The sequence below is a fragment of the Vibrio sp. Vb1337 genome (assembly GCF_033338715.1).
Classification (GTDB): Bacteria; Pseudomonadota; Gammaproteobacteria; order Enterobacterales; family Vibrionaceae; genus Vibrio; species Vibrio alginolyticus.
Map to the genome: position 1 here is coordinate 1 of NZ_JAWOTD010000022.1, position 57671 is coordinate 57671.

Genomic DNA, 57671 nt, shown 5'->3' on the forward strand with positions numbered 1-57671 from the left:
CATAAAGTAATGTTTGAATTGACTGTGCTGAATCCGAAGATTCAATGGTCACTTCGTTTCATTGAAACCTAATTTGATACCGAAGTATCTAATTGGATTATCATCAACGAGTGCCCACACAGATTGATAGGTTCTTATTTTTAAAGAGCTTTTCTAACATTTTCAGCAACTTAGTTGCTCGTCGTTAGGGGTGCGTATCTTACTTCACACCGTGAGAGAGTCAAGCATTTTTTTCAAATTCTTTTTTCTCTCTTCCCGACTCGCTGTGTGACTTTCGTCTCACTCCGTGTCGGTGGATGCGCAGTATAGGGGGTTGAGAAATTAGTACAAGCGTTTTTTGCAAATAAAAAACCAACCGGTCACAAATTATCCAAAAGTGCGATATTTGCATATTTCTTCGTCACATTTGAGACATATCACAGCAATTGGTTGGAAAAACACCAACCATATACGTAAGATTCATGTGTCTATTCTGTTAATGGACAATCGATCTCTTTATCACTATGTGTAGTAATTAAAATGACGTCTAAAAAAAATCTGATTTTATGTGTTGGGTTGGCCATCGTTGGGGGAATCATCTTCTCTCAATTCATCATCCCACCAGCCTTGAGCTTCCTCATTGGTGTTATCGCTACTGCTTTTCTTTTTTCATTTTCTAGCAAAACACCTGTTCTTCAATCTTCGGATCCTGAGCCTTCAACTAAAACGCTGTATGTCGGCAACCTTCCTTATAAGGCCAATGAGAGTCATGTTCGCGATTTGTTTGCTGAATATGGACAGGTCTATGCGGTACGCTTAATGAAAGATAAGCGTACTGGAAAAAGAAGAGGGTTTGGTTTTGTAGTGATGGCTGCGGCAGATGCCAAGCCAGCTATCGCTAAACTTAATGAAAAGGAATATATGGAGAGAACGCTAAAAGTGAGAATTGCGAACGATCCTAAACATCCGGATGGTGGTAAACCTGAACAGGATTAAAACCTAGCTTCTTTAAACAAATGTTCAGTGCATCTTCCTGCCAAGGAGTTGCACTGGCATAAATCGACTTACTTCCCTCTTCTGTATCCTCAATTTCATCACTTAATAGCAATGCTTTTACTCGACGTGCAATCGCTGCGCCTGAATCAATTAAAGTAACGTCCCCACCCAAAGCTTGATGAATTTCCTCTTTGATTAAAGGGAAGTGAGTACAACCGAGCACCGCAACATCGACTTTATCGCGAAGGGGAAGCAGGATATTTGTCAGTTCGTCGAGAGAAACGCTGTTGCCCCGCAACTTCTCTTCGGCCATATCTACTAAGCGAGTTGATCCCACCAGCTCAACTGGTTTACCTTGCGCAAAGTCCCGTATTAACTCGTGAGTATATTGGCGTGTTACTGTCGCCGGAGTGGCGATCAGCCCTACTCCTTTTGATGCTAAAAGCGATGCGGGTTTAATCGCAGGGACAACACCAACAACGGGAATCGATAAATTTTCGCGTAAGGAAGGAAGCACTATGGTGCTCGCCGTGTTGCAAGCAATGACGACAATGTCGACTTGGTGTTCTTCGACTAATGAAGAGACCAGTTGGTTAACTCGTGGAATGAGTACAGCCTGATCGAGTTCACCATAAGGGTAAGCCTGATTATCGAATAAGTATAAGTAGTCTAGCTGGGGCAATAGGCGATGTATCTCTTGGAATACAGAAAGGCCACCAACACCGGAGTCAAAAACTAGGACTTTTTTCTTACTTGCTACTCGCACGAGCCTTACCTAAAGAACAGAAACGTTGCGATCATACTGCGTAGATTTGTTTTGGCAATGCTTTAGCATGGTATCTTTGATGGCTGAATCTATCTCCAGATTCTACATCTCGCTTCGTCAACTCGATATGCCCTTGAAAAGACGGCGAAGACGTGACCAATGTGTGAAATTCACCATTTTCCCCACAGGGATCAATTTGACTTGGTAATGACTCTATTAGGGCTTTGTCATACCAGCGACCACACCATTCTGGAGGGAGAACTCTTCCGTCGATGGTGATTAACATAGTTTGAATACCACGCTCTATGATTTCCATCGCTAGTTTTTCGCTGCTCTCCCCTAATAGAGGAAAGACGCATTCCCAGCCAACAGGTTCAATATAGCTGCGTCGGTAATCGGCAATGCCATTACAAAACATATCACCAAATGCGACAGCTTCTATGTTCAGACCACTACTTTGTAATGCATTAACGATGGTCGATTGATAAATGTCGTTACTTGGAAAGATTTCAGGTAGCTCGATAGTAATGAGCGGAAGCGCAAGTAAGTCTGCTTGCATTTGTACGACTTCAAGCGGAGTTGCTTGGAAAGGGACTTCTTTCCCTACGTAAGTCGTGTACAAACCGACAACTTGATAATTTGGATTCTCGTTAAGGCGCTCAAGCGTTAATGTCGAATCTTTACCACTGGACCAACTGATCACCACTCGCTTGGGTTTCTTCATTCGATTTTCCACCACAAAATATTAAAAACCGCCCGAAGGCGGTTTGTGCTCATTCACGATTAGAATTCGTAGCCAACGTTGAGATAGTACGCTCGCTCTGCAGCGGGGTAACCTTTTGCCATCTCATACTCTTCATCAAGTAGATTATCGATACGAGCGCTAATAGAGGTCGACTCATTCGGATAGTAAGTCACTGCCGTATCAACCAACGAGTAAGAAGAAAGCGTAATATCTTGTGAAGGCCAAGTGCTGTAATCCACATCTGGACGCTTACCGACGTACTGATAGCTAACCGACCAATCCACTTTATCGAAGCTCACTAAAGCATTCCACTTATACACTTCTTTAGCGCGACGCTGCAACTGATGCCCTTTATCGTCTTCAGCATCTTTATAATCTGCACTCAACTGGTGCTGCACAATCCCTGTATCAAACTCAGCAACAAGCTCCACACCTTGGATATGTGTTTCACCATCGACATTCAAATATTTGTATGTGGTTGGATGGTAATCGATAAGATTCGTGATTTTATAGTCATAACCCGTGACGGACCAAAAAACGCCTTGGACATCACCGCTGAATGCTAGCTCCCAAGCATCTGACTCTTCCGGCTTCAGATCTTTCTCACCGTATGTTGGGTCATACTGTTGATATAGGTTTGGAGCCTTAAACGCAGTACCAAAAGAGGCTTTAACCCCAAACTCTGGTACAAACTGGTAACCAGCCGCTAAACTGTAAGTGAACTCACTACCGTATTCTTCGTTATCATCAAGGCGAGCACTGCCCTCGAGCATTGCTTTATCAATACTGGTGGTTGCCATACCAAACAGAGCGCCATTGGTACGATCAAACGTTTTATTCGCACTCTTGTCTTTATAAGACTCGTTGCGCCAATCAATACCACCAGCCAACGTCGTATTGTTGTTTAGCAAGTAACTGTTGGTCCACTGGACATTTTGCTGCTCAAGTTCATCTTCAGTACCTGAGTGTTTGCCTTTTGCTTGCTCATAGTTCCAAGACTTCTGTTTCTGTGCCGTTACTTGTAGTTCTGACATCACATTATCAGACTGATACTTACCGCCCAGAGTGACAGAAAGATCGTCTTTTTCTGCTTCGTAGTAACCGCGACTGCCGTAGCTGCTGTCATATTGATAAACATTTTCGTAAGCACGTAGGTTACCAAATGCAGACCACTGGTCATTGAAGTTATGCACGTAACCTAGCAGACCATTCTTTGTATCAAAGCCATGGCGATCACCGTCATTAACTCCCGGTACAGGACGAACGTTATAACCATCATCACTTTCACTACCAAGCGCGATATTTAGCTGGCCGCTCTCTGTGACTTTAATACCAGATGCCACACTCAATTCTTGATAATCTAAACTACCTAAACCCGCACTTAACTTCGTTCCTTCTTCGTCAGCACGCGCAATGGTGATGATATTGATCACGCCACCAATCGCTTCTGAGCCATAAAGTGACGCACGCGCACCACGTACGTACTCAATACGTTGAACGTAAGTAAGTGGGATTTGGTTAAAGTCCACAGCGCCCTTCGCTGCTCGTGCAAAACGTACGCCATCAACCAGTACTAAAACTTGGTCGGAACTGGTTCCACGAACAAATAAAGACGCTAACTGACCACGACCACCATTTTGTGAAACTTGAATCCCCGTAAGGCGACGCAATACATCTGGTAGGGTTTTCGCTTGAATGCGATCGATGTCTTGTCGAGTAACTACTTCGACATCTGCCAACGTACGGCTTTCGGCTTGCTCAAAACGGTTTGCAGTAACAACGATGGTTTCGTCAGTGGAGGTTTCTTGGGCCTGTAGATAAGAGACAGGTGAAAGCAGCGATGCCAAAGTTATCGCCAGTGCGGATTTTCTCATTGTATTGTCCTAAATCGCGTAATTCCTTCCGAGCCCTGTCATCATGACAGTCCTGTGCTGTGGCTCAGTTGTTGGCAGGTATTCGGACTCAAGAGCACGGGTGTACCGCCTACTTGCTCGACTTCCCACATAAACTAATGCAGTGTCTGATGAGCGTTCGTTCTCTTTTACCGCTGCGCGTCAGTTCTGGATTCACACCAGATTCCCATTTCAGCCATCTAGATTGCTAGATAGCACCAACTTGAGGCAAATATTATTCAGCTATTGATTATTTGTCCAGCCAATATTGCCCTTAAAAGTTGTAACGTTTTGATTGATTTTGCTTTCTACTCTGCCTGTACGCACTATCTTTAAATCAATTCCAGTACAAAACTGGACATCCTATTGAGATTGAATAAAATCTGCGCTCTTAAATTGAATGCACCATAAAAGGTAAGATCATGGCTACTCTTGATGTAAACCCACAACGCTACCAAGAACAACTGGCTGAAAAAGTCGAACGTCTCACGGATATGTTCGCGCCATACAACATGCCAGAACTGGAAGTGTTTGAATCACCAGAGCAGCACTACCGCATGCGTGCTGAGTTCCGTGTTTGGCATGAAGGCGAAGATCTTTACTACATCATGTTCAACCAAGAAACTCGTGAGAAGTACCGTGTTGACCAATTCCCTGCAGCAAGCCGTCTGATCAACGACCTGATGCCGCTATTGGTTGAAGCGATGAAAGACAACGACTCACTACGTCGTAAACTGTTCCAAGTGGATTTCCTATCGACGCTAAGTGGTGAGATTCTGGTTTCACTCCTTTACCATCGCCAACTTGATGAAGAGTGGATTGAAAACGCGAAAGCCCTTAAACAGCGTTTAAATGATGAAGGCTTCAATCTAAACATCATTGGTCGTGCTCGTAAGATGAAGATTGTCCTAGACCGCGACTACGTGATCGAGAAGCTCGATGTAAATGGTCAAAGCTACATCTACCAACAAGTAGAGAACAGCTTCACTCAGCCGAACGGCAAAGTCGCAGAGAAGATGCTGGAATGGGCGGTCGACTGTACCCAAGAAAGCACTGGCGATCTACTAGAGCTTTACTGTGGTAACGGTAACTTCTCGCTGGCGTTGGCACAGAATTTCGACCGCGTACTGGCAACTGAGCTAGCGAAGCCATCTGTGGTATCTGCACAGTACAACATCGCTGCCAATAAGATTGATAACGTACAAATCTTACGTCTATCAGCAGAGGAATTTACTCAAGCGATCGAAGGTAAGCGTGAATTCCGTCGTCTACAAGATGCAGGTGTAGATCTGAAGAGCTACAACTGCAATACGATTTTTGTCGACCCACCACGTGCTGGGATGGATGTCGATACTTGTAAAATGGTGCAAGGTTACGAGCGCATCATGTACATCTCTTGTAACCCTGAGACTCTAAAAGAGAACTTGGACACTCTATGCGAAACACACAACGTAACGCGTTTTGCTCTGTTTGACCAATTCCCTTATACCCACCACATGGAAGCAGGCGTCCTGCTTGAGCGCATTAAATAAGGACTTGAAAGGTTTTTAGCTGTAGCAAAAAACGCTCTGGGTACGGCTTGGGGTACGGGAGCATCTAAAATGCTCGATTGCTATGATTGGATTTGATGTCAACGCCACCAGCTTTGCTTGTGGCGTTTTTGTTTCGGTCATCACTAAATCAGAAATCAGTGCGCGCTCATTTTTCAGAACCAATCCGTTCTGAGAACTAAAACACCTAGGCTATTTTTTAGTTTGCTTGGTGTACTCCTGCTCTATGAGATACTCAATAAGTCTGTTTCTCTTCATATCGAGTGCTCTAGACAGGTGGTCAATTTTCTTTTGCAGAGACTCCTCCATCTCAAAACTGTAGGCCTTTACCTTCTTAAGCTTGTTCTTCTGTCTATGCTTATATTGATTCCATGAAAGATTCAGTTTATGAACGTACGCACTTTTGCCAACAATGTGCTCCTCACCTGAGGTATTTATTGAAAACTGAGAGCTTTGATCCCAAAAAAAGAACGATATCGCTAACGATAAGCTATGCGCTTTTTCACTAACAGGAATCTCAATGGGTAGAAAAATGCCGTCATTCTCTAGCCTACTTTCTGTCCATTGAGCCCTGTCTCTATTGTCTTCCAAAGTTAGTTTGAAGAATGCTGACCGCCTAAACTCAAGATATCTCCTCTTGAGCGCATCCAACAATTCTTTCTGTAATTCTGCATCAACTTTAGTTTCTGAAAATAAGTAATGTAAATAAATAATAGTATGCATCTTTGACTTAGAGTCATTCTCACGAAAGCTCGGCACTGTAATAGTAGTGGCACGATCTAAGTGACTGTTAGCGAAAACCGTGTTGAAATCCATGTTCAGATTCATGTTTAACTGCTTAGTACTATTAGTCTTGTGACGAAAACAGAGCAACGTAAAGTACCAAACAAAATAACATGTCTCGTAATCTCTAAAATCAATCCATTCATATTCACTCAAAGCGACATTACTTTCTGCAAAGCGGTTTCTTTTCTGCTTGAGATCTTCGACTTTACCCTTCCTAACCGCATCTTTCGCAATTGCTATTCTTGCGTCGATGTCATCCTGATTACTTACGATGCCTAGCTCAAAGCTCACATCAAAAAGAAACCTAGGATCACTATCCACTTTAAAAGTCTCTACCAAATCTTCCATATCATTACTTAGTAATTTACAAGTATTATTTAAGTATTTTTTAAATGTTTTTAAAGTATTTTTCAAGTAGATATTGTTATAGACAACCCAACGCCAAACATAGCTTTAGTGCAATGATCATAGCTTATGCATTGAAAAATCACTGATATGAAAGCTGTTCTTATGTGACAGCGTAAGCTCAAGCATGACGTGATTGCCGAAATGACATCGTTTGATGTCTGTTTTTTCGAAAAAGAAAGAGGCGTTTCGCCAAACTGATGGGTAGTTTTTATCAGAGTAACTTTTGCAAGTTTTGAAGCCACAGGAAGACTTGCTGAACAAAGGTACATGGCAGGAAGGAGGGAGTGAAAAACTGTCGGTAATAATAGTATTTATATGAATCTTATCTAATTAATTACAACAACCTATCTACCTATTGAGAACACTAACCAATAGGAATGATAGAAATGAACAATTATCTTGAACATGCAGAAATACTCACCATTGATGATATGGACTTACCGGTATACTCCAAGAAAGGACCTCTAATACCTTCCTGCCTTTTAGCTATTAAAAGCACCTTTGATAGAGCTCTAGATCAATACCCTCGAACATTGTTGCTTCGTATCGATTTGAGATATCCCCAAGGCTTTTCAAGCGAGAAAGTATCAAGTAAGCAAATCACAAAATTTCAAGAATCCTTCAAAGCGATTATGTGTGCTTACCTAAAACGTAAAAGCCATAACCGTCACTCTAAGCCTCGATTTATTTGGTGCAAAGAAATGGTAACTTCAGGGAATCCACACTATCACGTTGCTGTGTTGCTAAACGGTGATGTTTTTAAAGGAATGGGGCCTTACAATGATGTTACGGGAGAATACGTTTCAGGGATGATTGCTAAAGCTTGGGCAAGTGCAACTGGTCTTTCGGTTGAACAAGTAAGTAGTGCGGTTCATTTCGCTGAGAACGGCACGTGTGAAATAAATAACAGGTGCGATAAAGAGATCTATGAGAATCAATACAATCAAGCCTTTTACCGTGTTAGTTACTTTGCTAAAAAAGAAGGTAAACTACCTGGTAACGGAAGAAGCTTCGATTACAGTCGCTATTGAGTTTACAAAAAAGAAAGGCCCGCAGGGGCCTTTCTGTCACCTAATCCGTCGTATAGCGGTACTCTCCTTCGCTAGAGTAGATATCAATCTCTAACACGCGACAGCGCGTTGTAGTGACGTAACCTGTTGAGTCACCATACTCCAAGTCAACAGATGGGTATGGGTGCCATACCACACCACTCGTTGTGTTACTGCTTGAGGGCTTCTTATAGTCTGGGTTGCTAAGATTTTTCAGTAACTCATCTGATTGGCTGTATTTATTCTTGTTAACAGTAACCTTCGGCATCTCTGGCCAGGCAACTTCGCAGTTGCCTCGATTCACCTCAATTTTGTAGATAGTGGTGAAATCAAACAGAGAGGTCACAAATATTTTCGTTTTGGTTCCCCATTGAGTATTGATGTCTTTGTATTCCACTTTGTAGCCTTCAGCAGACGCATTAAAGGCCAATAGCACTGACAGTGCTGTTGTAAGCACAATTGGTTTCATGAGAAGTATCCTTTGAACAGTTATTCAATGAGTTGATATTAAAAGGTAGTTGCGACAACTTATGTCGAAGAGAGGTTGGCTTTGAGAGATGTAACCGTAGCGGCGCTTATCTACCAGCCAAAGAGATAGCGTAAACCGCCTAAGCATGCCCCTAGCGCACCGCCTATAATTTTGCCCAGGTGCTTGCCTGTCGTGCCAAACACACTTCCTATTTCTTCGCCGTATTGCGCACCTTGAGTCGTCGTGTCGAAGATTGCCTCCCACAAACTAAGACTGGTTTTTTTGTTGTAATCACTGGCATCGTTGTCTTTCCAATTCTCATGCCGAGGGGAAAGCGTGCGATTCGCCAGTAAGAGCCGTTTATTTTTTGGTAAACGTTCAACAATCAAATACAGCAACTTGGAAAGGTTATAGGGCCGTTGCTTGGCCAATCCATCACAGTGCCCCGCAACGTAGTAGACGGGCTTTAGATACACCCCTGTTGCGCGTAATACGCGTCGATGAACCGAGCGCACCATGGTTTCAAGATAAGTTTTCGACACAGGTGTCGGCGTATTGTTTTCGTAGTCCCAGGCTTGATTTCCTTTTAACGCATTATCGGCTTGATTAATGGCGATGATTAAACGGTGCTGTGCGTCTTCGCCTAATGCTGGAATAAGCACATCATTAATCAAGGTAATAGGTGTGCCTAAATCGCGTGAGCCACCATCAAGAATCACAAGTACCAGGTCAATCACGAAACGGTTCTGCTCATCTCTCGCTCTCAGCGTATTTTTCAATAAGCGGGCATGGCGCTTGTCTTCTTCGATGCCATCCCCCAGACCAGGACTATCCCAAAGAATGAGGTTGTTCAGACGATATTGCGTAACACCCTGCGTGTGCGGCTCACAACTGATGCCCACATCTGCAACGCTCATGTCAAAGAGAGCGTTAATCGTTGAGCTTTTTCCTGCTCCGGTGGCTCCTGTAATGAGGATGTTGAGCTCAGTGGCTCTCATTTGTTTGAGGTTATCGAGTAACTTGGTGCGAGTACGCTCATTGAGGGATGCCTGGCGTATCTCACTTTCAAGCGTAGTGAAAAGATCGTGCTGTTCGGACATAAGCGCTCCTTAGTTAGCGTCCGGAAAAATTACAACTAGCTACCTCCTTATGACGAACAAATCATGAGGACAGAAAAATGAGACTAATTCGACTAAAAGAAGTGCTGGATAATACAGGTTTGAGCCGTGCGTATATGTACAAGCTCATGGCAGAGGGTAAGTTCCCTAAATCGGTATCGCTGGGTTTTCGCAGCGTGGCTTGGTTAGAAAGTGAAGTACAAGACTGGATATTAGAAAGAGTGGCAGAACGAGATGAGCGATTGGGTTTGCCAATGCTAGAACAAGAGGCAGTGGCTTAAGCAATTTTTGTAGTGCATTCCTCTTTGGTAATGCTCCAGACCTCATCCCCAAACCCACGTAACCATCGTTCGAGCTGAAGTGAGTCAATCACCGTTGCCGTCACTTGATATCCTCCATCGATCAATTCCACACTCTGATCCATCGATAGCGGCGTTTCGAGCAAGTGATAACCGCTTTCTCGACCAATACAAAACGACAATCGTATTTCCTCCCCTTCACCAAAGTAAAAACGCCCATCCAAATCATACCGCTCCAGGTCAAAATCACTTGGATAAGCAAAATCAAACGTAGAGATGCTTGCTTTATGGATACGATGCAACGCCAAGGAACGCTCGTTGGTGTGACCGCGAAAACGGCACACAAGATAAAGACGGCTTCCTTGTTGCGCCAAACCCAATGGCATCACCTCTTTGCTTTTCTTCTCTAGATTGGCATTGGTATAGCAAAGGGATAAATAACGATTGTGGAAGAGAGCGTAGCTGACCTTCTCAAAAATCTCATTGTCGATGTGGGGAGGAAGCAACGGAACGCCTTCACTAACAAAGCGCACTTTCTTTAGCCATTGACGCTCTTTCACATTGCTGGTGGTGGGAAATAGGTGTTGCTTGGCGTCATTGAAAACCGTGTCAAGCGTTTTCATCAAGTTCACAGGGAGAAGATAACGCAGATAATTTTCCGCCAAGCTCAATAAAACCGCCTCTTGTGGGCCGTGTGAAAGCAAATGGCGCGAGCGACGACTATAGCCAAAAGGCTTGTCGCGCATATCCACGTCGACATCATCAAAGAACTGAGCGATATCGGTGAGATTGCGCTGAATGGTTCGCTCTGAACGCACAATACCCACTTCACTCAGTTGCTGCTGGATCTCTTTGGCTGTGATTTTGCGACTGTTTGGAATGCGCTTATAAATCTCAAGAACCAACTGGATGTAATGCTGAGAGCGATTAAGCTTTGTATCGTTCATAGATGGCTTTATTTTTAAGCGCACGAACCCTCACCCACACAAGAGTTGAGTAAAGACAATGAGCTAACGGATTGATTGAAGAGAGTTTACGAGGCGCTGCGTTGACTTATGTCGCAGCAGTTTGCGAGGAAATAAAGAAAGCAGCGGACACGGCGCTTTGCCGTGTCCCCTTACCATCATTAACGGTGACGATTCACCAAGCTTTGAATGGCATCGTCACTATAGCCACGACTTTTAAGCTCCTGGCGAGCAGCCCCAATGGCCCATGTACCGCCTGAACGATTGGCAATAGTGCGCGCTAACTGATCATCACTCTTACGAGCAGCATCCGCTTGCGCTTCTTTCATATCACCGTACGTATCAGAAGCCACCTTCGCTCCAGCTTGTGCGCCTGCTTTAGCAAGCTTTCCAACGTTGTCCCAAAATCCCATTTGGTTATCCTTCTTATTAAGTGGTCAATTCCCATGCATAGTACGAATTGGTGCGTTAACTTATGTCGTACCGGATAAGGTTTGTCTTAAAAATGAGCGAGCTAGCCAGTATCCTGAAACCTCAACAGAGGGGCATCTCATGCAAGACACTCAACACCAAGAACATTACCGTGAGCAATCCTTTTGGGATAAGCTCAAACGCTACGCCAAGAAAGCTGGTCGTGAGGTTATTGAAACGGCCTTGATCCTTTACTACTGTGCGAAAGACAGCGATACGCCACGTTGGGCGAAAACCGCAATACTGAGTGCGCTGGGTTACTATTGATGCCATACCCGATGTATTGGTCGGGGTTGGCTATAGTGATGACATTGGTGTGTTGATGGCGGCTTTGGCTTCAGTAGGGGCGCATGTAAAACAAGAACATAAGCAAGAAGCAAAGCAACAAGTGGAAGTCTGGCTAGATTGATAAAAAGTTAATGAGAAATCTGAATGTCGTCGTAACACTCCCATTCAACGTACTGAAGAAAGTTTTGCTCCCACATTTGATACAGCTCATCGATACCAGGAGAGCGAATGCTTTGCCATCCCGTGGCGACGGTAAAAGCAACTTGATTGCCAAAGTCAAAATCAATGCATCGCTCTAGCTCCGGATAATAGTTCCCCATATACGCAAAATCGGTAATGTAGAGAATATCAACCGTTTTACCATTCACAATGTTGAGGCCAACCTCAACCGGATGATATCCCCCTTCTTCCGCGCTATAGCTTTTGTCTCGAAAATGGATAGAGAGGGCATGGCTGGTGGACTGTGTTGATTCCATCGAGGCATGACAATGTTGGTTTAATAACGTCAGAAGCTTATTAGAAACAGGCAGCGCTGACGGCGTAAAATTCAGTATAGACATGGTTAAATCTCCTAAGAGTTACCGAGGTTAAAACGTGATCATGAGTGGTGTTCATCGAAGGTTTGAATCATCGATAACTGAATGTCATCAAAGAGGGACTGAGTAAGGTGTCGAGAGAGCGCGTTCAGCCAAGTATCTAACAGCGCTTTCACTTGCGGGTGTGCGAGACTTGCAGCACCGCTATCTGGTTGATAACACCAAAGATTGAAGAGATGAAAGTAGAGTTCAGGCTCCATCTCACTCGGTTTATTTTCCGAATAAGAAAAACTCGCTAAACAGACGACCTGCCAATCTTCACTGGCCGATGTTCGACGAAATTGTATTTCAATGGGATGAAGCCCCTGCCCCGTCTGGTAATAGTGTTTTTGTCGACAGTTCAGGACCATACGTTGAGCTTGTGGAGGAATCGAATAACGTTGGATTACCAAAAGCAATGCTCGATGAAAGCCATCCAACAGTTCTAGTTCACCCGATGTTTTCTGGATCATAGTAGCCCCCTTTCTGCAAAAGAGATGGCGCTATCGCCAACCACGATATGATCAAGAACTCGAATGTCCACCAGCGCTAAAGCCTCTTTAAGCCTTTGCGTAATTTGTTTATCGGCCTGAGAAGGTGTGGCATCGCCAGAAGGGTGATTGTGAGCAAAGATGAGTGCGGCAGCATTGACTTTTAAAGCCGCTTTGAGGACTTCTCGGGGATAAACACTTGCTGAATCAATTGTGCCAAAGAACAGCTCTTCAAAGGCAATAAGGCGATGCTGATTATCTAGAAACATCACCGCAAACACCTCTCTTTCATGGTGTTTTAACTTGCAAGATAAATAGGTTTTTGTTGCATCGGGATTGCAATATTGATCGCCTCGGAGGGCGCGTGCAGCAAGGATTTCTGCGGCCGCGTCGAGCACCCTGTCCGCCGTAATAGGACCATCAAAATAGTAGTTGTTTTCGTGCATAAAAAGCTCCTAAAAATGAAACCGTTGAGGTATGCACGAAGATGATATCTATCTGAAATTGTTTTGATTGCTATGGGGCAGCAACGGCAAATCGTGGTATTTTCAGCTATAAAGTGACGCGGATTTGTGTGCTACTCTCATCTTAGACTTGATGCACAATTTTAAGACCGTCAGAGTTTGATGGAGAAAACAAAGAGAAAAGCGCAGAAAGTGACGGTTGTGAGGTATAATCGTCCATCAATCGAAATACGCTTAGTTCTGCTAAATCAACAAGCCATTCAATCAACAATACGTCGTAATCAGAAAAGAGGAAGCCAATGAGTAAGATAGACAGGTTAACCATCCAGGGTTTTAAGTCTATCCGTTCGCTGGATAAGCTACAGCTCAACAACTTAAACGTTCTTATCGGTGCAAATGGCGTCGGTAAAAGTAACTTTGTCAGTTACTTTAGAATGTTGCATGAGTTAGTTGAAGGTCGTTTGCAAGTTTGGACGAGCAAACAAGGTGGCGCTGATCGTGTATTGTCATATGGTGTCAAAGAGACTCAGAAACTTCATACCACTATACGTTTTGGGGTGAATGGCTATTCGGCAGATTTAGAGCCTACTACGGACGATAATTTCACTTTTTCGAGTGAGAAGCTCTATTTCGATGGCCCCTTTTTTGGGGTTACAGAGCCCAGATTAGGAGCTGGGCACAAGGAATCTAACTTAAAGAAAGAGATGCAATCAGGCACGTCATCAAAAGTGGCCTCTTTCTGTTATTCAGCGATTTCTGCCTGGAAGGTTTTCCATTTCCATGATACGAGCGACACAGCAGCAGTAAAGCGCCTTGGGGCAATTCACGATAACGAATATCTACGTTCAGATGCGGGTAACTTAGCCGCCTACTTATTTAAGCTACAGCGTGAAAACGCTGAGGTCTATGCACAAATCTGCAAAACCGTGCGCTTAGCTGTACCATTCTTTGATGACTTCGTTCTCAAACCTATTCCGCTTGCTTCTGGTGAAGAGCAAATACGCTTACTGTGGAAACAAGCCGATAGTGACTACCCTCTTTGGCCAAGTCAGCTTTCCGATGGCTCTATCCGTTTTATTTGTTTGGTCACAGCTTTATTGCAACCTAACCCACCATCGACCATCATCATCGATGAGCCAGAACTAGGCTTACACCCTTATGCGATAACGCTATTAGGGGCATTGTTACGCAGTGCGTCAAAACGGATGCAGGTGATCGTATCTACGCAATCCGTTCCACTGCTCAATGAATTTGAGTTGGATGATCTTATTGTTGTAGAGCGTGAAGAAGGCGCATCGACATTTAAACGCTTAGATGCTGATAAATTCCGTACTTGGCTAGATGATTATTCGGTTGGCGAGCTATGGGAGAAAAACATCATTGGTGGGAGACCATCAAAATGACCATAGTGCATGTAATTTGTGAAGGGCAAACAGAAGAAGCTTTTGTGAAAGAGTTGCTGGTGGAGCCATTTGCCCTTAAAGGCATTTACTTGATGCCAGGGCTTATCGGTCGCCCAGGCCATAAAGGAGGAAACTTCAAGTTTGAACGGCTTGCTCCTGATATCGAAAAGCGTTTGCTGGCAGATCAACAGTGCTATTGCACCACCTTCTTTGATTTCTACGGGTTACCAGAGAGCTTCCCTGGTAAGAATGCCGTCGATGCCAATGCACCTGTCGCTGTTAAGGCTCAAACACTACAAAACGCATTCGCTGAAAAATTGACTGAGAAAATCGGTGCGAACGCTATGCGTCGGTTTATCCCTTACGTGCAGATGTACGAGTTTGAAGCACTGCTCTTCAGCGATCCGATAAAGATGGCTCAAGGTATGGATAGAGTAGAACTAGAAAAGGTATTTACCGAGATCGCAAACAGCTTCGACTCACCAGAACATATCAATAACAGCCCGCAAACAGCACCAAGTAAGCGCATCGAAAAGCATATTTTCGGCTATGAAAAACCACTTTTAGGAACTTTAGCAGCTTTAGAAGTGGGTCTAGAAACAATGCGAGAAAAATGCCCTTTATTTGATACATGGCTAAAAAACATAGAAGCACTGGCTTAACCTTAGTTAAGCCAGCTTTAAGCTCACTTGATTGCATATTTTGATGCAAACCATTGTCCCTCTAGTACTTTTCTCATATTCTTCCTTTAAGTTTTTATTTTGTAGTAGATAAGCTATTGACTAGGAGTCTTACAAAAATCTAGACATCCAGAGTTAAGTCCTTGTGGAGTAGAGAATGTCGTCAGAAGCAGATACCAGAGCAAACTACATCGATCCAGCGTTAAAAGCCGCGCACTGGCAACCAGGCAACATCATTCGGGAACATTACTTTACCGATGGCCGTAAGCTTGCTGGCGGCGTCCGCGGTCGTCGTTGTTTCGTCGATTATCTGCTCCACAAAGACAATCGTTACCTTGCAGTTATTGAAGCAAAAAAAGAATCTGAACATCCAACCAAAGGCCTTCAACAAGCCATCGACTATGCCAAGAAGCTACACGTTCGCTTTGTCTATTCAAGCAACGGTAAACAAACCTATGAGTTCGACTTGGAAACTGGTAAAGGCGACTACATCGAGTTTTACCCAACACCACAAGAGCTTGAAAACCGCTACGCGGGTGTTAATTCGGATCTAGGCCAGCAACTTCGTAATGTGCCCTTTCATTTAGAAGGCGCAATGCAGCCGCGTTATTACCAAGAATTAGCGGTCCATGCCGCCACAGATGCCATTGGTAAAGGTAAGCCTCGCGTGCTGTTAACGCTGGCGACAGGTACAGGTAAAACGTTTATTGCCTTCCAAATCGTCCATAAACTGTTTCAGTCCCGTTGGAACAAAGAAACACCAGGTAGTCGACGACCACGAATATTGTTTTTGGCTGATCGTAATATTTTGGCCGACCAAGCTATCAATACTTTTAACCCCTATGAAAAAGACCTTATTAAGATAAATGGGGAAGAGGTACGCAAGCGTGGCGGTGTAGTGCCAACCAATGCACATATCTTTTTTGCTATCTACCAAGCAATTGCTGAGCGTGAAAACATTGAAGGCTATTACAAAGAGTATCCAAGTGATTTCTTTGACCTTGTAATGATTGACGAGTGTCACCGTGGCAGTGCTAATGAGACAGGCTCTTGGCGAGCCATACTCGATCATTTTGGCAGTGCAGTGCATGTAGGTTTAACAGCCACACCAAAACGTGAAGCTAATGTGGATACCTATGATTACTTTGGAACTCCTGCATTTGAATACTCATTAAAAGACGGTATCAACGATGGCTTTTTAACGCCATATCGTGTTAAGCGGGTACGTACCAACTTAGACGAGCTCGTGCTGACCAAAGATGACCAAGTGATCGAAGGTAAATCAGGGCAAGACGTCTATCAGGTAGAAGATTACGACAAGAAGATCATTGTTGATGAACGTACCGAGCTGGTCGCAAAAGCCATTTTGGACAATATCAATCCACTAGAAAAAACCATCGTCTTTTGCGAAAACCAAAATCATGCTCTCACCATGCGCGACATGATCAATAAACATAAAAAAGTTAAAGACCCACACTACTGCGTTCGTGTAACCAGTGACGAAGGTAAAGTTGGCCGCGAGCTACTGGAAAAATTCCAAGATAATGACAAAGATATCCCCACCATTATTACCTCATCGCAAATGTTAACCACGGGGGTAGACGCCCGTAATGTACGTAACGTAGTGCTGGATAGAACCGTCGGCTCAATGGTGGAATTTAAACAAATTGTCGGTCGCGGCACCCGCGTTTTTGATGGCAAAGACTATTTCACCATTGTCGATTTTCGGGGTGCAACCAATAAGTTTTATGACAAAGATTGGGATGGCGAGCCTGAAGCACCAGAGCCCGGTGGCACAGGGGAGCCTAAACCACCGCCATACACACCAGAACCACCCGGAGGAACAGATGACCCAGAACCTGAACCGGGTGAGACAAAACCTCGGTTGAAAGTAAAGCTCGGCAAACACCGAGAACTGAAGGTCATTGACGTTGAAACTCGTTATATCGATGAAAACGGCAAACCTCTCACTGTGCAAGAATTTGTTGAGCGTTTGATCACCCAATTACCAGGGTTGTTTAAATCAGTTGAGGAATTGCGGCGGATATGGTCAGACCCAGATGAGCGCGAAACCTTGCTCAATAAACTTGTACAAGCAGGTTTTGATAAAGAACAGCTCGCCACTCTGCGACGCATGTTTGAAGCAGAAGAGTGCGATATCTTCGATCTGCTGGCTTTTTTAGCCTTTGAACAGCCAATGGCAACCCGTAAAGCTCGTGCCGATCAAGTACGCACTAACAGCACCTTCTTTAATCAGTACCAACAAGAAAAGGCACAGCAGTTTTTGCACTTTGTGCTCAATCGTTATGAGCAAACTGGCAGCTCAGAGTTATCACGCGAGCGCTTGCCTGCTCTCATCGAGCTATCAGGCTTAGGTACAGTGAAAGACGCCTCAACAGCATTCGGTGGAAAGCCAGCCTATTTACTGGCTGCTTTTAAACAATTACAGCAACAGCTATACCATGTGAACTAAAATGCAATTAACACTAGCACCTAACCCGCTACACGATCAGCCACAAACCTTACATATCAACAAAGTAGCTACTTTAATTGGCGAAAATGGCAGCGGTAAATCCACTATTTTGCAGTCAATTTTTAGCGAGGGACTTAATGGTGGCGATCATGCTCATTTGAGAACGGTATGCTTTTCATCCGGGCAAAATGAGTCTTTCTCAAAGCACTTTAATGAACATGTAAAGAAAATCAGGCGTCGTGGAAAGTCGATGGTTTTATCTTCGTTTTACTACGATAAAACTTGGTCAAAACTATTGGTCTTTTTAGCTACAGCTCTGGTTCGAGACGGCAAAACCAGAACATTTTTACTTGAAAAAGGGTACGCAAAAGAGAGTCAGGATATCAACAGAGACGATATATCAAGTAAGTTGTCATTCTCTTTTCGTGTAGATAAACGCTATGCACAGCGTGTTCAAGATGCATTAAAAAAAGAAGAAGTGGGAGAAAAAGGCACTCTTAGACAAACACCTTTCTACCGCTCGTTAGAAAGTTTTGTAGAAGAACTGATAGACCGTGAGTATTTGTTTGAAGAGAAACTTTCCACCAAGACAATCGAATTATCATCTTACGATTTACTCTCGGTAAAGTTCGCTAGGATTAATCCAGATGAAGACTTGGATGAAGTTGATTTTGGTGACGACCCATCAATCAGTTTTTTAACACAAGCTGTCAATGGCAACTTCATTAACAAAAGAAGCTTCAAGTTAAAGCTTTTGGGCAACATTGAGTTAGATGATTTAAGCGATGGTGAATACCAACTGCTCTTTCTATACGCGTTGATAGACCTTTTTGATGCGCCGAATACTTTATTCCTGTTTGATGAAGCAGATTCGCACCTGCACTACAAAAACGTAGAGAAACTATGGTCTCTATTACACAGCATACAAGGCCATGCGATTACTACGACACACCTGTTGGATTCTATTTCTGCAAAAGAAAACCGCATAGAACATCTGAAAGTGGTGGAGCACGGCCGAATTAACGAAGACAACAAGATCAAGCAACTAATCAGCCGACTCAGTGTACTTTCTCGTGCCAAATCCGTTGAATTTGAGGTGTGTGGCAAGCTGCCTAACATCGCCTTATTAGATGACTACAACGATTGGATTATTTTTACCAAACTTGCGGCACGTGCAGGGCTAGATATAAACCGTCTAGCCACTGTGCATGCCATGAAAAAGTCGTCCAGCTACGCTACTGCTAACGAAACCTTTGGCAAGGGGAAAATAGATTGGTTACATGGCTTAAGCAAGATTGAATCACCACTTGTAACAACACAGATTTTCCTAATTTGTGATCGAGACGAGGCGGCATTGGACTGGAATGCTGCCAATGGCGTTCAAGTGAACGGACAAATGTACCGTGAGTTGCTAAATGCCATTCAATGGCCTCGTTGCACCAACGTATCGCCATATCTATTGGCTTGGAAACGCCGTGAAATCAAAAACTATTTGCTATCATACACCGCATTGGCGCACCTCAATCTGCTTGGCCAAATAAACAATGGTGATATTGCGCAGTGCAATCACCTTCAGTCCAATAATCCTGGTGATAACGACGATATTCGTAGGATGAACGTCAAAGACATTATCAACCCGCTGATTAACACCGATGGCGAAGGCTTAGACCCAGAAAAACTCCAAGCCTATATCGACCTGATTCCGCCAAACGAAATCAGCGAAGACATCACCAATATGTACAATTTTATTATCGGAAAACTATAAGCCATGTCATTACAACAAAAAATTGACCGAATTACCGACATACTGCGCCGCGACGATGGCATTAGTGGTGCTATGCACTATACCGAGCAAACCTCGTGGGTACTGTTCTTAAAGTTTTTGGATGATTATGAATCTGAAAAAGAAGATGAAGCAGTACTATCAGGTAAAGATTATCAACCGGTGTTAGATGAAGAACATCGTTGGTCAAATTGGGCCTGCCCGAAAAACGTCGATGGCAGGCTAGACATTAACAAAGTTCGCACGGGCGATGACTTAACCGATTATGTGAATAACGCGTTATTCCCTTACTTAAAAGGCTTTGCCAATTCAGCTATCACTGGTTCAGGGGTAGACCCAAAGTCTTTTGCCTATAAGATTGGTGCCATCTTCCAGTATTTAGACAACAAGGTGGCGTCTGGCCATACCTTGCGTGAAGTATTGGATATTATCGATACGCTGAACTTCCAATCCAGTGATGAAATGTTTGAGTTGTCGTTGGTTTATGAAGGCCTATTGCAAAACATGGGCGATGCCGGTGGCTATGCGGGTGAATTTTACACCCCGCGCCCAGTAGTGCGTGCCATGATCAAGGCCATTGACCCACAAGCCGGGCAAACCATTTACGATGCAGCGGCTGGCTCGTGCGGATTCCTAGTAGAAGCCTTTGACCACCTGAAAGCAAAAAAGAGTGCGCTTTCTACTGAGCAATGGGACTTTATCCAGCGTGATACCTTCTTTGGTTTCGAAAAAACCTCGCTGGCTTATGTGATGGGCATGATGAACATGATTTTACATGGTATCGAGTCACCCAATTTGTTCCGTGGTAATACCTTAACTCAGAATATCCGCGATATTCAGGAAAAAGACCGTTACGACATTATTCTGGCTAATCCACCGTTTGGCGGGAAAGAAAAAGAGCAGATCCAACAGAACTTTCCCATTAAAGCGAATGCCACCGAATTGCTGTTTATGCAGCACTTTATGAAAACTCTGAAAAGTGGCGGAAAAGCAGCCGTCGTAGTTCCAGAAGGCGTATTATTCCAAACCAACAGCGCCTTCAAACAGGTAAAACAAGAACTGCTGGAAAACTTTAACCTACACACCATTTTAAGCCTACCCGCTGGGGTATTTTTGCCATATTCGGGCGTAAAAACAAACGTGTTGTTTTTTGAACGCAGCGGTTGCACCAGCGATGTGTGGTATTACGAATGTGAGCCTGAGCAAAAGCTCACCAAAAACAAACCGATCACCGATGATCACCTAAAAGAGTTTGTTGAACTGTATAGTAGCCGAGAAAGCACTGAGCGCTCTTGGACGGTATCCGCCAACAAACTCGCAGAAGACTATGACCTATCTGCCAAAAACCCAGCCAAACAAAAAGATGCCGAGCACTTAGCGCCCAGCGATATTCTCAAACAGATCCGCACCAAGGAAAAACTGGTATCTGGCCTGTTGGATGAAATTGAAGATCTGTTGGCGGAGAAATAAGCATGGAACAGGTTTTGTATAAACTGCCTGATGGGTGGGAGTGGAGTAATTTAACCGATGTCTGCACTCCATCAAGAAAAACTGTGGAACCTAACCCTGAGGAACAATATAACTATATTGGCTTAGAGAACATTGAAAGCCATACAGGGAAAGTTATCAGCAACTCTCCAACCAAAGGTTCGGAAATAAGTAGTACAAAAGTTTCGTTCAAGAAAGGGATGGTACTTTATGGAAAGTTAAGGCCATATTTAAACAAAGTAGTTGTGGCTAAAATAGATGGTATAGCTACTACAGAAATCATCCCATTTGAATGTTCTGATGTAATCAGTCCAGACTTTTTAGCTTACTATCTCCGCTCTCAGTATTTCGTTGACTTGGCAATGAATAACTGTTCAGGCGCACGAATGCCAAGAGCTACAACCAAACTGTTTACTCAAATAGCCAAAGTACCTGTTACTTCAATAACTGAACAAAAACGTATCGTTGAAAAACTCGATGCACTGCTCACCCGCATCGACACCGCCATTGAGCATTTGCAGGAAAGTGTCACACTGGCTGATGCGCTAGTTAAAAGCTCACTAAGCGCCATGCTTACTAAGCAAGAGCATTGGGATAAGGTTAGTTTAAGTGATGTTTGCCAAATTACCTCAAAATTATGTGACCCAAGAGAAGAGCAATATTTAGATATGTTCCATATTGGAGGAGCAAACATTGCGTCGTTTAATGGTGAGCTGATAGGTCTAAAAACAGCTAGGGAAGAAAAGCTTATTTCAGGTAAGTTTCCTTTTGATAACAGTATGGTTTTGTACAGTAAAATACGACCGTATCTTATGAAAGTCGCTAGACCATCGTTCTCTGGTATCTGTAGTGCAGACATTTATCCATTAACACCAGACAACCAAAAGATGAGCAGAGATTTTTTATTTTATCTACTGTTATCTGATCTGTTTACGCAATATGCAATTGAAGGCTCTAGTCGAGCAGGAATGCCAAAGGTCAACCGTAACCATTTATTCAACTTTGAATTCTACTTGCCCCCGATTGATGAACAAAAATCCATATGTGAATCTCTGGATGCCTTAGTTGAAAAGACTAATGAAGTGAGTAAAGAGCTGACTGGCAAATTGTCTTATTTAGCAGGCCTGAAGGCTTCAATTCTCGATTCAGCTTTTAAAGGCGAGCTCTAAGGAGGGAGTATGGCATTCGATACCACAGTTTTTGAACAAAAAGAGTTCAGAGAAGCAATCAATAAACTCGAAGAATTGCTCTCACATTCAAAAGCGGTTCTGTTAGGTGCAGGGGCGAGTTTTTGTGCTGGTCTTCCATTAACAAACCAGTTAACAGAAAGTGCACTAATAAGTGACAAGCTCTCCGCTGATTCAAAGCAGGTATTGACTGCCATACAAAACTCTTTTGCTGGCGCAAATCCAGATTCGCACATTGAAGACTACCTAAGCGAGCTGATCGATTGGCTTGCCATCACGGCTCGTCGAGCAAATCGCAATGTAACAACGAGCAAGGTGGCTATTGGTGGCTCTGAATATAGTAACAACCAGCTATTGCAAGCGATAAACGAGATAAAACTAGCGATTTTTGACGTAATCAATATTGAAGTAGATTCTGCTGTACATGAGCGGTTTGTTCAGGCATTGCATCGACCAATGCGACCAGGCAAAGACAACCAGTCGAGCACCATCGATTATCTAGTGATGAACTACGACACGTTAATTGAAGACTCACTCGCACTATCACAATTGAGATATGCCGATGGTTTAGAAGGCGGTGTGTCAGGATGGTGGAACCCTTCGACGTTTGAACAGAACAATCTAGATGCCCGAGTATTTAAGCTACATGGTTCCATCAATTGGGCTGAACATACTTCTTCATCAACACCATTGCGTATTGCTCCACATTTGAAGCGCAGCCAAGATCAAGCTGCAAAGATTATGATTTGGCCTGCATCGACTAAATACCGTGAAACACAACTCGATCCCTATGCGAACTTAATGCACAAAGCGAGATCAGTTTTGAACCCGCGAGGTGGTAGCCAGCGGGTTTTGTTGATCGCCGGTTATAGTTTTGGTGATGCGCATATCAACCTAGAAATCGAACGCGGTTTAAGGGCTTCAAATGACAATTTAACCGTGATTGCGTTTACGAGCGACTCTGAGCCTAGTGGCGTGCTGCAAACTTGGTATGAAGACAGCTCGATCAACGAACAAGTACTGATTTTTTCCGATAAAGGTTTTTATCACGCCGATCACAAGGCAACCTCAGAAAATAGCATTGAATGGTGGAAGTTTGAAAACCTAACCCAGATCCTTGAAGGAGGTATTTGATATGGATAACAAATACCTAAAACCCATTGAGAATCTCTCTATCGGTAAAATTATTGAGGTAGATGGCTCGCGTATTATCGCCGAGCTCGACCCTACTATTTCAGATCTGTCCCGAGTATTTGCTGGTGAAAACTATCCAATTGGGCAATTTGGCTCAATCATCAAAGTTCATTTTGGCCGCCGCTCTATTTATGGTTTAGTCAGTCGATTACGTATGAAGGCTGACTACCAGCTAGAAAAGGGCTTGCCTGCCGCATCTTCAGATGAACGCATTATCGAAGCTGACTTGTTTGGAGAGGGTGAGTGGCGGAGGAAAGGTGAAGATGAGTTTGCCCTTGAGTTTGAACGCGGTGTTGCTACTTATCCACTACCGCAGCAAACCATTTATCTGACACCCAAATCAGAGCTTAGGTTTATTTACGGAGACGCCAAAGGTGCGGTTATTCAACTTGGCGAGCATGTTGGCTCTGGCGGTGCACCTTGTTACGCTGAGTTGAATGAATTATTAGGTAAGCACACTGCCATCCTTGGCTCCACCGGTGCCGGTAAATCAGGTACTGTGGCGGCAGTTATTCACAGTATCCTCGAACGTGGTCAGATAGCCAATCATGAGCACTGGCACCCACAAATTATTATCCTTGACCCACATAATGAATACGGCAAAGCGTTCCCTGCACACCAACGTTTATCAACCGATGAAGGTTCACTAAAACTACCGTATTGGTTACTCGATTTAGAAGAGTCGTTAAGCTTGTTTATCGGCAAGACCGAGTTTGCAGCAACATCACAATCAAACATAATTAAAAATGCCCTAATAGCGGTTCGTGAGACAGCAGCTGGACAGCTTGGGCTTGATAATAATCAGTTAACGGTTGACTCGCCGATCCCTTACATTATTGGAAGTGCAGAAGGCTTAGATCATTTCGGATTCAAAGATGGAGCACGATACGAAGAAGGATTAATCGGTGCCATCAACGCGCAGCGACCAGAAAACAAAGATAAAAAGCAGCATGAGGATTTTAGTCGAGTTATTCGAAAGATAGATTCATTGCTAAAAGATGGTCGACTCAAATTCATGATGGAAAGTTGGGATGGTGACAAAGATCCGTTACCTACAATCGTCAATCAGTTCTTAACGCAGCAAACCACAGTGCAGATTGTTGACTTGTCTGGTGTACCCAATGAAGTGGCAGGGGTAGCTAGCGCTGCAATAGCGAGAATCGTGTTTCAGCTTAAAGTCTGGCAAACCGAAGCTGAACGGCAAAATAGCCCTGTACTTTTGGTGTGCGAAGAGGCACACCGATACGTACCGAATCGTGGTGAAGCTCAGTATGAGGCAGCGCAGTCTGCAATTCGTCGAATTGCGAAGGAAGGCCGTAAGTATGGCGTTGGTCTGTTACTCATTTCTCAGAGACCGAGTGAAGTTGAGGCAACGGTGTTATCGCAATGCAACTCATGGATTGTACTTCGAATAACCAATGATGCCGACCGTGAACATGTTCGTAGTGTGTTACCGGATTCGATGTCTGGCTTAACAAAAATGCTCTCCGGTTTAAGACGTCAGGAGGCCATATTTGTCGGACAAGCAGCAACGTTACCAACTAGAGTGATGATTCGCAGCTTATCTGATGACCAGTTGCCTCGCTCAAATGATGTTAATTTCGATAAAGGTTGGCAGCAACAGGCGATGACAATCGAACAAATTGGTGATGTGGTTACGAAGTGGCGCTATCAGTCAAAGTAAGCCCTGTCCATATTTACACATAATAGCCGGGAGCTTGATGCTCCCGTTCTTTTTTATTTTTTGTGCCATATTGCTATGCCGATTTCGACGCAGACAACGGCACTACGTTGGCAACCGTCAGAGCTTGCAACTTCTCGCCCCACGCTTGCAGTACCACTAACTGCTCTTCAAGGTAATCATGATGGTTGTATACCCGCAACATGCCTGGTAGCTGGTGGCCAACCGTTTTTTCGATCGCCACGATATCTAGCCCCATTTCGCTGCAACGGCTGATAAACGTACGGCGCAGATCGTGTGGTGAGAAACGTTCAAAATCATCCGGTAAATTACGTTTGATTAGCGCGCGTACTGCTGCGGGTTCTTGAACCTTATCGGCCAAAAGCTGAGGCCAAACAAGTTTCCATTTACTAGGTACGCTCTCACGCTGCTCTTTAAGAAGTGCCAGCAGGTAATCACTTAATGGCACTTTTCGGCTCTCCTGGCTTTTGGTGTGACGATCCTCTGAACTGGCAGGTAACAACCATACCTTCTCTTGCAAATCTACCTCACTCCAGCGCATTTCAAGCACGGCACTAATACGTTGCCCACACCCGATCAAAAACTGCATTAAACGGACGTTTGAGGGCTCTGTACGCCAAGAAGGCAAACTGGTTAGCAAAGTCTTCAACTCTGAAAAGCTCAAATTGCGTTTTGTGACCTTAGAGCCACCACCGACATCCTTGGATTTCAAATGTGGTGCAGGGTGAGCGCCGAGCATATTCAAAGCTAGCGCATGGTTGAGCACCTGATTGATTATTCTATGGCATGCACTAATCGCACCCGCCTTTCTTTTTCCACTCTCATCAACCTTGGCATCAAACACTTTATTGAGATCATGAATTCTCAACTCTTCTAGTTTGATGTGACCTAGAAACGGTTTGATATCGCGGGTGTAGGTTGCCCTCGCCTGTTCTCCCCGCAGCTGCTTAGATAAACGCTTTTCATCAAAACTGGCAAAAGCATCGTCAAAGGTTTTCGCTTCCTCTTGCTCGCGCTGCTCTCGCGCTAGTTCCAGCTTCGGATTCTTATTATTTTCCAGCCAACTGCGGTAACGCCCCGCTTCTGTTCGAGCCTGTTCAAGTGTCATCCCCGTTTCCGGTTTCAACTTAACATACCGCCCCATAGTGATTTTTTCGTGTTTTTTGCCAACCTGAAAGCGAAAGATCCAAGTCATAGTGCCCGTTGGGCGAACACGAATATTCAATCCTTCAATTTTCTTATCTGGAACTAAGTATTCTTTGTTTTGTGCTTTCAATGATTGCAACGTGGCATTGGTGCTAATTCGCTTGGTCATGGTTTAAAAACCTCTGCATTTCTGGGTACGGCTCTGGGTACGGCGTGGGGTACGGGGAAAGACGAGTTTTCATTGTACGGCTAAAGACACCCCTGGACAATCAACAATTAAAATTCAAATAAAAACAATAAATTAAAATACAGACCTGGATTTTAGAAGACGCCACAAGATTCAGAGTTCGATTTACCCACCACATGGAAGCGGGCGTGCTATTGGAACGCAAAGCGTAACCCACCGCGTCAAATACAAAAAAAGCGAGCTCAATGGCTCGCTTTTTAATTTGATTCGTTTTGCTTATTCCGCAGAAGTCTTCTTGCTGACAAAACCTAGCTTCTTACCAATCCATGCGAGTAAGATCATTGAAACCATGATCGCAAAGAAGTTTGAGCCTGCTTCTGGGTATTGCGCTTTAATAAACGCAGAGTGACCAAACGCACCTACGAAGAAACACGCCAAGCCAACTAATGGGATATCTTCTGATACCGGATTATTTAGGTACTCTTGGTAAAGAGCTTGTACAGCCAGTACGAGTGCAATCAATGGGAAGATTGAAAACGATACTTCACTCATGGTCAACCATGACAACAAAGCATCACCACACATACCTGCAACCAGTGCCAAAATCAGCGTTTTCTTTTCAGATTTATTTCCATTCGACATTATTCTATCCCGCCTTTTAATCGGTTACGTTCACGTTCTTTGCGATACCAATAGGCCCCTTTGGCTATCATTCGCAATTGCATGATCAATCGCTCGGCGAGTTCATCGCGCTCACGTCGATCTAAATCTAAAGCTTCAGCCCCCGAACTGAAAACCAAAGTCACAGACGCTTCTGCTTGAGTATACGCCTCTTCTCTGGTCACGCCGGTGCTCATTAAATACTCGGTTAATTCTGCCGCAAAATGCTGGATTTCTCGAGCAACAGCGGTACGAAATTCAGCAGAAGTGCCGGAGCGCTCACGCAACAACAAACGAAAAACGTTCGGACTACTTTCAATGAATTCCATAAAGGTTTCGACCGAGGTACGAATTACGCTACCTTCTTTCACAATACGTTGACGCGCCTGACGCATCAGTTGGCGTAGTAGCAAACCGCCTTCATCAACCATGGTTAAGCCTAGCTCATCCATATCTTTGAAGTGACGGTAAAAAGAAGTCGGTGCAATCCCTGCCTCTCGGGCGACTTCTCGCAAGCTAAGGCTGGAAAAGCTGCGATCCGCACTTAATTGACTAAATGCCGCATCGATCAATGATCGACGTGTCTTCTCTTTTTGTTGTGCGCGGATTCCCATCGATTTCATTCTTAACTTGCTCTTTTTCTGTAGGGTACAAGAGCCTCAATATAACGCAATTTGCTCCTACGGAGAAAGATATGTTGCTTCGCTCGCTCTGAGCGCCGAGAACGTTACTATTGGCATGCATCTAATTGCAATGTTCTCGATGCAATTTATAGACATACAACATACCAAATCATCCTTTTGTTCGATTCTGCGTGATCACTTCCACTCTCTAACAGGCATTACGTGTACCAATAGAGTAAATGAGTTAAAATCGCGCTAAAGCAATGTTAAGCAAATATAACAAGGAAGGCATCATGGCGCATGTTAATCACTATGACGTGATCGTAATCGGTAGTGGCCCTGGCGGAGAAGGGGCTGCAATGGGATTAACCAAAGCGGGACTGAATGTTGCCATTGTCGAGAAAGAAAGCAGTGTCGGCGGCGGTTGTACTCACTGGGGTACCATTCCATCAAAAGCACTGCGTCATGCCGTTAGCCGCATCATCGAATTTAATAGCAACCCGCTATTTTGTCGAAACAACACCAGCGTTCATGCAACATTTTCTGACATTTTAGGTCATGCTAAATCGGTCATTGATAAGCAAACTCGACTTCGTCAGGGCTTTTATGACCGTAACTCATGCACACTTTTGTTCGGAACCGCGCGATTTATCGATAACTACTCAATTGCAGTGATGCAAAGCGACGGTACAGAAGAAATCTATTCTGCGGATAAGTTTGTCATCGCGACGGGTTCTCGCCCGTATCAGCCTAACGACGTAGATTTCTTGCATGAGCGCATCTACGACAGTGATTCCATTTTGAGCCTGAAACACGACCCTCGCCATATCATCATTTACGGTGCGGGCGTTATCGGTTGTGAATACGCTTCTATCTTCCGCGGCCTTGGAGTGAAAACCGACCTTATCAATACCCGCGACCGCTTGTTGGAGTTTTTGGATAACGAAGTGTCAGATGCGCTGTCTTACCACTTCTGGAACAGCGGTGTGGTAATTCGTAATGATGAGACCTATGAAAAAATCGAAGGCACAGAAGATGGTGTGATTATTCACCTACAATCTGGCAAGAAGATGAAGGCTGACTGCTTGTTGTATGCGAATGGTCGAACAGGTAACACCGATAAGTTGAATTTGGGTGCAGTGGGTCTGGAAGCGGACTCTCGCGGACAACTAAAAGTAAACCGTAACTACCAAACCGATATTGAACACATTTACGCTGTAGGCGATGTCATCGGTTACCCTAGCCTTGCAAGCGCCGCTTATGACCAAGGGCGATTTGTCGCACAAGCCATTACGAAAGGTCAGGCAGAAAACTATCTGATTGATGATATTCCAACGGGTATCTACACCATCCCAGAGATTAGCTCTGTGGGTAAAACCGAGCAAGAGCTAACAGCTGCGAAAGTACCGTATGAAGTAGGACGCTCTTCGTTCAAGCATCTAGCTCGTGCACAGATCGCAGGAAAAGACATCGGTAGCTTGAAGATATTGTTCCATCGTGAAACCAAAGAAATTTTAGGGATTCACTGTTTTGGCGAACGTGCCGCGGAAATTATCCACATCGGTCAAGCCATTATGGAGCAAAAAGGCTCAGCGAATACCATCGAGTATTTCGTCAATACCACCTTCAACTATCCAACAATGGCCGAAGCGTATCGTGTCGCTGCGTTGAATGGTTTGAACCGCTTGTTCTAATCTATGCTTCTTGATAGCAGACAGAAAAACAGCAGGCTTGGACCTGCTGTTTTTATATCAACATTGTGCTAGGAAGGTATCCTTGTGCCATTGGTAGAGAAAGATAACCCCTAAACCAATACCCCGCATCAACATAAAGCTCGTCATTGCAAACCACAGCGCGTGATTTTCCCACTCGGCGAATAAGTAAAAGACAACGAAGAAACTGCTGGTCGCGACAAACATACTATTGCGCATGTCTTTGCCTTTGGTTGCACCGACAAAAATGCCATCCAATAGAAAGCACCACATCGACGCAAGTGGCATCACCACCAGCCAAGGTAGATACACCGCTGCTTGCTGTTGTACCGTCTCAATTGAAGTGATCATGGCGATCAACTCCGATCCCGCCAAACCAAAGAGCGCGGTCAGTCCTAAGCAAATAACCAAACTCCAAAAGAAAGTGCCGACAAGCGATGCACTCAATTGTTGCCTATCTTTGGCACCAATCGCCTTCCCGACCATGGCCTCCATTGCATAAGCAAAGCCATCCATGCCATACGAGATAATCATCAGGAAGCTCATCAGAACCGCATTTGCAGCGACAACCTCATCACCAAAGCTCGCGCCTTGGAACGTCATAAAGCTAAAAGCCGCTTGCAGACACAAAGAGCGCAAGAAAATATCGCGATTCAATTTCACGAAGCGCCCTAAACCATGTTGAGTGCTGGCTAGCAACTTTTGAGGTGATGGTAATTGTCTCTCTCGCCAGGTTTTCCAGACACACATGAGACCAAAACCCATGCCTGAGTAGTCAGCAATCACTGATGCCAGCGCAGCGCCTTCTACTTTCCACCCCAAACCAATCACAAACAACAAATCGAGGGCAATATTAGTCACGTTGGTGATGATCACCATCCACATTGGTGCTTTGGAATTTTGCGTTCCGAGCAGCCACCCCAACAACACAAAGTTCATTAGCGCTGCGGGGGCACTCCACACACGGATAGAGAAATATTGCATGCCGTAGTGTTTTACCTCTGCGCTGGCGTCACTCCAGCCAAAGATCAAATCAGCAATCGGGTTATGGGCAATAAGGAAGACTAACGCAAACAGCAGCGCCATAAGTGAGCCTTGCATAAACACCAAGGCAAGTTGCTTTCGGTCTTCACCGCCATAGGACTGCGCCGCCAACCCAGTAGTCGACATACGCAAAAAACCAAGCAGCCAAAACGTCACGCTGATCATGGTGCTGCCCAACGCAACACCACCCAAATACCAAGCGTGGTCTAGATGACCAATCACCGCAGCATCGACCAAACCGAGCAATGGAACAGTAATATTCGACAGCACCATAGGTATCGCTAAAGCTAAGACTTGGCGATGAACTTTTGGGTTAGATAAAGGAGAGAAGATTGAATTTGTCACAGGCACCTCATCAGTAAGATCGACGAGTGTACCTGAGCGCTTAACGACTAGCCAATTACCACTTGATGTGAACGAGGACTGGCGTGAGGCGATGCTTCAACATTGGAATCTTATTAAGCCAACGCTGCCAAGCTTTCCAACGAGAACAGAATCTATCGAATGGCGAGAAAGCTTTCACCCACTGTGCCCATGGTAACCATTGCAATATCTGTGCTGCAGGCGCTTCAAAGCCATGAGCATAACGATCAGAGCCAAGCTTTTGCCCCCACTTGGTTTCCGTTAAATCTCCTGCCAGCACCATACATAGTTCAGCAGAAACAAAATGTCGACCCAAGGTTTGAATAAATTTCGCGACTTGACGCTCTGTGCAATCGAGCAGTGCCATTTCACATAAAATGAGCACCGGTGCTTGCTCTGGAATGGCTAACGTCTCTAGCCACGACATTTTATCCACACTGCCACAGCGATGTTCATAGCGTTCATTTTTGTGGAACAAGCGCTGACGCCATACCAAATTTTCCGTCACATCCAGCTCTATCCAATGGCAGCGTCCATTATCCAAGCGATAAAAGCGGGTATCCAGCCCCGCTCCGACATTGATTATCCAAGCATCGGGATACTGCTGTAAGAAGTGACTAACCTGCTGGTCACAAAGCTGAGTCAGCGTCACGTGCAGCAATTGCTTCTGCGCAATATCACCACTCAAACAATCCGGCGCCATCTTACAGCTCAAACACGCTTTAGCAGCTATCGGATCGTACACCAAGCCATTGTCGACCATGCTTTCACGGCTACGCAATAACAGTGGCTTTAATAAATGGTTAGGAACTTGATGTTTAGACTGAGACATGGGCATTTCCTGCGCCAGAGAGAAAACATAGACATTGAAATAGATGATAATGAATATCAATTACATTATCAAGCTTATAAATTGGTCAAAACAAACAAGGTCAAGATGATGATCAAGCTTTTGGAGGAAGTAGAAAAAGAGAAAAGAAGAGAAAAGACAGCCCAGATCAACTGGGCTGCTTAAACACACTTACATCCAATCGGTATTGCGAATAATACCAACGGCTAAGCCTTCAATCGTAAGGTGCTGAGACGTTAAGTCCACTTGAATTGGGGCAAACTCTTCATTCTCAGCATGCAGTAATATGGTTGAACCTTTGCGCTCCAAACGCTTCACAGTCACATCATCATCAACACGCGCAACGACAACTTGACCGTCTCTCACGTCTTGGGTTTTATGCACCGCGAGCAAATCGCCATCCATAATCCCGATGTCTTTCATACTCTCGCCATTTACACGAAGTAAGAAATCCGCTTGCGGTTTGAACATCGCAGGATCGACTTGGTAGTGCGCCTCTACGTGCTCTTGAGCCAAGATTGGCTCACCCGCTGCGACTTGACCAATCAAAGGCAAACCCTGCTCATCATTGGCTGCGTCTTCAAGCAGGATACGAATCCCACGAGAAGCGCCTGGAATAATTTCAATTGCTTGCTTACGAGCAAGCGCTTTTAGGTGTTCCTCTGCGGCATTCGCAGAGCGGAAGCCAAGCTCACGCGCAATCTCTGCACGAGTTGGTGGCATTCCGGTGTCATCGATTTTACTTTTAATCAAATCGAAGACTTGTTGTTGGCGTGGCGTTAACGGCTTCATGTCTCACCTGTCTTTTTATACAGTTAACTGTGAGTATATCCAGTAAATGCTCAAATGAAAACCCAATTGGTTGTTTTTTAATTTATTTGTGGGGAGCTTTCAGCTTACCGATTAAGTTCATTCTTTATTCGTTTAAAACACCGACTTTTCAGTTAATCAAGTCAAAGCAATAACTTAGGGGTTCGACTAATTTACAGCCAATAAAATTAAAAGGTTTGACCAGTTTCTGGTATCCTTGCAGCGCTTAAATTTTATCGCCTAGGCTTATTTCTATTGCCGTACTCATCTCTTTTTATAGAGAAGACATGCAAAGCGGAAACTGAAATAAGGTTAGGCCTGTTTGAATACCTATTGAGGCTGTGAACTTTATGTCTTCTGGACAATCATTTTCACGTTCATTACTAAAACTACCTTTATCGGTACTGGTAAAGGGCACCACAATCCCGTCGAACCCGATTGAAGATCTGAACATCGACCTAACTAAACCGATTGTATATGCCCTGCCGTTCCGCTCGAACGTGGATTTGCTGACACTGCAAAAACAAGCCATGAGCCTTGGTCTACCCGACCCGCTCAGCCCGCTGGAAATCAATGGCAAAACGCTGAACCGTTTCGTCTTTATCGCTGCGCGTCCAACTGTGATGAACAACGATAATGATGTCCCAACAGATTCTGTCTCTCTGTTCACTGACTTACTGGAACTGCACAAGCTGGATAGTGAGTTGGATGTTCAAATGATCCCTGCAACCGTGCTTTGGGGTCGTAAGCCAGGTAAAGAAGAGAACCAAAAGCCTTACCTTCAACCGATGAATGGTCCGCAAAAAGCCAAAGCGGTAATGGCGGCGGGACGCGACTGCTTAGTTCGCTTTAGTCCTGTGGTATCTCTGCGTTATATGGCAGACTCTCACGGTACCGACAGCGCAATTGCGCACAAACTGGCTCGCGTGGCGCGTATCCACTTCTCACGCCAGAAACTGGCTGCTTCAGGCCCAAACCTGCCACAACGACAAGTGTTGTTTGCTCGTTTACTAAAATCTCCAGCTATTGAACTGGCGATTGCTGACGAAGCCAAGAGCAAAAACATCTCGATTGATAAGGCACGTAAAGAAGCCCACGACATCATGGATGAAATCGCCGCCGACTTCTCCTACAGTCTGGTGAAAAACGGCGACCGCATCCTGAGTTGGTTATGGACAAAACTATACCAAGGTTTGCACATCAATAACGCCTCGACTGTGCGTCGTTTAGCGCAAGACGGCCACGAAATTGTGTACGTTCCGTGTCACCGTAGTCACATGGACTACCTGCTGTTGTCTTATGTTTTATACCATGAAGGCATGGTGCCTCCGCACATTGCGGCAGGCATTAACTTGAACTTCTTCCCGGCCGGTCCGCTTTTCCGTCGTGGTGGGGCGTTCTTTATTCGTCGTAGTTTTAAAGGCAACAAACTGTACTCAACCATTTTCCGTGAGTATCTAGCTGAGCTGTTTGCCAAAGGCTATTCAGTCGAGTACTTCAGTGAGGGTGGTCGTTCACGTACAGGTCGCTTACTGCAAGCGAAAACGGGTATGCTGGCTATGACCATCCAAGCAATGCTACGTGGTCTAAACCGCCCAGTAACACTAGTGCCGGTCTACATCGGTTACGAGCACGTAATGGAAGTAGGCACTTACGCGAAAGAGCTGCGTGGCAAACGCAAAGAGAAAGAAAACGCAGGGCTTGTACTGCGTACTCTGCGTAAACTGCGTAACTTTGGTTTGGGCTATGTGAACTTCGGTGAGCCAATTCAGCTCAACCAATACTTGAACGAGCATGCTCCTGAGTGGACGAAAGACATCGACAGCATGGGTGGTAACAAACCACAATGGATGAATCCTGTGGTGAACGACCTCGCTAATAAGATGATGACGCACATCAATGATGCGGCGGCGGCAAACGCGTTGACCTTGTGTGCAACCGCACTGCTTGCTTCTCGTCAACGTGCACTTTCTCGTGACTCGCTGATCAACCAGATCGAGTGTTACTTAAAGCTACTCAAAAATAATCCGTACTCAAGCACCTCCACTATCCCTACCGAAAGTGCTGAGGAGTTGGTCGATCATGCAATTTCGCTTGATAAGTTCGTGATTGAAACCGATAGCATGGGTGACATCATTTCGCTGGACCGTAGCCAATCGATCCTGATGACTTACTATCGCAACAACATCATTCACTTGTTCGCTCTGCCGTCATTAATTGCCCAAATGCTCATTCGTCAGCGCAACCTTTCGGTAGCCAAGATTCAAGCGAATGTCGCGCAAATCTACCCATTCTTGAAGAAAGAGCTGTTCTTAAGTTACCAAGAAGACGAGTTAGATGAATTGGTCGTTAAAACACTGCATGAATTTGCCGATCAGAAAATGATTAGTCTGGATGGTGATAAGCTAGAGATCAATCAGTCGAACAACCAGCCTTTGGTTCTGTTAGGTCGCACGATAACTGAAACGCTGCAACGCTACTCTATCGCGATGAACTTGCTTGTTGCTTACCCTGAACTCGGTAAATCGGACCTAGAGCAGAAGAGCCAAGATATTGCTCAGCGCCTAGGGCGTTTGCACGGTATTAATGCGCCAGAATTCTTCGATAAAGGTGTGTTTACCGCGATGTTCAATACGCTCAAACAGCAAAAATACCTCGATAACGATGGTAACTGTGACACGAAGAAAACGCAGCAATTTGCACGACTACTGTTCACTCTGCTTTATCCAGAAGTGAAACTGACGATCGAAGAGAGTATTCACCAACTTCGGTCGTAACCGTTTTATCTTCTTTCAATAAGAAAAAGGCATCCAATCGGATGCCTTTTTCTATTTCTTCGCTTACCAAAATGCGACCAGTAACCCTATCGCTATCACCATGCCAACATAATTGTTGTTAAGGAAAGCCTTAAAGCACAACTCACGCTCACGGTGACGAATTAAGTGCTGCTGATAAACAAACAACGACGCTGCAATCAAAAGGGTCCAGTAGTAACTTTGTCCCAATTGGTAGAACTGCCCTAACCAAACCAACATCGCGAGTGTAATCAGTTGCAACACACCAATAATAAGCTTGTCATGACGACCAAACAGAATTGCCGTCGATTTAATGCCAATCTTTAGATCATCATCTCGGTCTACCATCGCATATTGAGTGTCGTACGCAATGGTCCACAAAGCGTTAATGAGGAACAAAAACCAAACAATCAATGGTAATTCCCCAGTTTGTGCAGCCCACGCCATTGGAATCGCCCAGCTAAAAGCCAAGCCTAAAAATAGCTGTGGAATATGAGTGTAACGCTTCATAAATGGATAGATGAACGCCAACACAATGCCAGCGAAGGATAGCTGAATCGTCAGCGGGTTCATGGTCAGCACTAACAAAAACGAGCTGATACCCAAAACCAAAAATAATCCAATCGCTTCTTTTGCTGTCACTTTCCCTGATGGCAGTGGACGTTGCTTAGTACGCTTTACATGGCCGTCGACTTTGCGATCTGCAAAATCATTAATCACGCACCCCGCACTACGCATTAGGAAAACACCCAATACAAACACGATGAATACATCCCAACTTGGCATCCCTTGGGCTGAGATAATTAGCGCCCAAATCGTTGGCCACATCAGTAACAGTGAACCAATCGGGCGATCCATGCGCATCAGTTGCCAATATGCTTTGGCTTTTTCTGCGGACATTTACACTGTCTCCTTAGCGTAAACTGGTGAATTAGATAAGAATAACTCGGCGACTAGCATCGGTTTGTGATTCATCCACAACCTTGAGCGTCGCGCTAACAAACGTCCTTCTGGTACGGCTACCCATCCCATTTGTAAAGAGTCTCGCTCAACGTTATCTGCGCTGAACACTGTTAATCCTAATGGGATATCCCCTTGTTGAGCCAAATCATACTGCTGATCAACTAAGGTTGAGCGAGGAATCAATGTCCGCCCAATAACCCAGTTATTATTGTCACCGCACAAAATTACCTCTCTCAGTAAGCAATCTTGTTCGGACAATAACTGGCTTTCGTCCTGTTTTAATGTCGCTGCAGTGACGATCTGATTTTGTAGCAATTCTACCGTTAACGCTTGGCAGTGCTGTTTTAAACGACGTGACAAAGACCCTTGCTCTTCAAGCCAATGCTTGGCAAATTCATTTGGAAATTCGAATTCTTCGGGGTTTTGCCACTCTACTTCCAATAAAGAAGCAAGATAGAGTGATGTTGGCTGATTCATACTAGTATTCAATTGGAGGCTTTATGCGTACAATAAAGCAACAACTTACCGTCCATAGTAATGTATGTAACCGTAAGTTCCGTTATTTGTTATAGACGGCCCATTGTATCAAGACTGAAGCGATTCGAATATCGCGATCCAGAGAAAGAAAAGTTAGAAATATGTACAAACGTTATATAGCCCAAATTATTTTTGCGTTAACCATACTATTCGCCGCACCAAGTTGGGCTGAAACGGAAGAAGCTGGACCTAAGTTGGCATACTTTACCCTAGAGCCTGATCTCACTACTAACTTTTACACCAAAGGCAAAAAGTTAGGTTATGTGCAAGTGCGCATCGACATCATGGTAATGAGTCAACAAGATTTATCAGTTGTTGAGCATCACCAACCTTTGATTCGCGATGCAGTGATTGAATTATTGGGTAAGCAAACAGAAGATACGATTAAGTCCCTTTCTGGCCGAGAAGATCTGCGCAAAACTTTAGTGACGACCCTCAACGAAACGCTTTTGCCTGAAACAGGTAAAACCATCATTGCCGATTTGTTGTTTACAAAATACCTTTATCAATAAACCCAAATCCGTTTTGAACATAAAAAAGACCGCTCTTGAGCGGTCTTTTCATTTCATCTGCTTTAGGCTTGCTGTTGGTATTTCATCTTGCCTGAATCAAACAGCGCAATCGCCATCCCCGACAGTAGCCCAACTAAGTGAGCGGTGTTTGCAATCGCCATAAATGGCTGCACAAAACCAAGAACTAACCATACCAACATAAAGACGATGATTGGCTTGGGTAGCGTAAGGCCTAAATGTGGCAAGCGGTAACCCAGTATCCACAAATAACCAAGCAGTGCATAGACCACGCCAGACAAGCCGCCGAAGTTAGCCCCTTCAACATAGAACTGGCCTGCCCCTGAAAGCGCTGCCGACACCACAAAGAGTTGCAATAGCTTACCGGAACCGAGACGACGTTCGATGTCGCCACCCAACTGCCACCACCATAGTAAGTTAAACACGATGTGAGTTACTGAAAAGTGCAGTAACGCATGACTTAGCCATCGCCACACTTGCCATTGTTGCCCCTCAAAAGCCGGGAAGTGCAACAACTTAAACACGCCATTGCCAAAGCCAAACATTTGTAACAAGTAGATGATGATACAGACTGTCATGATCAGCAAAGTCATGGGGCCAGCTTTCGCTTTGACCATGCTTATGATACTCGGGCTGGAATAATGAAATGTGCTCTTACGAGTATCGGCAACGTCCCACGAGGCTGCGCTGTATTTTGAATCAGACGGATTAGCAAGGAACTGCTTAAGTTCGGCTTCCGCTTCTATTTCATGCTGGCTATCAGTCAGCCACAGCGCAAACTGCCCATCTCCTTCTGGCATCATTTCGATGTCAATTTGGCGAGAGGCCATATAATCAATAAAGGCTTGCGCCATACGTGGATTATTTAACGTTACCAATCTCTTCATTAACTTCTCACTATCGGTAGTTCTGCTCGATGCCAGGCTTCAAAGCCACCATCTACACTGTACACCTGTTCAAAGCCTTGGTTAACCAAATATTGCGCTGCACCTTGGCTACTAATGCCGTGGTAACACATCACTAGAATAGGTTGTTCGAACTCCACTTCATCCATAAACGCAACGATCGTATCGTTAGTTAAATGATACGCGGACTCCGCATGCGCAACGGCAAACGATTGAGGGTCACGGATATCTACAAGCTTCGCATCACCCTGCTCGAGCAGCGCTTGCGCACCTTGTACATCGATATGCTTAAACTGATCCATTTACTTTCTCATTGTCTTATTAATATACCCAAGCAACCTCGAACCTAACGTACTAATCAGCACCCGTGGTACAGCATAAAATCCATATTTGAAGTTGCTTGGGTATACTGCCGCTATTGTAACCTATCCAACGGCAAACTTAGACACATGGATAATCAGGGTTTTCAAAAGTGTACACATTCCAACCATTTGTGGATAAAGCTGTGAATTGCGTTGATAAAGTGTATTTGGATCTTTTGATCCACAATATGTAGTGATGATCCTGATCTAACTGTGTGTATATCTATAACTATCCCCAGATGGAAAAGTGCTTGAATCCCTTACTTTGTCCGGGTTTCGAACAGTTGATAAATAATTACTTCACAGAGTTATACACAGGTAGCACATAAAATCCGGATCGCAAACGCTATCGATTTTCGATCGACAATAAAAAAGCCGAGATCACATGATCTCGGCTTTCTATGAAAATCTTACTTTCAATTAGCAGTGGAAATTAAAATTCACCCACGGCCAATTTTAGTTTCTTCATTGCATTTTTTTCTAGCTGGCGAATACGCTCGGCAGAAACACCGAACTCATCAGCTAAGTCTTGCAATGTTGCTTTCTCATCATCTAACCAACGAGAACGCACGATGCGCTGACTACGCTCATCCAAACTCGCTAATGCATGACCCAAGCGATTGTTGGTGTGCATTTCCCAGTTGGCGGCTTCAATGTTGTCGGCCACATCAGACGATTTGTCTTCTAGGTATAGCATCGGCGCTGTGTAAGCGTTTGAACTGTCGTCTTCATCAGTTGGCATATCAAAGGTTGAATCCACCGCCGCTAAGCGTGATTCCATCTCGCGAACTTCAGAAGGCTCAACACCTAACTCGCGCGCAACGGTTTCCACTTCACCGTTGTTAAACCAACCCAAGCGCTTTTTCGACTTACGCAGGTTGAAGAACAATTTACGTTGCGCTTTAGTGGTCGCAATTTTCACGATACGCCAGTTACGTAGCACGTATTCGTGGATCTCTGCTTTGATCCAGTGGACAGCAAAAGAAACCAAGCGAACCCCTACTTCTGGGTTAAAACGCTTAACGGCTTTCATTAGACCGATGTTACCCTCTTGCACAAGATCCGCCATCGGCAAACCGTAGCCAGAGTAACCACGAGCAACGTGAACAACGAATCGTAGGTGCGAAAGAATTAGACCTTTTGCAGCCTCAATCTCACCTTTATAGTGTAATCGTTCTGCCAGCTCACGCTCTTCGTCTGCAGTCAGCATTGGGTAGCTGTTTACTGAGCGAATATAGCTATCAAGGCTATCTTGCGTGACTAGAGCCATCGGATACGCTTCTTTTGTCATTCAATTCCTCATCAATCTCTGATCTGGAGCATTACATTGCAATTTAGCTTCGATATCTTGAACTCAAAATGAACAAGTTTCAAGAAGGGGAAGCAATTATCCATAAACATTTGGTCTAAGCAAGGGTTCAAAATTAGCTAGTGCTAATAAAATCCAAGTAATAAGACCGCCATCACTTAAACTGGTTCAATTTCTTTTAAATGTCGTTGCGCAGAAAAACGCGCCGCAATACATCCCAAAAGACTCCCAATGATGATTAATAACAAAGATTCATCCCAACTTAGACCAATCAGGCGGAACTGGCTATCGTACAACGCAGCAAGGTCTTCCACCGCACTATTCATGACAATGGTCACTAAAGCCGTTACCAACCACGCAATAGTGGCACCTAACACGCCAAACCACATGCCTGTGTACAAGTAAGGGCGCAGAATAAAACTGTCCGTCGCACCGATCAGTTTCATGGTTTGAATCTCTTCTTTATTCGCCAGCACATTAAATCGCAATGTATTGCCAACGATTAAAAATACCGCACCGAGCATCAGTACTGTCAGGGTAATGACAATAATACTCGCGAGAGTTTTGATGGCATCAAGACGCGCCAGCCAGTCTTCGTCAAGTCTCACGTCGGTCACATCTTGTTGCTCTCGAACGTCTTTGGCTAATGACTGAATATCACTTTTTAGCTCCGAATCTGGCGTAATCACCAACACACCAGGTAGCGCATAGCCACTTAAAAGACTGATAGCTTGGTCGAACCCTGCATATTGGCTTAAATCAGATAGACCTTGTTGCGGTGAAATATATTCTACCTCTTTTACCAAAGGCCAAGTTTCAATTTGATCTTTGAGAACCATCACTCGCGCATCCGGCATGCCTTCAACTAAGTAAGCACTAACTTGTGAAGGAGAAGCGACATCTTCCGCTGCCCCCGCAACGTTTTTCCCCAATAGATACAAACAAGCTGGCATGGCAAGTGCCATGGAGATGACCGCTAGGGTCAGAATGTTGCCTAGTGGTCGTTGCCATAAGGCGCTAAAAGAGGATTTAGCTTGTTTTGCGTGGACAGAGAAAAAACCATCGGTATTCGCACGCTTGGCACTACGGCCTTTCCCCTTCTTTTGGGAGTGCTTGTTACCTGCCATAGTCTTCTACCTCACTTAGGAAGCCTTGGTTCAATTCAAAATGACGATACTGTGGGCGAGTGTTTACTAACCCCACATCGTGCGTGGCAAGTAAGATTGTCACGCCCGCACGGTTAAATTCTTCGAATAGACGCAACACACGGTTGGATAATTCTGGGTCAAGGTTACCCGTAGGCTCATCAGCCACCAGCAACGTTGGTCGATTAACCACAGCACGGGCAATACCGACGCGCTGTTGCTCACCACCAGAAAGTTGACTAGGTAGACAACGAGCTTTATCGAGTAAGCCCGTTTTATCTAACGCCGCAGAAACACGTCGTTTGATTTCGTTTTCAGAAATCGATTCGATACGCATTGGCAGAGCGACATTGTCGTACACACTGCGATCCATCAATAGGCGATGATCTTGAAAAACAATCCCAATATTGCGGCGCAAAAAAGGGATGTCTTTGCCTGGAATACGCGTGATGTCGTGGCCATTAAAATGGATTTTGCCATCGGTTGGTCGCTCTATCGCGCAGATCAATTTCAGCAAGGTACTTTTACCAGCCCCGGAATGTCCGCCTAAAAACGCCATTTCACCGCGCCTCAGGTGAAAATCGACTTTTTGCAGTGCTTGTCGACCACCTCGGTAAGCTTTGCTTACTTGCTGAAATTTGATCACCGTTGATTTCCTCTAACTCTTTTTATTCTTCACGACTAAACAGTGCGTCAATAAACTCTTGAGTTTCAAATGGACGCAAGTCTTCGATACCTTCACCCACACCAATGTAACGAATTGGAATACCGAACTGATCAGCAATAGCGAAAATTACGCCGCCCTTGGCTGTACCATCCAGCTTAGTCAAAGTAATCCCGGTTAGAGGGGCAACATCACTGAAAAGTTTCGCTTGGCTAATGGCATTTTGTCCTGTACCTGCGTCAAGCGTTAGCATGATCTCATGTGGTGCAGATTCATCAATTTTCTTCATCACACGTACAATCTTACGCAGCTCTTCCATTAGGTTCGCTTTGTTCTGTAGACGACCTGCTGTATCAGCAATCACCACATCCACACCACGTGCTTTTGCCGCTTCAATCGCATCATAGATAACAGAGGCACTGTCTGCGCCAGTATGTTGAGCAATCACAGGAACATTATTACGTTCACCCCACACTTGTAGCTGCTCAACCGCTGCGGCACGGAAAGTATCGCCCGCCGCTAGCATCACTTTTTTGCCTTGAGTTTGGAACTGCTTCGCTAGCTTACCGATGGTCGTGGTTTTACCCACGCCATTTACACCTACCATCAAGATGACGTAAGGCGTTTTGTTGCTATCGATTTCTAGTGGCTGTTCGACTTTAGAAAGAATCTCAGCCATTTCTTCTTTCAACAAACCATAAAGGGCTTCGCCGTCTTTCAGATCGCCACGTGTGGCTTTTTCTGTCAGGTTGTTGATGATTTTTGTTGTGGTATTCATGCCCACATCAGCAATAAGCAGTTGCTCTTCTAGCTCTTCAAATAAGTCCTCATCGATTTTCTTACCACTGAATAGACCGAAGAAGCCAGCACCAATATTTGCTTTTGTTCGGCTTAGGCTGCGTTTAAGACGAGCAAAAAAGCTTTCTGTTGGCTTTTCTTGTTCTTGAACACGAGGCGCGGCCGATACGACTTCTGGCTCTTCTGCTTCTGCTTCTGCTTCTGCTTCTGCTTCTGCTTCTGCTGGGGCAGCCTCTGATTGTTTCTCTTCTTCTTCAAGTTCTGGCGTTGCTTCCGCTTGCTCAGCAACCGCTTCGGTTTGCTGCTCTTCAGAAGGCGCTTCCACTGCTTCTTCTTTTACTGTTTCTTCAGTTTTTGGTTTTGGGCTTTGTTCTTCGTCACCAAAACCTAGCCACGAAAGTAATCCGCGCTTCTTTTTTTCCGTCATCTGGGGCTATCCTAGATTGTTCTTTTATCTATTAATGACTCTTTTTTGACAAGATTATTATCTGTCTAAAAAAGGCTAATGACAAAGTTCTGAAAACTTTCCGATTAGGTAATTCTAATCTTATTAGTGTTACACTCTGTCATCTTGAATATTCTGGGCTGTATCCAAGCTCCAAGCTCATTGCTTGGGCGATTAGATATAGTATCACTTTATTAGCGGTCAAAAAATCTATGGTAAGATGTCGCCAGCAAAACTCATCACAAAAAAAGCCAACAACGGGCTTTGTTCGCATTATTAGTGGCTTATGGAGAGGCAGAAAACTTCCTGTACACGATGCTGAAGGCTTACGCCCCACGACCGATCGCGTCAAAGAAACGCTGTTTAACTGGTTAGCTCAAGATGTACCACAGGCAAAATGTCTCGACTTGTTTGCTGGCTCTGGCGGCTTGGGATTTGAGTCAGCTTCGCGCCAAGCAGAGCAAGTGACCATGGTTGAGCTAAACCCACAAGCTTTCCAACAGTTACAAAAGAATGTTGCCTCTCTTAACGCGAACAACATCCAAGTGGTAAATACCGATGCACTGAGTTTTTTGAAGCAACCGGGTTCTGCTCACCATGTGGTGTTTATTGACCCACCGTTTCGCAAAGGTCTATTGGATGAGACCGTGGCTCTGCTAGAACAAAATGGCTGGCTCGCGGAAGATGCGATGATTTATATTGAAACAGAAAAAGAACTCAATATTGCCGACTTACCAGAAAACTGGCAATTACATCGGGAAAAAACAGCAGGCCAAGTGAGCTATCGTCTGTACGAACGTACCTCCGCATAACGCCTCGATTTAAAAGGATACTTAAATGAAAGCACTAATTATGCTGGCCAAAGCGGCTATCGCCTTTGTTTGGTTAGTATTAATCCTAAATATTTTTATGCCCTTTCCCGGCAATGCCGCGATTGCGCTATACATCATGACCGCTTTTTTGTTCATCATGCACGGTTTACAAATGGCCATCTTCATTGGTGCATTTGGCGACAAAATAAAAATGAGCAGTTGGGAAAAATATTCAATCCTGATTTTTGGTATTTTTGCCCTACTCGATATTCGTCGTAAACACATGATGTAATCGCTCAGATACGAAAAAGCCGCTCTTGTGAGCGGCTTTTTTTCTGCGTTTCGTTCGTCACCCAATGTAACTTTTTACACCATCCAAGAACATTTGAGTGGAGATCATCACCAGTAACAAGCCCATTAAGCGTTCTACCGCCTTCAAGCCACGTTCACCCAACAAGCGATTAAAGAAGCCATAAAACATCAGTATAAAAAATGTTGCGCCCCACGCAATTACGACTGATGCTGACATTTCCAACATTTTCTCTGGATGTTGCGAAGACAGTAAAAGCAAGGCTGCAATCACTGAAGGGCCCGCGATCATAGGAATGGCCATCGGAACAATAAAGGGCTCCTCGCCTGCTGCCAGTCCAGTGATGCTGCCAGCACTCGGGAAAATCATCTTAATCGCAATAATGAAGAGAATAATGCCACCTGAAATGCTGAGCGTTTCTGGCTGGACATGCAAAAAACTTAAGATGCTTTGTCCTGCAAACAGAAACAGCATCAAGATCAGTAAGGCAAACAGTAGTTCACGAATCAATACCTTACGACGACGCTTGGGATCGATATGTTTGAGAATAGACAACACAATCGGCAAGTTACCGAGGGGGTCCATGATTAGAAACAGCATGGTCGCTGCAGAAAGAATGTCCATATTCTGGCCTCACCTAAAAAATGGCGGCCAGTGTATAGCAAACTGACAACATGAGTATATGACTGAGGGCGAAAACACCATATTCACCCTCGATCTTAGCCGCCGTTTAGTGATTGCAAACTCGCGCCATATTGACCACAAACTTACCTTCAAGCTCACGAATTTTGTCGCGCTTGAGCAAAAATGCTAGTAATGCATCTAAGTCTAGATCATTCAGTTTACAGGTGTGAAAGCGAACGCTAGCGCCAAAGTGCTGTGTGAGGGCTTCGCGATCCATTGGTGTTTCTCTAAGTAGGTTTAGCAGCTCGTGAGCATGGATTTCACTCATTATTGACTCCAGTTATCAAGAACAATGCGTTCAGTTTACTGAAATCCTCAAGAGCTGCTTTGACTTAAATTAGTAAATGATTGAGGCAACAATGAGGGCATGAGCAAAAAAGTAACTACCACTCACCCACAAATAGGCGTGTTTCATCGGTTTTCGATAACCGTGTATCGCGTATGCCAGCGCCGAATAGATCAGAACTAAGGTTCCGCTAAAGCCGATAGCATTGGCGTAACTCGGCACTTGTAACCAAACTTCACCGGCTGCCCAAGCAAGTTGAACCAGCATCATCCCCATGATCACAACAGGGAATACCAGAGAGTCGAGTTGAGGCAGCAACAAAAAGAACGCCACGATACTCGCTGCAAGCAGCAGGGCCAACAGCCACCAGACAATCTCACCATTAAGCTGCACCCAAAATGACTTGCTGTAGCATACCTGGGCAACCAGATAAGCCGTAAAATAGATTAGCTTACGAGTTTTAAACGAGTGCAGCGTATCTGCCACCATAGACACAATAAGCCCACCCGCAATCCAGTAGGTATATGTTGCGGATGCACCTTGAGTTAACACCAACACAAGAAGAAGTAGCAGAGTAAAGATTTTAAACACGAGGGATTGTGTCGGGTTAGCTTGCTTTGCTCCCAACACGGAATACACACCTGATAGCCCTATCGCCAGCCAACTCCACATGCAGTATACACCTTTTACTTAAACTCGCCGCTAGTCTAGGTAGACCAGTTTTGATGTAAAGACACAATCTACGAAAGTTGGATCTCGCTAGCGATTCGAAACATTTTGTAACCCTCAGCCTACGTAATAATAAAGCCGATGAGCCAGAATGATGCCACTAAACATTGGGGCCAAGCTTTGCTCATCAGCCGAACCCATCAAATCACACGACACAATAACCAACGCTTTCTAAAACTATTTAACTGAAAAACAGATAAGTGCTCCAGGTAAGCCGCCATTTCACAAACTGACGATTAAACCACCAGGATGTATGTAATGCAGGCAACAAGAATAAATAACAGACACAAAATAGAAAATAGTCTTGGTAGCGCCCTAAGAGAGGATAAACTACTGATGACTAGGGGTAAAAACTAAGAAAACCGACCTTAATTCAGTAAAAAAAACATCAGACAAGAAAAGTAAGCCAATGATAAATAAAACCATAATTTCAATAACAGATAAAAGTGCGGACTTCATAAACCATAAAATCACTAAACACTTTTGAAGCCCATATTTTCTCATAAGGTAAGAAAATCTCACTCCATGCTTTCGATTTGACGATGCAACCTCATAGCACATTTTTTAATTTTCTCAATTTTTGAGAAATACAGACAAAATAAACACCCAACATACCATTCGAAACAAAAAACAATTACAAAGCCAACATCACAAACCATTTAGTATTATAAAATCATACACTTAAAACAAAAAAGAATAGAAATAAAACAATGTGAACACTTTAAATACAGCACAAAAAACATAGTTTCATTAGTCATAATCACGTAAAACCAGACAAGTTAAGTGTGGTTTTTGAAAAGATTAACTAGCATATGTTGATCAAACCCCAAAAACAGTGCTATATTAAATTCATCGAGTTCATCAAAGATTAAGGGGTAGTGTTATGATTTCATCTTCTCAAAAACAAGGGCTGGTTATGATTGCAGTGGTTGTGGGTTTAATGACACTGCCAATGATGTACTAACCCAATGATTTAAAATAAAAAAGGACGCAAATGCGTCCTTTTTTATTTATCTGTATAGCTCTACTGAATGTGCTTAGACAAAATATCCCAGTGCATATAGTAGAAACCAAGAGCGGCCAGCGTAATCAACGTCATTAGCAAAATTGCTGTACGCCAAATAAAGCGAGAGCTTCTTGGTGTCAGCTCTTTTTCACAAGCATCACATGCCGCCATAAAGCCTTTACGATCATCCAGCTTGTAATCGTCTTCGTGCACCACTTTGTTACGCACGGTTGCGATGAATCGAAGCTTTGCTATCACGTCATGCGGTAAACGTTCTTCACAACTATTAATAAGTTGGTGCAACCCTTTCCCTTCTGCATGGTACTGAGTACGCAAAAGTTTTTCGATCGTTCGGGTACGCATGACTACTTTTTCAATATCTGACATCGTAACCCTCCTTACCAGACCCTTCCTATGTTCATTATTTTTATTCTTCTATAAATTTAGAGCTTTTTCGAGCCGTTAAGTGCAATTTTACTTTCAATTTGTGCCCTTGAGCTCATATAGCCTAACAAGTGAAAGCCGCTTCGTTCAGCTTTAGTGACTTCGCTTGCAGATGAAGCGACGATTTCATCGTGCATCATTAAGATAAATCGTGAAGTGCGCCGAATAATCTCCATATCCCTTTCATTAGATTATGAATAAGTTACCTCAACTCATCGTTTCGTCAGCGAGTTCTGTAGAATGGGACCCGATAAAACATTGGAGGTTAATATGCCAATCTCACTTATTGTCGCCCTATTCGCCCTTATTGCCTTGGGCGCGTGGGTGTTTTTCCGTTTTTATAGTAAGCACTATGTGGGCGAAGACGCTCCAGAGCAAAGCGCGCAGGTAACGGTTCTAGATAAACAAGCGATAGACATCCCAAACGCACCACCAGGTCAAGACGATCAAGAGTATTGGATTTACGTTCAACGTGGTTCTATCGGTCCAAAGCGTGAATTCCAAATTGGAGTGCATTACTACCATGCACTCAACCCTGGAGATAAGGGAACACTGACCTATCGCGGCAACAAGTTCCTTCACTTCGCTATCAAACGTTAAGGCAGTAACCAACGGGTCTTGGCAGAACGAGAAAAGAGATAGCTCATCGCCAAGGCTCCAGCTCCACTTAGAACGATCCAGACTGGAATCACCCACGCAGGATGTCCTGTGTACCAACCGAACTCTTTCATCGGCCATAAGAAAATAGGGTGAAGTAAGTAAATCCCCAAGCTGTGCTGACTGATCACACTTACCACTTTTTGTACTTTTGTTGATAAGCCTTCACCAAAGTAACGCCCGATCATAAAAATCATCGAAGCCGCTAGAATCACATTCAGTGTTTTATAAGAGAGCCAGCGCCCAACCGTATACTTCTCCGCCTCTAAGCTATTTGTCACAACCATAGTAAAAGTCACTGCCAACGCCACGAGTCCTAGCCCAACAAATAAGGTCACCATAGAGCGATTCAAAGGTACCTTTTGAAATAAAACATACCCCAGTGGAAGGTAACCCATATAAAGCCACATCTGATTACTCCAAGGGCCATCAATCTTGAACAAGAACAGAGTGCTGGTGAAAAGCCAAAATGCGAGATAGGTATACAAGACGTTGTCATCCACGTTGCGTACCATCCATTGAAACAGCGGAATCACAAAATACAGTGGTATAAAGTAATAGAAAAAGCCGAGATGGTAATACGTTGCGTGGAATGGGCTATTGCTTAATACCTCTTTTACGGTTTCAAAATCAAAGCCTTGAGAAGTCCAACCTGAAAGGTATGCATAAAACATCGACCAAATAAGAAATGGAACTAAAACTTTGCCCAAACGCCTTTTGATATAATACTTACCGTCAAATGGTCGAGTGTCACTGAGCATTAGCGCTCCGGTGATCAAAATAAAAACTGGCACTGCCCAGCGGGTTACGCTATTCACGCCTACCGCTGTCAGCCATTGGTCAAATGGAATCACTCCTAACTCATTTCGATACGGTGCCAAGACGTGAATGGCGATCACTGCTACCGCTGCGAAGCAGCGCAATAAATCAAAAAACAGAACCCTTTCTCTCATACCTTTCCCTACTTTGAGTCGCTTATCGTTTATAGCATAGGGTAAATCTCAACCAGTGAAATAGTTAACAATCTGTTTTTGCTTATTTTTAACTCAACAATGACCTACAACGGGGATTTCATCACCACTCTAATCACTTAACGAGAACCAAAAACCAAGCATCAGTATTCACTCTCGATGCCAAACCGAAACAATCTGATTACAGCAAACGGCGCATAAGAAACAAAAATGGCTCCGATTTGGAGCCATTTATACCATCTACAGATAGCGATACTGGGGGTAGTTACGCAGTAGCAACATTAGCTTTTGGCAACTTAATTGAAATCAGCGTCGTCAGTGCCAAGAAAGCAAAAGAAACCCATAAGCACGCTGCAAGACCAGCCTCTTGGTAGATCCAACCCGATAATACCGTGCCAATCAAACGTCCCATCGCATTGGCCATGTAGTAAAAACCGACATCCAACGAGACGCCATCGCCTTTAGCGTAGCTCACTATCAAGTACGAGTGCAGCGAAGAGTTAATGGCAAACACAGCGCCAAAAATCATCAAACCTACCACAATCACCAGTTCAGGCTGCCAACCGATTTGCACACCATAAGCAATACCAGCCGTAATTAACGCTAGGATTCCTGCCCACACCAATGCTGCACTACCATCAGGCACACGACCTTGCGCTTTGCCAGTAATACGCGGCGCAAAGCCTTGCACAAACCCATAAGCAATGACCCACGCTGCGAGAAAGCTACCAACCCACAAGTGATCCCAGCCAAACACGCTACCAAGATAAATAGGCAGAGCAACGACAAACCACACATCACGAGCACCAAACAAGAACATGCGTGCTGCGGATAAAATGTTTATCGATTCAGACTTGGAGAATATTTGGCGAAACTTAGGTTTACTCTTTGCTTTACCCATGTCCGCTTCTAGCCAGATCATGCTGCAAACAAACACTAATGTAAGTACACCCGCCATAATAAACATCGAGTTTTGAAAACCCACCCAAGACAGCAGCAAGCCACCAACAAAAAAGCCCGCTCCTTTGAGTGCATTCTTCGAGCCAGTCAAAATCGCTACCCATTTGTAGAGCGCACCTTGCTGTTCGTCTGGTACTAGCGTTTTAATCGCGCTCTTAGCACTCATTTTGTTCAGATCTTTGGCAATCCCCGACAGAGCTTGCGCTGCCATCACCCAAGGAATGGTCAGCCATGCATTTGGTACTGCGAGCATCAGCAACGCAAACACTTGCATCGCTAAACCAATGTTCATGGTTTTATTTAGGCCTAACCTTGCGCCCAACCAACCACCAACCAGGTTTGTCACCACACCAAAAAATTCATAGAAAAGAAACAGTGAGGCAATAGCTAACGTGGAATAACCTAAGTCATGAAAATAGAGCACCACCAGCATACGCAGTGCGCCATCGGTCACCGTAAAGTTCCAATAGTTAAACGTCACTAACATGTACTGACGAATACTTTTGCTTAATTGAGAAATCATATTGACCTCATATGTACAGCGATAGAAGCATTTAGATCATCATGTTCTAAATACTTCCTAACCTGTACAGCAACATTGACCAATACAATGTTGCTGTGATTTTCAAAAAATGCCCCAACATCAATAAAAAGCAAAATACACCTTAAAAACAATGTATTAGTTAATATTAATGGCTTTTTTTGTAAACAGTCGTATCCTGAAGAAGCTCGAATTTAGCTTTTGGATCATAATGAACCAAAAGCTATTTAAGCTGATCAAGCGTCTTGAGCCACGCGTTCGATGTACTCAACTTGCACAGGTTTTGTAAATGCACCAGGGCGCAATGCCTGTACTTCTCGCACGATATCTTCTAACTGCCATTCCTTTTCTAGGAGTAGGTGAGCAGCGAACAAACCTGTGCGCCCCGAACCACCCATGCAATGCATCGCAACTTTGCCACCTTGAGCAAGAATCGCGTGCAGTTCCGGACTGGCTTGTTGCCACTTCGTCGCAAATTCTTCATTTGGTGCGCAGTCGTCTTCAATCTCGATCTGGAACCATTTCATTCCCAGTTGCTGAGTGGCTTCACCCAATGCAGAGACATTCTTCGCAGCTAATTCACTATCATCTAGTGCAGTAACGACCGCTTGAACACCCTGCTCTTTCAACTGTTCTAACGACGCATGCAAATCGACACCTTTCGTTCCTGGGCACGGTGTTAAGATTAAAGCACCGGAGTCCAAATCTAATTGCCATGTAGGATGAGACATTGTGACCCCCTTTTAAGCCAAACCAACGTTACGAACCAGCTCTGCTGTGCGCGTTGCATAACCCATTTCGTTATCGTACCAAGCGTAAATCTTAACCATACGAGAACCCACAACCATGGTTGATTGCGCATCAACGATGGTTGAACGTTGGTCGCCTTTATAATCGATAGAAACTAAAGGACGCTCTTCGAAGCCAAGGATGCCTTTCAAATCACCTTCAGATGCTTCTTTTAACAGTGCATTCACTTCTTCTGCCGTGGTATCACGCTTCACATCAAAAATGATGTCTGTTAACGATGCGTTTGCTAGAGGTACGCGAACCGCATGACCATTAATTTTGTCTTTTAATTCTGGGAAAATTTCGACAATCGCCTTCGCGCTACCCGTAGTGGTTGGGATAAGGCTCATGCCGCATGCTCTTGCACGGCGTAGATCTTTGTGTGGCGCATCCAAAATAGTTTGCGTATTCGTCAGGTCGTGAATGGTCGTAAAAGAAGATTGTTCGATACCCAATTTCTCATGAATGACTTTAACCACAGGTGCGATACAGTTAGTCGTACATGAAGCTGCTGTCACGATACGATGTTTTTCAGGGTCGAAAATATGGTCGTTCACGCCCACCACAATGTTCGCAATACCTTCTTCTTTCACAGGTGCGCTTACCACGACACGTTTCACGCCTTGCTCTAGGTATTTGTTTAGGAATGATGTTTTGCGATGTACGCCTGTCGCTTCAATCACAACATCACAATCAGACCAGTTCACCGCATCGATATCGCGTTGTTGAGTCGTGGCAACACGCTTGCCGTTGATGACGAGCTCACTGCCTTCGACCTGAACTCCATGATGCCAACGACCTTGCACTGAATCGAATTCTAATAAGTGACCAAGCGTAGCTGCGTCACCTGCGACATCGTTGATTAACACAAACTCCAATTCTGGCCAATCAAATGCCGCTCGCAGCGCTAAGCGACCAATTCGGCCAAAGCCATTAATTCCTACTTTAATTGTCATAGTTTTACCCTCTAATCTTCTACCTTGAATCTCTATTCGCTGTTAACAGCAAGCCTCACGACTTTTATCGTGTAAGCGTGTGATGTCGTCTTGGTATTCCTGCTTCAAACAGTTTGATGCCACTAAGTCTTCAATTAACTTTCGCATCCAACCTGGTAATTGCTGTGATAACTCGTAATACACCCATTGCCCTTGGCGTTTATCCACCAAGATGCCACTGGATCGTAACTGAGCAAGATGACGAGAAACTTTCGGCTGGCTCTCTTGTAGAGCAAACGCCAAATCGCCAACGCAAGTTTCACCTTCACGGGCCACGAGCATTAAACAACGTACGCGTGTTTCATCGGATAACAGCTTAAAAAACTGATGTGGAAGCATAATGAACATACCTATATATGGATATGCGCATATGTTTATTTAATTAAGGTATATCGTCAAGAGGAAACCGTCCATCGTCATAAAAGTTTCACATCTAACGAACAGCTTGATTGTAAAGAGAGAGATTCAAAGAGATAAAAGATAAGACCAGAAATTATGCAGTCGCGATGCTTTGACTCCAGCGAACCGCTTCACCTAAGGAGAGCTTCACTTCCTCTAAAGGCAACCCCAATTGCATCGTGATTTTTTCAACCCCTGACCAATCGGCACGCTCGTAGCACTCTTCAAGGGAAATAAGTGCGCCATAAACCCCTTTGCGATGTAATAGCGCTTGTTGTACTGAATGACTAAGCGGTAACTGCCTAACTAAAGATTCCACCGAAAGATCCAGCAACGCATCTAGAATCGACAGCAAACCAACCATGAAACCTTGTTCGTTGAGAAGAGAGAATGGCTGATAGCGCGACATCAATTGGCAAAATTGAGCTCGTTGCAATGAAAGGTGATACAGCTCTCGAGGCTTGTTACTGGAGATATACGATGCCACAACCAAAGAGACAAACTGCTTAAGGTTATCCTGGCCAAGATAAATCAATGCCTGACGAAAAGAGCTGATTTCGACAGCCAAATTCGGCGCTTGCGTATTTACAAAACGCAATAATTTATACGAAAGCGCGACATCTTGCGTAATGATGGACTCGATACGAGTAAAGTCAGGCTCAGGAGCACAAACTTCACGAAACAGTTGCAATGCCAACACTTGCTCAGGACTGACGTATTTAGTCTGCGAGACGAGTGGCTTGCTAAAAAAATAACCTTGGAAAAATTTAAAGCCAGCCGCTTTCGCTTGCTCAAACTCTTCTGCGGTTTCAACACGTTCTGCTAAAAAGTGGTATTTGACGCGTTTGGCAAGGTGTGTTTTGACCAGTTCACAGGCCTTTTCAAGCCCCATCGCCATAATGTCGAGCTTCACAATATGCACATATGGCAAAAAACGGCGCCATTCTGGTGTTAGGGTGAAGTCATCCAAAGCGATCAAGTAACCTTCTCGATAAAACTCACGAATCGCATCAAGAAGCTCATCCGTAGGTTGGCACGTTTCCAACACTTCGATGACAATTTTGTTTTTCGGCAAACTGCGCGGCAAACGTCGCACCAAGCTTTGATGAGGAAAGTTAATAAAGCATCTAGAAGAGGCAATCACTGGGTTAGTACCCAGCGATAGGAAGTTTTCGACAATCAGTCGGTATGTCGCTCGATTTGAATCAATATGTGAAGGGTATGCGTTACTCTCCCCGTCTCGAAACAACAATTCATAACCCAGCGTCTGTCTTTTTCGGTTAAAGATCGGCTGACGAGCGACATACGTTGTATTCATGCTAAAGAAGGACCTATAAATGGCTTATGACTTTGCAGCTGCTAATAATGCACCACAACCCATGAACATTGAACCGAATACTTTGTTTATTTTTCCCATGATTTTATCGGAGCGAATAAAGCGTCCCATTTGTGCTGCCAAGCTCGTGTAACCCAACATTACACACGCATCAATCACGACCGTAGTGACGCCAAGCACCAACAGTTGCGTGATTTGGTCTTTTGCCGGGTCAATAAACTGCGGGAACAACGCCACCAGAAAAACAATCGATTTAGGGTTGGTGAGGTTAATTAACACTGCCTTGTACAACAGCGCCGTGCCTGACATCTCGTTGTGGTTTTCAGCTGCGACTAAGCTTGATGTATCGCGCCATTTCTGAATCCCCAACCAAACCAGATAAGCGGCACCAACCCATTTAATGACAGAAAATGCGGTTGCTGACTGCGCGACAAGCGCACCAATACCCGCCCCCACCAGCGCGATGTGGATAACTAAACCAATTTGTAAGCCAATAATGGCACCCAGTGATTTACGGGTACCGTAACTCAAACCATTACTGATTGAGTTCACCGTGCCAGAGCCCGGAGCCAAACTAAAAACGATTGCTGTTACTACATAAGCTAACCAGACATGGGTATCCATTGCATTTCCTCACTAATTCTTCGATGATACATCGCGTAAACAACGTATCTTCAGGTAATCAACTAATGGCGACTAACCATTCACCTTTGACTTATACTCAAGAGACATTATTTGAGCAAGCAATTGGTGGTCCGATCGCAGCACTTTGGCAAACTCGCCAAGAGGGCTTTGTTAAAGGGACTGAGAAAAAGAACATTTACTGGTGCAAGCTAACCAACCCAGAGCATAAAAAAGCCGTGCTCATCGTAAATGGACGCATTGAGTCTTCCTGGAAATACCAAGAGCTGTTTTACGATCTCTACCGCCAAGGTTTCGATGTCTATTCCTTTGACCACCGCGGTCAAGGTTTATCAGATCGTTTATTATCTGACTCAGATATGGGTCACGTCTATGACTTTACTGATTATATTGATGATATGGACATCGTCGTAAAAAAACACGACCTTAGCGAATATCAACAATGCTTCATCATCGCGCACTCTATGGGCGGCGCGATCGCGACACGTTACCTGCAAACTCACCCAGAACACCCTTTTACTGGTTTGATTCTAAGTGCCCCCATGTTTGGCATTAACCTGCCATGGTACCTATCACCAATAGCGATTCCGGTCACACAAATTATGTCAGCGGTATCGACTTTGCCACGCTATGCACCAGGACATCAGGCCTATTTCCCTAAGCCCTTTGAAGATAACCCACTTAGCCAAAGTTACGGCCGCTACCAATGGTTCCGAAACCTATATACGGAAAAACCGGAACTGCAAGTCGGTGGGCCAAGCACTCGCTGGGTTTGGCAAGGGCTCATGGCCGCTAAGCAGTGCTTTTTATTAACTCGCCAAGTCAAAATACCAGTCATCCTAATCCAAGCCGGAAACGATCGGATTGTTAGCAACCTCGCGCAAAAGCGTTTTATTGATAAATTGCGGAAAACCAACCCGCACGCGGAGCTGCTTTCTATCGAAGGCGCACAGCATGAAATCTTGTTCGAGACCGATAAGTATCGTAATCAAGCGCTCGATGCGATTTTCCGCTTTATGAATGACCCTAAATCGCCATCAAACGAACAAGCACAATAAGAACTCTAGGCGACCATTTCACGACTAAGATTAAAGAGGAAATGTCTACACATCGATTTACCCTCTTTTTCATCCTCATTTTGACGTACACTGCTTGAACTTGGCTACTTTGACACTGTGTTTAACCGCATAGTGCTACGAGCCCAAGTTCCCCCCGCATTCGGAGCAGTACGATCTAGTCAGTCTGCTGTACTCCGTTTGCAATTCACCTGTTCCACACTATCCAAACCGTTTACGAGGACTTCATGAGCACATCGCTACCTTGCAAAGAGATCACCAAAATCGTTGCCTCTGATCTGGATGGCACGTTACTCGCACCTAACCATCAGCTCAGTGCTTACTCAAAAGAGACGCTAAAAGCGCTGCATGAAAAGGGTTATACCTTTGTCTTTGCAACCGGCCGTCACCACGTAGACGTTGCGAGCATCCGTCGCCAAGTTGGCATTCCAGCTTATATGATCACGTCGAATGGTGCCCGAGTGCATGACCAGGAAGATCAGCTAATGTACAGCGAGAATGTCCCTGCGGAACTGGTACAAGGCGTGATCGACACGATCAAACATGATCAAGAAATACTTATTCACATGTATCAAAATGATAGCTGGTTGATGAACAAGGATGATGAAACGTTACGTGACTTCCACGATGAATTCACTTACGTCTTATTTGATGAAGACCACGCCCCAACTGACGGTATTGCGAAAGTTTTCTTCACGCATCCAGGAGAAGACCACGAACGTTTGGTCGTATTTGAAAACAAACTACGTGAGCAGTTTGGTGATAAGCTGAACATCGCATTTTCAACGCCTTGGTGTTTGGAAGTAATGAGCGCTGGCGTGTCTAAAGGTCATGCTCTTGAAGCGGTAGCGAAAAAACTCGACCTCACGTTAGAAAACTGCGTAGCATTTGGTGATGGCATGAATGACGTAGAAATGCTGTCGATGGCAGGTAAAGGGCTAGTTATGGGTACATCACACGAAAAAGTGATGAAAGCTCTACCAAATAATGAAGTGATTGGCAGCAATGCAGAAGATGCGGTTGCACACTACCTACAAGAACACTTGCTGTAAGCTTCAATACTCCAAATAATGAAGGGCTGCACATTCGCAGCCCTTTTCTTTTATCGCTGACTTGGCAGCTTCTCTTTGCCAAGAATCGCGTCCCATTCTTCTTCTGTCACGGGCATAATCGACAAGCGATTTCCACGTTTCACCAACGGCATGTTCTCAAGTTCTGGCATCGCTTTCATCACCGACAACGGAATCACTCGCGCCGTTTTACGTACAAACTCGACATCTACCATAATCCAACGCGGGTTGTCTGGGTCTGACTTTGGATCGTAATAATCGCTTTCGGGATCGAATTGGAAATGATCGGGATAGGCTTCTCTCACAACTTTAGCAATACCTGCCACGCCAACATGTTTACAAGAAGAGTGGTAAATCAGGACTAAATCGCCCACCTTCACTTGGTCACGCATCATATTGCGCGCCTGATAATTACGAACTCCCTCCCAACATGAAACCTTTTGGGTTCGAAGCGTGTCAATAGAAAAGGTATCTGGTTCAGTTTTAAATAACCAATATGCCATAATGCCATCCGATGCCGATTGAGTAACAATAATGAGGAAGATATAACATGAAGGCTTTGAAAAACCCAGTGGCGCTTGCCACCCTGCTGGTTCTGCAAGCATGTAGTTCACAGCCGCCACAATCTGGTGCTGCTAACCCAACCTCTCCACCAGCAACCTTAGATAAGCCTGAAACCATTCAACCTCAAACTTTTATGCTGCGCGGAAAAGTGATCGTCGGTCACGAGAGCCAATACATCATGCCTTGTGGCAGCGACAAGCAATATTGGTTGCAACTATCACCACAGCAAATGCAACGAGCAATTCAGTTAAATAACGAGCCTTACCAGACCATGTATGGCGAGGTTATCGGCCACCTCAACCCACCGGGCATCGATGGGTTTTCTGCTGAT

At 44.5% G+C, this 57671-nt stretch carries 61 protein-coding genes and 1 riboswitch (1 of these 62 running past the window's edge); of the genes, 24 read left to right on the forward strand and 37 right to left on the reverse strand.

Translation table 11 applies throughout. From position 1 onward, the window contains the following. The first annotated feature begins 519 nt into the window (after positions 1-519). On the forward strand, positions 520-975 hold the full coding sequence (locus tag R7E42_RS19575) for an RNA-binding protein (protein WP_258489743.1): 456 nt from the start codon (positions 520-522) through the stop codon (positions 973-975). Here the strand turns inward: R7E42_RS19575 and murI are convergent. The 3 genes from murI to btuB are packed head-to-tail and all read right to left on the reverse strand — an operon-like array spanning position 938 to position 4360. Next, complete coding sequence (gene murI, locus R7E42_RS19580) at positions 938-1741, reverse strand: glutamate racemase (RefSeq protein WP_115386358.1); 804 nt, start codon at positions 1739-1741, stop codon at positions 938-940. The genes R7E42_RS19575 and murI overlap by 38 nt on opposite strands. Positions 1742-1772: 31 nt before the next feature. Beyond that, entirely contained in the window at positions 1773-2465 is a 693-nt protein-coding gene (locus R7E42_RS19585; protein ID WP_005378675.1) for an ATPase, read from the reverse strand. A gap of 59 nt (positions 2466-2524) precedes the next feature. Next, positions 2525-4360 (reverse strand): TonB-dependent vitamin B12 receptor, encoded by a 1836-nt coding sequence (btuB, locus tag R7E42_RS19590; RefSeq protein ID WP_318072929.1) that lies wholly within the window; start codon positions 4358-4360, stop codon positions 2525-2527. Between the two features lie 55 nt (positions 4361-4415). Further along, a riboswitch (cobalamin riboswitch) is annotated at positions 4416-4616 on the reverse strand. 184 nt (positions 4617-4800) lie between these two features. Here btuB and trmA point away from each other — a divergent pair. Beyond that, a complete protein-coding gene (trmA, locus tag R7E42_RS19595; RefSeq protein WP_213971063.1) occupies positions 4801-5910 on the forward strand; it encodes a tRNA (uridine(54)-C5)-methyltransferase TrmA in 1110 nt (369 codons plus the stop codon). 210 nt (positions 5911-6120) lie between these two features. Here trmA and R7E42_RS19600 read toward each other — a convergent pair whose 3' ends face one another. Next, positions 6121-7062: a hypothetical protein gene (locus R7E42_RS19600; RefSeq protein ID WP_318072930.1), complete on the reverse strand. Its 942-nt coding sequence runs from the start codon at positions 7060-7062 to the stop codon at positions 6121-6123. A 446-nt stretch (positions 7063-7508) separates the two neighbouring features. Here R7E42_RS19600 and R7E42_RS19605 point away from each other — a divergent pair, with 446 nt between their 5' ends. Beyond that, the gene (locus tag R7E42_RS19605; protein WP_039450984.1) at positions 7509-8153 is read left to right on the forward strand and encodes an inovirus Gp2 family protein; all 645 of its coding nucleotides are present in this window, start codon (positions 7509-7511) and stop codon (positions 8151-8153) included. A 40-nt stretch (positions 8154-8193) separates the two neighbouring features. Here R7E42_RS19605 and R7E42_RS19610 read toward each other — a convergent pair whose 3' ends face one another. Both R7E42_RS19610 and R7E42_RS19615 read right to left on the reverse strand, forming a co-directional pair. Then, a complete protein-coding gene (locus tag R7E42_RS19610; RefSeq protein WP_029836846.1) occupies positions 8194-8640 on the reverse strand; it encodes a hypothetical protein in 447 nt (148 codons plus the stop codon). 110 nt (positions 8641-8750) lie between these two features. Next, positions 8751-9740 carry a GTPase family protein gene (locus R7E42_RS19615; RefSeq protein WP_318072931.1) on the reverse strand — a complete coding sequence of 330 codons (990 nt, stop codon included), beginning with the start codon at positions 9738-9740 and terminating at the stop codon, positions 8751-8753. Between the two features lie 77 nt (positions 9741-9817). Here R7E42_RS19615 and R7E42_RS19620 point away from each other — a divergent pair, with 77 nt between their 5' ends. Continuing rightward, positions 9818-10039, forward strand: coding sequence for a helix-turn-helix transcriptional regulator (locus R7E42_RS19620; RefSeq protein WP_042606382.1), 222 nt, complete (start codon positions 9818-9820; stop codon positions 10037-10039). On the opposite strand, the gene R7E42_RS19625 is transcribed toward R7E42_RS19620, so the two are convergent. After that, entirely contained in the window at positions 10036-11004 is a 969-nt protein-coding gene (locus tag R7E42_RS19625; RefSeq protein ID WP_038941542.1) for a helix-turn-helix transcriptional regulator, read from the reverse strand. The genes R7E42_RS19620 and R7E42_RS19625 overlap by 4 nt on opposite strands. A gap of 179 nt (positions 11005-11183) precedes the next feature. Continuing rightward, the gene (locus tag R7E42_RS19630; RefSeq protein WP_005378661.1) at positions 11184-11435 is read right to left on the reverse strand and encodes a hypothetical protein; all 252 of its coding nucleotides are present in this window, start codon (positions 11433-11435) and stop codon (positions 11184-11186) included. Positions 11436-11574: 139 nt separating this feature from the next. Between R7E42_RS19630 and R7E42_RS25965 the strand changes: the two genes are divergently transcribed. Both R7E42_RS25965 and R7E42_RS25970 read left to right on the forward strand, forming a co-directional pair. Then, positions 11575-11760 carry a YkvA family protein gene (locus tag R7E42_RS25965; protein WP_411978978.1) on the forward strand — a complete coding sequence of 62 codons (186 nt, stop codon included), beginning with the start codon at positions 11575-11577 and terminating at the stop codon, positions 11758-11760. Then, a complete protein-coding gene (locus R7E42_RS25970; RefSeq protein WP_411978979.1) occupies positions 11741-11902 on the forward strand; it encodes a YkvA family protein in 162 nt (53 codons plus the stop codon). Before R7E42_RS25965 ends, R7E42_RS25970 begins: the two co-directional genes overlap by 20 nt. A 7-nt stretch (positions 11903-11909) precedes the next feature. Here the strand turns inward: R7E42_RS25970 and R7E42_RS19640 are convergent, their stop codons facing one another. The 3 genes from R7E42_RS19640 to radC are packed head-to-tail and all read right to left on the reverse strand — an operon-like array spanning position 11910 to position 13293. Then, positions 11910-12341 (reverse strand): DUF2787 family protein, encoded by a 432-nt coding sequence (locus R7E42_RS19640; protein ID WP_032473086.1) that lies wholly within the window; start codon positions 12339-12341, stop codon positions 11910-11912. A 38-nt stretch (positions 12342-12379) separates the two neighbouring features. Continuing rightward, positions 12380-12829 (reverse strand): DUF2787 family protein, encoded by a 450-nt coding sequence (locus R7E42_RS19645; RefSeq protein ID WP_158123930.1) that lies wholly within the window; start codon positions 12827-12829, stop codon positions 12380-12382. Continuing rightward, on the reverse strand, positions 12826-13293 hold the full coding sequence (gene radC, locus R7E42_RS19650; protein ID WP_032473088.1) for a RadC family protein: 468 nt from the start codon (positions 13291-13293) through the stop codon (positions 12826-12828). Before radC ends, R7E42_RS19645 begins: the two co-directional genes overlap by 4 nt. Before the next feature lie 317 nt (positions 13294-13610). On the opposite strand from radC, the gene R7E42_RS19655 reads away from it, so the two are divergent. From R7E42_RS19655 to R7E42_RS19690, 8 genes are all read left to right on the forward strand, one after another. After that, positions 13611-14714, forward strand: coding sequence for an AAA family ATPase (locus R7E42_RS19655; RefSeq protein WP_001888816.1), 1104 nt, complete (start codon positions 13611-13613; stop codon positions 14712-14714). Further along, entirely contained in the window at positions 14711-15376 is a 666-nt protein-coding gene (locus R7E42_RS19660) for a DUF4276 family protein (RefSeq protein WP_020904482.1), read from the forward strand. The genes R7E42_RS19655 and R7E42_RS19660 overlap by 4 nt, the downstream gene beginning before the upstream one ends. Before the next feature lie 175 nt (positions 15377-15551). Continuing rightward, positions 15552-17867 carry an EcoAI/FtnUII family type I restriction enzme subunit R gene (gene hsdR, locus R7E42_RS19665; RefSeq protein ID WP_318072932.1) on the forward strand — a complete coding sequence of 772 codons (2316 nt, stop codon included), beginning with the start codon at positions 15552-15554 and terminating at the stop codon, positions 17865-17867. A 1-nt stretch (position 17868) separates the two neighbouring features. Further along, complete coding sequence (locus tag R7E42_RS19670) at positions 17869-19632, forward strand: AAA family ATPase (protein WP_318072933.1); 1764 nt, start codon at positions 17869-17871, stop codon at positions 19630-19632. 3 nt (positions 19633-19635) lie between these two features. Continuing rightward, a complete protein-coding gene (locus tag R7E42_RS19675) occupies positions 19636-21120 on the forward strand; it encodes a type I restriction-modification system subunit M (protein WP_264910488.1) in 1485 nt (494 codons plus the stop codon). 2 nt (positions 21121-21122) lie between these two features. Beyond that, positions 21123-22307 carry a restriction endonuclease subunit S gene (locus R7E42_RS19680; protein ID WP_318072934.1) on the forward strand — a complete coding sequence of 395 codons (1185 nt, stop codon included), beginning with the start codon at positions 21123-21125 and terminating at the stop codon, positions 22305-22307. A 9-nt stretch (positions 22308-22316) separates the two neighbouring features. Beyond that, positions 22317-23459 carry an SIR2 family protein gene (locus R7E42_RS19685; RefSeq protein ID WP_318072935.1) on the forward strand — a complete coding sequence of 381 codons (1143 nt, stop codon included), beginning with the start codon at positions 22317-22319 and terminating at the stop codon, positions 23457-23459. Position 23460: 1 nt separating this feature from the next. After that, the gene (locus R7E42_RS19690; RefSeq protein WP_318072936.1) at positions 23461-25203 is read left to right on the forward strand and encodes an ATP-binding protein; all 1743 of its coding nucleotides are present in this window, start codon (positions 23461-23463) and stop codon (positions 25201-25203) included. Between the two features lie 73 nt (positions 25204-25276). Here R7E42_RS19690 and R7E42_RS19695 read toward each other — a convergent pair whose 3' ends face one another. The 3 genes from R7E42_RS19695 to fabR form a co-directional block, all read right to left on the reverse strand. Continuing rightward, positions 25277-26536, reverse strand: a complete 1260-nt coding sequence (locus tag R7E42_RS19695) for a tyrosine-type recombinase/integrase (RefSeq protein ID WP_318072937.1) — start codon at positions 26534-26536, stop codon at positions 25277-25279. Between the two features lie 294 nt (positions 26537-26830). After that, positions 26831-27196 (reverse strand): YijD family membrane protein, encoded by a 366-nt coding sequence (locus R7E42_RS19700; RefSeq protein ID WP_005378634.1) that lies wholly within the window; start codon positions 27194-27196, stop codon positions 26831-26833. Continuing rightward, positions 27196-27837 carry an HTH-type transcriptional repressor FabR gene (gene fabR / locus R7E42_RS19705; RefSeq protein ID WP_005378632.1) on the reverse strand — a complete coding sequence of 214 codons (642 nt, stop codon included), beginning with the start codon at positions 27835-27837 and terminating at the stop codon, positions 27196-27198. The genes R7E42_RS19700 and fabR overlap by 1 nt, the downstream gene beginning before the upstream one ends. Positions 27838-28100: 263 nt before the next feature. Here fabR and sthA point away from each other — a divergent pair, with 263 nt between their 5' ends. Next, positions 28101-29531, forward strand: coding sequence for a Si-specific NAD(P)(+) transhydrogenase (gene sthA, locus R7E42_RS19710; RefSeq protein WP_005389689.1), 1431 nt, complete (start codon positions 28101-28103; stop codon positions 29529-29531). A 57-nt stretch (positions 29532-29588) separates the two neighbouring features. On the opposite strand, the gene dinF is transcribed toward sthA, so the two are convergent. Together dinF and R7E42_RS19720 are read right to left on the reverse strand one after the other, a co-directional pair. Next, positions 29589-30938, reverse strand: a complete 1350-nt coding sequence (gene dinF, locus R7E42_RS19715) for an MATE family efflux transporter DinF (RefSeq protein WP_213868978.1) — start codon at positions 30936-30938, stop codon at positions 29589-29591. 55 nt (positions 30939-30993) lie between these two features. Then, on the reverse strand, positions 30994-31788 hold the full coding sequence (locus tag R7E42_RS19720) for a class I SAM-dependent methyltransferase (protein ID WP_318071180.1): 795 nt from the start codon (positions 31786-31788) through the stop codon (positions 30994-30996). Between R7E42_RS19720 and R7E42_RS19725 the strand changes: the two genes are divergently transcribed. Continuing rightward, complete coding sequence (locus R7E42_RS19725) at positions 31771-31971, forward strand: hypothetical protein (RefSeq protein ID WP_318071179.1); 201 nt, start codon at positions 31771-31773, stop codon at positions 31969-31971. The genes R7E42_RS19720 and R7E42_RS19725 overlap by 18 nt on opposite strands. Before the next feature lie 6 nt (positions 31972-31977). Here R7E42_RS19725 and lexA read toward each other — a convergent pair whose 3' ends face one another. Continuing rightward, positions 31978-32598, reverse strand: coding sequence for a transcriptional repressor LexA (lexA, locus tag R7E42_RS19730; RefSeq protein ID WP_005378682.1), 621 nt, complete (start codon positions 32596-32598; stop codon positions 31978-31980). Between the two features lie 368 nt (positions 32599-32966). Between lexA and plsB the strand changes: the two genes are divergently transcribed. After that, entirely contained in the window at positions 32967-35393 is a 2427-nt protein-coding gene (gene plsB, locus R7E42_RS19735; protein ID WP_053307422.1) for a glycerol-3-phosphate 1-O-acyltransferase PlsB, read from the forward strand. 63 nt (positions 35394-35456) lie between these two features. Here plsB and ubiA read toward each other — a convergent pair whose 3' ends face one another. Both ubiA and R7E42_RS19745 read right to left on the reverse strand, forming a co-directional pair. After that, complete coding sequence (ubiA, locus tag R7E42_RS19740; protein ID WP_005378684.1) at positions 35457-36311, reverse strand: 4-hydroxybenzoate octaprenyltransferase; 855 nt, start codon at positions 36309-36311, stop codon at positions 35457-35459. Further along, positions 36312-36851, reverse strand: coding sequence for a chorismate lyase (locus tag R7E42_RS19745; protein ID WP_005378686.1), 540 nt, complete (start codon positions 36849-36851; stop codon positions 36312-36314). It abuts the gene before it with no gap. A gap of 161 nt (positions 36852-37012) precedes the next feature. On the opposite strand from R7E42_RS19745, the gene R7E42_RS19750 reads away from it, so the two are divergent. Then, on the forward strand, positions 37013-37423 hold the full coding sequence (locus tag R7E42_RS19750) for a flagellar basal body-associated protein FliL (protein ID WP_005378687.1): 411 nt from the start codon (positions 37013-37015) through the stop codon (positions 37421-37423). 62 nt (positions 37424-37485) lie between these two features. On the opposite strand, the gene glpG is transcribed toward R7E42_RS19750, so the two are convergent. The 6 genes from glpG to ftsY form a co-directional block, all read right to left on the reverse strand. Then, entirely contained in the window at positions 37486-38328 is an 843-nt protein-coding gene (gene glpG, locus R7E42_RS19755; protein WP_017821294.1) for a rhomboid family intramembrane serine protease GlpG, read from the reverse strand. Then, positions 38328-38648, reverse strand: a complete 321-nt coding sequence (gene glpE / locus R7E42_RS19760) for a thiosulfate sulfurtransferase GlpE (RefSeq protein WP_005378691.1) — start codon at positions 38646-38648, stop codon at positions 38328-38330. The genes glpG and glpE overlap by 1 nt, the downstream gene beginning before the upstream one ends. Positions 38649-39141: 493 nt before the next feature. Next, positions 39142-39999, reverse strand: coding sequence for an RNA polymerase sigma factor RpoH (gene rpoH / locus R7E42_RS19765; protein WP_005378693.1), 858 nt, complete (start codon positions 39997-39999; stop codon positions 39142-39144). A gap of 176 nt (positions 40000-40175) precedes the next feature. Next, complete coding sequence (gene ftsX, locus R7E42_RS19770; RefSeq protein WP_005378695.1) at positions 40176-41144, reverse strand: permease-like cell division protein FtsX; 969 nt, start codon at positions 41142-41144, stop codon at positions 40176-40178. Then, the gene (ftsE, locus tag R7E42_RS19775) at positions 41134-41808 is read right to left on the reverse strand and encodes a cell division ATP-binding protein FtsE (RefSeq protein WP_005378697.1); all 675 of its coding nucleotides are present in this window, start codon (positions 41806-41808) and stop codon (positions 41134-41136) included. Before ftsE ends, ftsX begins: the two co-directional genes overlap by 11 nt. 22 nt (positions 41809-41830) lie before the next feature. Next, on the reverse strand, positions 41831-43051 hold the full coding sequence (gene ftsY / locus R7E42_RS19780) for a signal recognition particle-docking protein FtsY (protein WP_213883918.1): 1221 nt from the start codon (positions 43049-43051) through the stop codon (positions 41831-41833). Between the two features lie 230 nt (positions 43052-43281). On the opposite strand from ftsY, the gene rsmD reads away from it, so the two are divergent. Both rsmD and R7E42_RS19790 read left to right on the forward strand, forming a co-directional pair. Then, entirely contained in the window at positions 43282-43881 is a 600-nt protein-coding gene (gene rsmD, locus R7E42_RS19785) for a 16S rRNA (guanine(966)-N(2))-methyltransferase RsmD (RefSeq protein ID WP_318072938.1), read from the forward strand. 25 nt (positions 43882-43906) lie between these two features. Then, complete coding sequence (locus R7E42_RS19790; protein ID WP_005378704.1) at positions 43907-44173, forward strand: DUF1145 domain-containing protein; 267 nt, start codon at positions 43907-43909, stop codon at positions 44171-44173. A 57-nt stretch (positions 44174-44230) separates the two neighbouring features. Here R7E42_RS19790 and R7E42_RS19795 read toward each other — a convergent pair whose 3' ends face one another. From R7E42_RS19795 to R7E42_RS19810, 4 genes are all read right to left on the reverse strand, one after another. Then, positions 44231-44815: a YhgN family NAAT transporter gene (locus tag R7E42_RS19795; RefSeq protein WP_005389671.1), complete on the reverse strand. Its 585-nt coding sequence runs from the start codon at positions 44813-44815 to the stop codon at positions 44231-44233. Between the two features lie 106 nt (positions 44816-44921). Beyond that, complete coding sequence (locus R7E42_RS19800; protein ID WP_005378711.1) at positions 44922-45143, reverse strand: YecH family metal-binding protein; 222 nt, start codon at positions 45141-45143, stop codon at positions 44922-44924. A 69-nt stretch (positions 45144-45212) separates the two neighbouring features. After that, positions 45213-45833 carry a lysoplasmalogenase gene (locus R7E42_RS19805; RefSeq protein ID WP_005389670.1) on the reverse strand — a complete coding sequence of 207 codons (621 nt, stop codon included), beginning with the start codon at positions 45831-45833 and terminating at the stop codon, positions 45213-45215. Positions 45834-46914: 1081 nt separating this feature from the next. Then, a complete protein-coding gene (locus R7E42_RS19810) occupies positions 46915-47283 on the reverse strand; it encodes a hypothetical protein (protein WP_005378717.1) in 369 nt (122 codons plus the stop codon). A 327-nt stretch (positions 47284-47610) separates the two neighbouring features. Here R7E42_RS19810 and R7E42_RS19815 point away from each other — a divergent pair, with 327 nt between their 5' ends. Then, positions 47611-47940 (forward strand): DUF2500 domain-containing protein, encoded by a 330-nt coding sequence (locus R7E42_RS19815; protein ID WP_005389668.1) that lies wholly within the window; start codon positions 47611-47613, stop codon positions 47938-47940. On the opposite strand, the gene R7E42_RS19820 is transcribed toward R7E42_RS19815, so the two are convergent. From R7E42_RS19820 to rhtB, 7 genes are all read right to left on the reverse strand, one after another. Continuing rightward, positions 47937-48950, reverse strand: coding sequence for an acyltransferase (locus R7E42_RS19820; protein ID WP_213967236.1), 1014 nt, complete (start codon positions 48948-48950; stop codon positions 47937-47939). The genes R7E42_RS19815 and R7E42_RS19820 overlap by 4 nt on opposite strands. A 283-nt stretch (positions 48951-49233) precedes the next feature. Next, a complete protein-coding gene (gene arsJ, locus R7E42_RS19825) occupies positions 49234-50451 on the reverse strand; it encodes an organoarsenical effux MFS transporter ArsJ (RefSeq protein WP_005378722.1) in 1218 nt (405 codons plus the stop codon). Between the two features lie 254 nt (positions 50452-50705). Continuing rightward, positions 50706-51200, reverse strand: coding sequence for a cyclin-dependent kinase inhibitor 3 family protein (locus R7E42_RS19830; RefSeq protein WP_005383629.1), 495 nt, complete (start codon positions 51198-51200; stop codon positions 50706-50708). A 12-nt stretch (positions 51201-51212) separates the two neighbouring features. Then, positions 51213-52214 carry an ArsJ-associated glyceraldehyde-3-phosphate dehydrogenase gene (locus tag R7E42_RS19835; protein WP_005383630.1) on the reverse strand — a complete coding sequence of 334 codons (1002 nt, stop codon included), beginning with the start codon at positions 52212-52214 and terminating at the stop codon, positions 51213-51215. A 42-nt stretch (positions 52215-52256) separates the two neighbouring features. Further along, positions 52257-52592, reverse strand: a complete 336-nt coding sequence (locus R7E42_RS19840; RefSeq protein WP_005378730.1) for a metalloregulator ArsR/SmtB family transcription factor — start codon at positions 52590-52592, stop codon at positions 52257-52259. Positions 52593-52746: 154 nt separating this feature from the next. Then, on the reverse strand, positions 52747-53970 hold the full coding sequence (locus tag R7E42_RS19845; RefSeq protein WP_239932634.1) for an EAL and HDOD domain-containing protein: 1224 nt from the start codon (positions 53968-53970) through the stop codon (positions 52747-52749). A gap of 24 nt (positions 53971-53994) precedes the next feature. Continuing rightward, positions 53995-54612, reverse strand: a complete 618-nt coding sequence (gene rhtB, locus R7E42_RS19850) for a homoserine/homoserine lactone efflux protein (protein ID WP_005378732.1) — start codon at positions 54610-54612, stop codon at positions 53995-53997. A gap of 65 nt (positions 54613-54677) precedes the next feature. Here rhtB and R7E42_RS19855 point away from each other — a divergent pair, with 65 nt between their 5' ends. Together R7E42_RS19855 and R7E42_RS19860 are read left to right on the forward strand one after the other, a co-directional pair. Further along, entirely contained in the window at positions 54678-55688 is a 1011-nt protein-coding gene (locus tag R7E42_RS19855; RefSeq protein ID WP_005378733.1) for an alpha/beta fold hydrolase, read from the forward strand. Between the two features lie 245 nt (positions 55689-55933). Next, positions 55934-56758, forward strand: a complete 825-nt coding sequence (locus R7E42_RS19860; RefSeq protein WP_017636084.1) for a Cof-type HAD-IIB family hydrolase — start codon at positions 55934-55936, stop codon at positions 56756-56758. Positions 56759-56808: 50 nt separating this feature from the next. On the opposite strand, the gene R7E42_RS19865 is transcribed toward R7E42_RS19860, so the two are convergent. Next, positions 56809-57279: an EVE domain-containing protein gene (locus R7E42_RS19865; RefSeq protein ID WP_005378735.1), complete on the reverse strand. Its 471-nt coding sequence runs from the start codon at positions 57277-57279 to the stop codon at positions 56809-56811. Positions 57280-57326: 47 nt separating this feature from the next. On the opposite strand from R7E42_RS19865, the gene R7E42_RS19870 reads away from it, so the two are divergent. Then, positions 57327-57671, forward strand: the 5' end (the start) of a protein-coding gene (locus tag R7E42_RS19870) for a hypothetical protein (protein WP_318072939.1). Its footprint extends 1206 nt past the window's final position; the window shows 345 of its 1551 coding nt (coding positions 1-345); its start codon is at positions 57327-57329; the stop codon falls past the right edge of the window.

Coding starts and splice junctions, on each gene's coding strand:
- R7E42_RS19575 (WP_258489743.1), top strand. CDS start 520: ATGACGTCTAAAAAAAATCTGATTTTATGTGTTGGGTTGGCCATCGTT.
- R7E42_RS19585 (WP_005378675.1), bottom strand. CDS start 2,465: ATGAAGAAACCCAAGCGAGTGGTGATCAGTTGGTCCAGTGGTAAAGAT.
- btuB (WP_318072929.1), bottom strand. CDS start 4,360: ATGAGAAAATCCGCACTGGCGATAACTTTGGCATCGCTGCTTTCACCT.
- trmA (WP_213971063.1), top strand. CDS start 4,801: ATGGCTACTCTTGATGTAAACCCACAACGCTACCAAGAACAACTGGCT.
- R7E42_RS19600 (WP_318072930.1), bottom strand. CDS start 7,062: ATGGAAGATTTGGTAGAGACTTTTAAAGTGGATAGTGATCCTAGGTTT.
- R7E42_RS19605 (WP_039450984.1), top strand. CDS start 7,509: ATGAACAATTATCTTGAACATGCAGAAATACTCACCATTGATGATATG.
- R7E42_RS19610 (WP_029836846.1), bottom strand. CDS start 8,640: ATGAAACCAATTGTGCTTACAACAGCACTGTCAGTGCTATTGGCCTTT.
- R7E42_RS19615 (WP_318072931.1), bottom strand. CDS start 9,740: ATGTCCGAACAGCACGATCTTTTCACTACGCTTGAAAGTGAGATACGC.
- R7E42_RS19620 (WP_042606382.1), top strand. CDS start 9,818: ATGAGACTAATTCGACTAAAAGAAGTGCTGGATAATACAGGTTTGAGC.
- R7E42_RS19625 (WP_038941542.1), bottom strand. CDS start 11,004: ATGAACGATACAAAGCTTAATCGCTCTCAGCATTACATCCAGTTGGTT.
- R7E42_RS19630 (WP_005378661.1), bottom strand. CDS start 11,435: ATGGGATTTTGGGACAACGTTGGAAAGCTTGCTAAAGCAGGCGCACAA.
- R7E42_RS25965 (WP_411978978.1), top strand. CDS start 11,575: ATGCAAGACACTCAACACCAAGAACATTACCGTGAGCAATCCTTTTGG.
- R7E42_RS19640 (WP_032473086.1), bottom strand. CDS start 12,341: ATGTCTATACTGAATTTTACGCCGTCAGCGCTGCCTGTTTCTAATAAG.
- R7E42_RS19645 (WP_158123930.1), bottom strand. CDS start 12,829: ATGATCCAGAAAACATCGGGTGAACTAGAACTGTTGGATGGCTTTCAT.
- radC (WP_032473088.1), bottom strand. CDS start 13,293: ATGCACGAAAACAACTACTATTTTGATGGTCCTATTACGGCGGACAGG.
- R7E42_RS19655 (WP_001888816.1), top strand. CDS start 13,611: ATGAGTAAGATAGACAGGTTAACCATCCAGGGTTTTAAGTCTATCCGT.
- R7E42_RS19660 (WP_020904482.1), top strand. CDS start 14,711: ATGACCATAGTGCATGTAATTTGTGAAGGGCAAACAGAAGAAGCTTTT.
- hsdR (WP_318072932.1), top strand. CDS start 15,552: ATGTCGTCAGAAGCAGATACCAGAGCAAACTACATCGATCCAGCGTTA.
- R7E42_RS19670 (WP_318072933.1), top strand. CDS start 17,869: ATGCAATTAACACTAGCACCTAACCCGCTACACGATCAGCCACAAACC.
- R7E42_RS19675 (WP_264910488.1), top strand. CDS start 19,636: ATGTCATTACAACAAAAAATTGACCGAATTACCGACATACTGCGCCGC.
- R7E42_RS19680 (WP_318072934.1), top strand. CDS start 21,123: ATGGAACAGGTTTTGTATAAACTGCCTGATGGGTGGGAGTGGAGTAAT.
- R7E42_RS19685 (WP_318072935.1), top strand. CDS start 22,317: ATGGCATTCGATACCACAGTTTTTGAACAAAAAGAGTTCAGAGAAGCA.
- R7E42_RS19690 (WP_318072936.1), top strand. CDS start 23,461: ATGGATAACAAATACCTAAAACCCATTGAGAATCTCTCTATCGGTAAA.
- R7E42_RS19695 (WP_318072937.1), bottom strand. CDS start 26,536: ATGACCAAGCGAATTAGCACCAATGCCACGTTGCAATCATTGAAAGCA.
- R7E42_RS19700 (WP_005378634.1), bottom strand. CDS start 27,196: ATGTCGAATGGAAATAAATCTGAAAAGAAAACGCTGATTTTGGCACTG.
- fabR (WP_005378632.1), bottom strand. CDS start 27,837: ATGAAATCGATGGGAATCCGCGCACAACAAAAAGAGAAGACACGTCGA.
- sthA (WP_005389689.1), top strand. CDS start 28,101: ATGTTAAGCAAATATAACAAGGAAGGCATCATGGCGCATGTTAATCAC.
- R7E42_RS19725 (WP_318071179.1), top strand. CDS start 31,771: ATGTTTAGACTGAGACATGGGCATTTCCTGCGCCAGAGAGAAAACATA.
- R7E42_RS19720 (WP_318071180.1), bottom strand. CDS start 31,788: ATGTCTCAGTCTAAACATCAAGTTCCTAACCATTTATTAAAGCCACTG.
- lexA (WP_005378682.1), bottom strand. CDS start 32,598: ATGAAGCCGTTAACGCCACGCCAACAACAAGTCTTCGATTTGATTAAA.
- plsB (WP_053307422.1), top strand. CDS start 32,967: ATGTCTTCTGGACAATCATTTTCACGTTCATTACTAAAACTACCTTTA.
- ubiA (WP_005378684.1), bottom strand. CDS start 36,311: ATGTCCGCAGAAAAAGCCAAAGCATATTGGCAACTGATGCGCATGGAT.
- R7E42_RS19745 (WP_005378686.1), bottom strand. CDS start 36,851: ATGAATCAGCCAACATCACTCTATCTTGCTTCTTTATTGGAAGTAGAG.
- R7E42_RS19750 (WP_005378687.1), top strand. CDS start 37,013: ATGTACAAACGTTATATAGCCCAAATTATTTTTGCGTTAACCATACTA.
- glpG (WP_017821294.1), bottom strand. CDS start 38,328: ATGAAGAGATTGGTAACGTTAAATAATCCACGTATGGCGCAAGCCTTT.
- glpE (WP_005378691.1), bottom strand. CDS start 38,648: ATGGATCAGTTTAAGCATATCGATGTACAAGGTGCGCAAGCGCTGCTC.
- rpoH (WP_005378693.1), bottom strand. CDS start 39,999: ATGACAAAAGAAGCGTATCCGATGGCTCTAGTCACGCAAGATAGCCTT.
- ftsX (WP_005378695.1), bottom strand. CDS start 41,144: ATGGCAGGTAACAAGCACTCCCAAAAGAAGGGGAAAGGCCGTAGTGCC.
- ftsY (WP_213883918.1), bottom strand. CDS start 43,051: ATGACGGAAAAAAAGAAGCGCGGATTACTTTCGTGGCTAGGTTTTGGT.
- rsmD (WP_318072938.1), top strand. CDS start 43,282: ATGGTAAGATGTCGCCAGCAAAACTCATCACAAAAAAAGCCAACAACG.
- R7E42_RS19790 (WP_005378704.1), top strand. CDS start 43,907: ATGAAAGCACTAATTATGCTGGCCAAAGCGGCTATCGCCTTTGTTTGG.
- R7E42_RS19795 (WP_005389671.1), bottom strand. CDS start 44,815: ATGGACATTCTTTCTGCAGCGACCATGCTGTTTCTAATCATGGACCCC.
- R7E42_RS19800 (WP_005378711.1), bottom strand. CDS start 45,143: ATGAGTGAAATCCATGCTCACGAGCTGCTAAACCTACTTAGAGAAACA.
- R7E42_RS19805 (WP_005389670.1), bottom strand. CDS start 45,833: ATGTGGAGTTGGCTGGCGATAGGGCTATCAGGTGTGTATTCCGTGTTG.
- R7E42_RS19810 (WP_005378717.1), bottom strand. CDS start 47,283: ATGTCAGATATTGAAAAAGTAGTCATGCGTACCCGAACGATCGAAAAA.
- R7E42_RS19815 (WP_005389668.1), top strand. CDS start 47,611: ATGCCAATCTCACTTATTGTCGCCCTATTCGCCCTTATTGCCTTGGGC.
- R7E42_RS19820 (WP_213967236.1), bottom strand. CDS start 48,950: ATGAGAGAAAGGGTTCTGTTTTTTGATTTATTGCGCTGCTTCGCAGCG.
- arsJ (WP_005378722.1), bottom strand. CDS start 50,451: ATGATTTCTCAATTAAGCAAAAGTATTCGTCAGTACATGTTAGTGACG.
- R7E42_RS19830 (WP_005383629.1), bottom strand. CDS start 51,200: ATGTCTCATCCTACATGGCAATTAGATTTGGACTCCGGTGCTTTAATC.
- R7E42_RS19835 (WP_005383630.1), bottom strand. CDS start 52,214: ATGACAATTAAAGTAGGAATTAATGGCTTTGGCCGAATTGGTCGCTTA.
- R7E42_RS19840 (WP_005378730.1), bottom strand. CDS start 52,592: ATGCTTCCACATCAGTTTTTTAAGCTGTTATCCGATGAAACACGCGTA.
- R7E42_RS19845 (WP_239932634.1), bottom strand. CDS start 53,970: ATGAATACAACGTATGTCGCTCGTCAGCCGATCTTTAACCGAAAAAGA.
- rhtB (WP_005378732.1), bottom strand. CDS start 54,612: ATGGATACCCATGTCTGGTTAGCTTATGTAGTAACAGCAATCGTTTTT.
- R7E42_RS19855 (WP_005378733.1), top strand. CDS start 54,678: ATGGCGACTAACCATTCACCTTTGACTTATACTCAAGAGACATTATTT.
- R7E42_RS19860 (WP_017636084.1), top strand. CDS start 55,934: ATGAGCACATCGCTACCTTGCAAAGAGATCACCAAAATCGTTGCCTCT.
- R7E42_RS19865 (WP_005378735.1), bottom strand. CDS start 57,279: ATGGCATATTGGTTATTTAAAACTGAACCAGATACCTTTTCTATTGAC.